Here is a 52,761-nt window from a genome sequence, read left to right on the forward strand (position 1 = left end):
ATATAGTTTATCTACTGCTTCATTTACAGCTACTTGACTACAGCTATCTATTATAAATGCAAGCATTAATGAACAACTTCTAAATTGGAAGGTTAAAAGCACCTTTCCACTTCGTGTGCCGTGGACAGTATCCATTTCAACAACTTGTACACCGGGATTTTCTTCAATATATTTTACAAAATCATTGAAGGTTCTATTTACTTTATCTGTTGCATTTTTAATTGTAAAAAATGAAGTTTTTTTTCTTGACTTATATTTTACTTTCCTTGGTAAATCAATATTTCTAGCTGTAAAAACATTTTTGTCAAAATAATAATATAATGTTCTTTCAGAACAATTAAGTTCATGTTTATGATGTGTAAAAATATGAGATATTGATTGTCCTTTAAATATAAGTGGGGAAATAATATCATCTATTTTCTTTAAATCTCTAGATGTTATGTTAAGTCCTTCTCTTGATGATACAAGGATTTCTTTATATTTTGATTCTGCAACTTTGGCCTTATAATAACTCTTTTCTGCCGTACACGTAGTGACTTTGTTACATCCGTTACAAACGTATGGATAGCGGCTAAGCTTAGAACATTGCTGGATAGAATAATCTTTACATACTCTATAGCAATTTACAAAGGTACATTTTTTACATTGTTTACTGCAGTTGTTGTTACATAGATTCATTTTAGTACAATTTTTTCGGTGCATACACGGCTTAATATCGTGTTCCTTGCGTTTGCTTGTTTTCAAGAACCTATTTCTCTTAATTTCTTTAGAAACAGTTGTTGGATCTTTTCCAACTCTTTCAGCAATTTCTTTTAATGCATAATTTTCATCAAGTCCATATTCTATAATAAGTCTATCCTCGATTCTAAGATGTTTTCCTTTGCATAAATTTGACATAATTACTCCTCCTAACATGTTTAGGACAAATATCAAATTAATTATATCAAACTCTTTGCAGGACTAACTTCCGTTTTGATTAAAAAACGGAACTTACTTTTTCAATTTACAAAAAAGATAATTTGACACTCCAACGGGTATCATACAATCATAACGGGTGGTTTGCACTGAATCTATAAGGCTTTGTTACTGTCCGTGCTTCTCGCACGTTGAATGGTCTGCTGACCACAAAACCTTTACTGGTTGCACCTAAAGGTGCTTCATTTTTTGCCTTGTTATAGCAGAAGGATATAAACTATCCAAAAGTAATGCAAGGCATATGATTCGTAAAGTAGTTAAAAATAATAATTTAAATATAAATAAGTATTCTCCTGTTATTAACAGTATAAAAACACCTAGTGGTGCGATTAATAATGAATATATCTATTTAAAAAGAAGCTATATTTTTAAACATTTATGGATGGATGTAGAGTTGTCAGAAACAGAAAAGGACCATATATATCATAATTATCCTCCAATATTCACATTAAAAAAATGCATTATTGAATTTCGAGAAATATTTAAAACCAAAAACTTAGCATTATTGTACATATTTATAGATAAATATAGAAATTCGGATATATCAGAAATAGCTTCATTTACAAATGGATCATTAAAGGATATTGAAGCAATTGAGAATGCAGTTTCTAATGATTTAAGCAATGGACTTGTCGAAGGAACTAATAGCAAATTAAAAATGATAAAAAGAACTATGTATGGAAGATATAGTCAGAAACTTCTGGCAGCAAAATTAATATTGCATCCTAACGGATAAATGCAGAAAAACACTTTGATGTTGATATGCACAAGCCCTTGCTAATTTCTTTACAAATTCAATTTTTCTTTTCGTAGCAAAGCTACTATGTCAGAGGAAAGCATGACAGATAATAATCCAATACGATATGTCATAACACATCTATATGGGCCAAGGCTGTTGCCTTGGCCGGACTATGGTGCTTCGCACCTTTTTTATACCCATATAATTATTCTATCATCCCTATAAGCTGGAATTTGTCACTTAGATATATATTTCTCTATTTTCTGAACATACTCGGAAGCATGATTCAAACTTAAATCCCCATGATAATACCCAGGCAGCATTTCCAATGTGGAGCTTGGGATTTTTTCACATAAAAGTTTGGCAGATTTTTTCATAATTCCCGACTCCTTGCTTCCTACCAATATAAGAACGCTAGCTTGCGATTCTTTTAGATCTTCTTTGGGTTTATAATTAGAATTGGCTTTTAAAAATGAGATCATATTTTCTTTTGTGATCGCTGCGCTGTCTCGATAGTAGTCTTCAAAAAGGCTATTCTTGATATGCAATGATTTAAACTGTAGTTGAGCAAACCAACGCTTCTTTATCAGAACATAACATATTGAAAAAACTGGTTGAATCAGTGCATATGTCACCTTTATTGGCAGGACAAGCGCACTTTCGATGATTGCATACTTGCAGATATCCTTTCTCTTTGCTAGTATGTCTGTGAGAATCTGCCCTCCAAGAGAAAGTCCACAAATCATAAAAACCTTTCCATTGAGATTCTGGTCTATATAAGCGATAATCTCGTCCCCATTATTCTCGATTGTAGTAAAATTCTTGTCACTTCCGCTATGTCCATCAAGAATCGGAATGATGATATGATATCTGTCTTGGAGCTGTTCTGCCTCCTCGGAATAATTCCAAGGAGCCAATCCGCCGCCATGCAAAAGCATAATTGTCTTATTTTGTTTTAGTCCATATTCAACATACTTCACTATACTATCTCCACAAATTTCGATTGAGATTTCACCTGTTTTAAGAGATTTAATAACTGTTATATTTTGTTATTAAATTCTCCGCAAACCCTTGAAAACACTGGATTTGTCGCAGGTGATCTTTTCCTTATTTTTTCCCTTGTGTTATATCGTCCCATCAGTGTTTATGAACTCTGATAAGGGCAAATACAAGGGCAAAAAAATTATATAAAACAGTATAACATAAAATAAAAGTGACATGGTGGACTGATTGAAATGCTTCTTAATTTTTGCTACTAATGATTGATTAAATGATAAGGAGATGGGATACGATGAGAACAATATTTGCAGAATACAATCCACAACGAAACAGCATTGACATTTATACAAATGTTGGCTATATGCTTCGCATTGACTGCTGGGAAGCCGAAAAGGATTTAAAAACCACACCCGGATCAGACTGTGCATTGACTTCACTTGCAGTCGATGAACCACTTGAATATGCGAGATTATATCTTGAGGGCAATTTACAGATGTGGGTAGATACAGAAGATTCATTAGAGTTATAAAATGCAAGCAGCCTGTATGCTTCATTACACACAAGCTGCTTAATCAAATTTATTATAATTGATGAAAAATCGGTTGCATTTTGTCAAAAGTACAAAACTTTTTGAAACCAAGTGCTTTTAATTCCTGTTATGATACTGAGGATATCCCAGCAATACTTGCTATCCCTGATACCTTATTCTTTCTACCAGCGTTTCCTTTTTCAGATTACTGCTTAAAACGCAGGAAAGCACAATCTGCAAAAGGCTGACCAGCAAAATCATAGCAAGAATTGGTGTAATTGGAACATGATAGACATTCATTCCAAATATTCCATTATGTTTTGCATAGGAAAAAAGTGCATAGCCGAGCGGCAGACCAATGATCAAAGCTACGCATATGGTGCCAACCGTAAAAATCAGTCCCTGTAACTGCAGACATAAATTTAATTGTTTATTTGTCATACCCACAGCCTGTAATACACCATATTCCTGCTTTTTTGTCGTAATATTCATGATCATGGTGTTTGCCATATTCATAAAACCGATGAGTCCTACAACCGCCATAAACAGATAACAGCCAAGCTTCATCATGCGGGCTGCTAATTCTGCAGATTGTAACTGTGCATGATAGGTATCCATTTTTATATGCGAAGCATTCGAAATCAAAGTATTCAGACTCTGTTCCACAGATGCAACATCTTTTTTATCACAGTCCACCCACAGATATCCATAGGCTGTTCCCCTCGGATTCATGGAACGGTATACACCTTCCGGAATGACAAGATAAGTGTCCGCACTTACAAAGGATCCTGCAATCTTTCCCCGATAGGTATAGGTTCCACTTCCATTCTCAAAGTCAAATGCAATGGATTCTCCCGGAGCATATCCATCTTGTTCCATCCACGTCGACCAGCCAAAGAAAATATCACCATTCTTTATCGCCTGATCATAGTCCATAGAGCCAATATCCCCGTCCTGGCGCATAAAATCAAAATCCTTTTTACTCACAATATCAGCCGGAAATCTTGTTCCGTTCAGATTTACAGAGACAATCTCTCTCGTCATGACATCTGTCACTCCCGGAATGCTTTTGATTTCTTCAATCAGCGAATCATTCAATGGATTGTCCGTCAGAATCGTATCCAGATTATTCTCCGGATATCTTTCATCATACTCAGCAGAATAGTCAAGCTGCAGTTCGAATTGTCCATGATTAACGGAAAGACGTGCTTCATGCTCCGTGTCAATATTTCCCACATAATTAGAGATAATCACAAACAATGTGCAGGAAAGCCCCATTGTGAGGATGGTACCAATGGTTCTTTTTGGATTACCCGTCACATTTGCCATTGCCATAGAAAACACAGTGACATTTTTTCTGCCATTTCGTTTTCCTCTCTTTTGTGTTTCTGCATTTTCTAAATACCGTGTTGCTTCGATAGGTGAAATCCGTGAAACAATTTTCATTGGTTTACGCAGCGCCAAAGCAACGGTAAAAAATGACACGAAAATACATAGAAGCATAACAGGCAGGGAAAACAGAGGCACCTGCTGATTTTGATCTCCCATAAATCCAGTTCCGGTTGATACAAGGTTTCCCTGTTCTACCAGCCAGTTAAAACCGCATTTTGCAATCAGAAAGCCAAAAAGCAATCCAACCGGTATTGAAAAAATTGTCAAAAAAATGCCCTCTCTGAAGATCAGTTGTTTCATCTGCTTTTTTGTCGCTCCCAGAGCCTTGATTTTTCCATACTCCTGTATCTTGTTGACAATACCGACCTGAAAAATATTATAAATGACCACAACAGAGAAAAGTACAATTGCAAGAATCAAAACCCCGCATACCGCAATCATTTCATAACTCGGCTGCAAGACCCATTGCAAATAGAGATCATTGACTATAACGTTTTTTTCTTCGATCCCACAAGCTGCTGCAATCTGCTTTATAACCGAATCAATATTATTCATAGATACATTTGCAGAATCATTTAAAGTAAAATAAATATTATACTGTCTGTCATTCTCTGCGACGTGCTCATCATAAAACTCCTGTGACCCGAAAGCAACATAAGATGCCTCGATGGTATACTCATCCCGATCATATAGGATTCCGCTGACAACAAATTCTTCCGGCTTATATTCTGACTGCATCCCTGCGCGGTAATCCAGTGTAACCGTATCTCCGATCTTTACATCACCATACCCCATTGCACGAAAAAATGCTCTTCCTGCGGCAATTTCCTGCATTTTTTCCGGATACTTTCCTTCCTTCAACTCATATTCCTTATTATAGGGAAGCATTTTTCTTGCAGTCTCATCCATGCAGACAAACCCGCCTTTTTCATTGCCTTTTATGATACCTTCGGTGCACATAGTGCCTGTAGCATCTATTTCCGCACGGCGGTTTACTTCTTTTAACTGCGATCCGTCTGCGGAAACAAACAGACCATAATTGCTTCCATATGATCCTGCCGCCTGACTTTTCTGTAAATGAATTACCCCATTTCCCACAGTACTGATGATAACAAGCAGCATCGTGGCCAGACAGATTGCCATCATGATCAGTATACTTCTTGTCCTGTTCTTTTTGTCATTGCTATATGCAATCCTGCTTATTGTCTTCATCTGAAATCCACCACCTGTCCATCCTCAATTACCAGAATACGGTCAGCGACCTGTGCAATTTCGTCATCATGGGTAATCATTACAATTGTCTGTCCATATTTTTTTGCTGTCATCTTAAGCAGAGCGATCACCTCATCACTGGTCTTAGAATCAAGATTTCCTGTCGGCTCATCCGCAAATATAATTTCCGGACGATTCACCAGTGCTCTTGCAATCGCTACTCTCTGCTGCTGTCCTCCGGATAACTGATTTGGCAGATTATAAATCCGGTTTTCAATCCCCAGAGTTGCAATAATATCATTTACATACGCTTCATCCACTTTTCTTCCATCCAGCCCCAGTGGCAGTACAATATTTTCCCAGACATTAACAGATGAAACCAGATTAAATGCCTGAAAAACAAATCCGATTTTTCTTCTGCGGAAAACAGCAAGGGCATCTTCCTTCATCCTGTATAAATCTTTCCCTGCTAAAGTAACACTGCCTTTTGTCGGGGTGTCTAGCCCTCCAAGCATATGAAGTAATGTACTTTTACCGGAACCTGACTTTCCAACAATTGCGACAAATTCTCCCTGCTCAATCTGAATGTCCACCTGATTGACCGCTTTGACCTGATTCTCACCTGCGCCATAAAACTTACAAAGCTGCTTGGTTTCTAATATCACACTCATGTGTTGCCTCCTTTTCAATTCTGTAAAGCGTACCTTTTCAGCACACTTTCTTTGCCTGTTTATATATCATTTTTCAACCTACATGCTGATTGTAGCAATATAATCTTTCATTTCACTTTCAAAAAGTGGGCAGAAGTCTTACAGAATTGTAAGATTTCTGCCCACTTAAAATTTAACCAACATATGGTAATTGAATCACAAACATGCTTCCTTTTTTCTTTTTGCCGGAAGTTACCGTGATCGTACCTCCGTGTTTTTCGATAATTTCTCTCGATAGAAAAAGTCCGATTCCTGTACCACTCTTTTCCATGACCTCCCTGGAACCTCCTCTGTAAAATCGTTGAAAAATTTTGTGATACTCATTCTGCGGAATACCGATTCCCTGATCCTCAATTTCCATTCTTACAAGATCGTTTCTTTTTTGTAACCGGATAAATATTTTTGAACCACCCGGACTGTACTTGACCGCATTATCCAGAACGTTGATAAAAGCTTCACCAAGCCACCTTTTATCCTGCACAACCATGCATGTTTCCAGCTCTTTTGCATAGTCAAAAACGAATTCAATTTCTTTCTCATCCGCTTTTGGATAAGTACGGTTCACAGCAGATATGACAGTATCCATAAGCGGAAGTTTTTTCTTATTAATCTGAATCAGTCCGGTTTCCATCTTGGATATTTCAAGAAGCGACTGCAATAATGTCTCCAGTCCATCCAGAGCACTCCGACAACGAATACGAAACTCCTCCTGTTCTGTGGCACTTAAGTCATTCTGCATCAGCACACTAAAACATGTATCCAAAGCTGCAACCGGTGTCTTTAACTGGTGAGAGATATCAGAAACCATTTCTTTCGTGCTCTCTTTTTCTTCCCGTGCTTCTTCCTTTAGCAACTGAATATGATGTCCGATTGCTTCAAGCTGGTCATTCAATTTTTCCAGTTCAGCGTGATTTTCCGTTTTCAGTAAATCATCAAATTTATTTTCACGGAATCTGATCAGAATTTCTTCTAACTGGTCTAAAATTTTCTGATGACACGCATCTTCTGTCTTCTTCCAATAAAATAAAATAATCAAAAGAAGCACGCATATCACAGTGCTTACAGCACCGGTCACCATAACCTGATGCCGGAATTGCGAATAAAACACATTCCCTTTATTTCCCCAGTATCCATATTGCTCCAATAATCGCCTTCCCTGTTCGTTGGTTTCAATATCCTTATCCTTAAGCAATTCCGAAACAGCATCCAGCCCGGAAAATTTTTCCTTTGCTGCAATTTCTGTCATAAGATTCATTTTATATTTATAATCTTCATAAAACACATACGTGGTAAAGCAATTTAATATTGCAAACAATAATATGACAGGTAATACCAAGGAGAGCACTACTGTAATCTTCTTGCGATATCTCTTTGTCACTGCCTTACCTCCTGATTCCATATATACCCAAGACCTCTGATATTCTTTATATAGACTGGTGCAGCCGGATTGTCTTCGATTTTCTCACGGAGTCTTCTGATATTGACAGCGATTGTATTTTCATCCACAAAATCCCCTTCCAGATCAAACACATTTTCCAATATTTGTGTTTTTAAAAGAATCTGTTTCGGATTCTGAAGAAAAAAAGTCAGCATTTTCAACTCCGTTTTTGTCAAACTGATTTCACGACTCTTTATCAGGACTTTCATTTCTCCTGCGATAAATACGATATCTCCCGAAATCATCTTTCCGACTTCCGTTTTCTCCTGTCTGCGGCGGAAATGTGCTTCTATTTTCAAAAGAAGTACCGAAAGACTAAACGGCTTTGTAATATAATCATCTGCCCCTGCTTCATATCCCATGACCTGATCCATCTCCTGATCTAGTGCTGTAAGACAAATAATGTATGTATTATAATTGCATCTCATCCACCTTACAAATTCCAGTCCATTCCCATCCGGAAGATTCACATCACAAATGGTAACATCCACATTATGATCACTTGCAATTCTTTTCGCTTTTTTCATTGATTCTGCTGAAAAAACCTCATATCCGGATTTTTTCAGTGAGAATGTAATTCCACGATTTAAATTTTCATCATCTTCAACCACGAGTATACCTGGCATAGCATATGCACCTCTCTTTATTAACTATATATATTTAATATCAGAGTACTGCTTCTTCAATTCTCTCATCGTTTGTATCTCCAAAAGATAAAACAATGGAACTATCGTCAACACTGTTATCCTCTGAAAGGAGTCGTCAAATATGCTTTTGCTTTTTCAATGCCGAAAGTGTGGCAAGTTCTTCTGTCGGAGCAAGCATTATACAGCGTCTGTTTCCAATATATGCTGTGTGAAAATCATAACTCCCTGCAATATAAACAGGCAAAGAATCCTGATGATTCCCTGCTTCATATTTTATAGAAATTCCGAATACGCTTGTAAGGATATTTCTTATTCCCCTTTTAACTTAATTTCTTTCATTTTAACATACTTCCATATAATGTACAAATTGATTTCATAATTGCATGCCATGAAATATCAGCAGCGTAAGAATAATTTTTTTGATATGTTTTCCATAAATTTTCCATAACAGAACTTATTTCTATTTCATCAAATATTTCTCTTATATCCCCAGAGTTTATCTGCTCCAATGTTCCACGTTTTCTTGCAGTTGCCACAAGTGCATTCCATAAAACTTGCTTTTTGAGTTGTTCTCCATGCAACTTTTGTAAAATATAAATATCATAAAAATCTCTCATTCGTGTATTTGTAACGTTTCGACTAATAACAGTTTCCAGTTTTTCAGCCAATACCGTTTCCAGATTATATGCCCATACCTCGATTGTGCGATTTTCAAGCATAAGATTAAAGTTGTACTTGATTTCTCTTGGTGTAATGATATCTCCTGTAGAAATATCAATCTTTAATGGTGTGATTACTCCATCAAATTTTGTTTCCATGCTTACACGAACACCCGGATAATCTGCTTCTTCCATGATTTCTGATATCCGTTTGATCCGAAACGAGACACCATCGTTCAGGGGGATTGATATAATTTTGGATATAATCATCTCTACATCCTCCACACTGACATTAGTGCCTTTTATGGTAGCATCCAGATCCATAGTAGCTCTGGCATCCAGACCGACCATTGCCGCCACCAGCATCCCACCTTTTAATATAAACTGATTTTTATACTCTGATAAAGAAATTCGTTCTAAAAAACGTTCCATCATATAATTCCGCATCAAAATCTGTGCATCTGCGGATTTTTTCTTTGACAGATTACGAATCAAATCCTTTAATTGTCTTGCCGTTGTTATCATCTAAAGTAACACCTCCAAATATGGTCTTAGTATCTTTTCAACATGAAACATAGCTGCGTATTTCATAAGCATTCGTAAGTTTTTATCCTTACGCTTCGCATATTGCTTTAATGCATCTTGGAATACCTGCATTTCAATATTTTTCCTGCTGCGAAGCAGATCGCAAATCGTTCTCTCCATATCATAAACCGGAACTGAATGTCCAAATGATGTCGGCATAGTTGTAATCCCTATTTCATGTAAATCCTTTTTTACTGTATACACTTGAAAACCGTCTTCCTGCAAACGGCTCGGATTATACCCGGTTCTTACTGTTATGGTGTATTTCAAAGGCTCTCTGTCCGTTAAATCATGAAAAAACAATGCAGTTTCGTGAGAAAATACAGCTTGACCACAACGCAAATGCAAAAGGTACATCACATCTGTCCACGTATCAGGTGATACATACACACCATGAGAAGCTTGCTCTAATCCTCGTTCCTTCACATAGGCATAAAACACAGACTTACTAATTCCATTATTTAAGACTTGAAATGTCTGAATTGTCCCTCCACATTCACGCAATAACAAATCTAATTTTTCAAATTGAGTCATATAGAATCTCCTTTCATGCTAATATGATAATATATATTAGCATGAAAGTAAATATAAATAACGCCAATGAACAAATTAGATTTTAAAAATATCCCCGTTTTTCCATCCAGTCTTTCACATAGCATCGAATTCCAATATAAATAACATGTGATAGTAATAGTAATACCATGAGATTTATCGGAATAGCGTTTTTAATCCATTCTCCAAAGTAAATTACAATAGCTGTACTCGTTATCGCCACTATGATACTGAGGATATCCCAGCAATATTTCCGGTAGATTTTTCCAACCTGATAGCCAATCCCAACTATCAGTAATCCGGTTATTATAAATAAAATTCCCATAACAATAGCTACGATCAGCCAGTACATAAGCCCGGAAAGGATACGGTTAGGTATTCCGCTGCTTAACTGTCCGAAAGAGTCTGCACCTAGCACAAACTCCCGAAGCAAACTTCCCATTCCTTTTCCTAACGCACCGAAAAAGCTGCTACAGTCGTTAAGGAAAACCGGAGAAAGAATAGCGGTAAACAGTGTTGTTGTTATACTGTACCATGCCAGTAGAAACAGGATACTTTCATAACCAACCGTCATATTTTTATATTTCTTTTCTAACTGGCTTTTACGGTTATCGCATTTTTCTTTTGCTTTCTGGTAAGCAGTACGGTCACATTTTTCACATTTCTCATAAGGCACTTTTTTCTTTTCCATCTCAATTTTCTCCTTTTCCGTGCCAGCGCCACAACGCGCTCTGCACGCTGTGGCGCTGATTAGTGGTCGTCAAATGCAAACATGCAAGCATGTTGCATTTTCCACGTCGCCATAACAAAAAAAGGAACCGATTTCTCGATTCCTTTTTTCAGCCCTTGCTGCTTTCTTTACAAATTCAATTTTTCTTTTCGTAGCAAAGCTACGATATCTGAGCGAAGCGTGACAGATAATAACCCAATACGATGTGTCACAACACATCTATGGGCCAAGGCTGTCGCCCTGGACGGACTAGGGTGCTTCGCACCTTTTTTCATTCAAAAATAATTATTGAATCATCCCTATAAACTGAAAATTATTTAACAGATGTTCCTATGTGCTTGTCCAATCTCCACTGCGGTGCACTTCCATCATCGGCATAATATTCGTCCATTGCTATGATTTTATCATCTTTTGTTTGAATAAAGGATGTTACATGGAAAGAAATACTTTTATCCCTGGGATAGATTTGCGTAACGGTGATAATTAACTCATTTACTATTTCTGTCCGTTCGATAATTCCATCCCATTCTCCAGGGTACTCACAGTTCGCAATAATATATTCATCCACAGTAAAATGTTCGTTGGTACAATGCCAATTTACATAGGCATCCTTGTGGAAATATTTTCTAATTTCTTCCTCATCCTGAGCAAGAACAGCTTTCCCAAATTGCTTTATATTCATTCTTTTCTCCTCACAATTACCAGTTTTCTTAATTCTGCAAATTGAAAGTTATCATACCGCCTTTATTATTTTTTCTACATCTTTTTTTCTTGATAGCCATATAATTTTATCATCATATCTATCTAAAATACTTCTTATTTCTTTCAGATTTTTATTCTGAAAAGTTTCAGTCCATTTCAAAAGGTTATAGACCGATTTCAAAGTTTCTCTTTTTCCTTTTTGTATTCCCAATTTTCTTTTTATAGAGCGCATAATAATTCTACTTTTATATAAATAACCAGGCATATCTAAAACATATATTTTATCAGCTTCATCAAAACTTTGCTGTACCCAGGCATAATATACCCCTCAATTATCCACTCATCATTATTATATAATATTTCTTGTAATAACGCTTTTCGTTCATCAAGCGTTCTCTTTTTGCCATATTCTTTGGCGTTATTATCCCATTGAATATCATCTAAGTCGAAATGGGAAATATTATACTTTTTTGAAAGTGCATTTGCTAAATAGGTTTTTCCAGAACCACTGCAACCAATAATATGTATTTTCATAAGACAGCATCCTCCTTAAAATACCGATTTGTTAATTTGTTTTATTATAGCACATGTAACCCCCTTCACAATAAAAAAAGAGCAACCGAATTTTCTCGATCACTCTCTGTTCATTACTTCCATGATAATAATATCATAGCTTCCTTTTCAAAAAAAGTCTCAATACCGTAGCTAAACCGTAGTCATTCCGTATATATTTGTAACTTTTTGTAAGTCATTTTTCTTTCCACAATAATATTATCATCTCTTATTTCAAAAAGAAAGATACGTGTGGTTAGTTCTTTGTTAGTCCATGGTTAGTCTTTTGTTAATTTCCCGTTATCATTCAAATAGAACATACCGTTTTCCCCATAAGCTTACCACTCGTTACATTTCAGGTGCTTACCACTCAGACTTACCACTTTTCTTACCACTTTGAATCACGGTTTTGTGATATTTTGCGATACTTTACGAGGTTTTCACTGTAAACGTCGAATGCCTTCAATTCCTTATAAATCAAGCATTTCAGCTACTTTCCAGTCATTACTTTTCATCGACAACCTGGAAGACAAAGAATTTTAAATAATAACTCTCATCTGAATTCCATAGAATTGGGTGGTCTGCTGATTGAGTTCTGAATTCAACTTGGCGTAATATTCTACGTGCATCGTGAGCTGCTTCATTAATAGTTGCTTTTAATAAATCTTCACTCATGTAATGAGAGCAAGAACATGTTATGAAGTATCCACCGCTCTTTACCATCTTTAATCCTCTTAGATTTATTTCTTTATACCCACGTTTAGCACCATTTATAGTGTTTCTTGATTTAGTAAAAGCAGGAGGATCTAATATAACAACATCAAATTCTCTACCTTCTCTAGACCAAGCTGGAAGTACATCAAAGGCATTATGACATTCAAATTTTACTATATCTTGAAGGTTGTTAAGTTCAGCGTTTTTTGTAGCACATTCTATTGCATGTTCAGAAACATCTATACCTAATACTGATTTTGCTCCTGATATACCAGCATTTAATGCAAAAGAGCCAGTATGTGTGAAACAATCTAATACATCTTTATCTTTACAGATTCTGTGGATAGCTTTTCTATTTTCTTTTTGATCTAAGAAGAAACCTGTCTTTTGACCATTTTCAATGTCTACTATATATTTAACTCCATTTTCAGTTATCTGAATATTGGTATCAAAAGGTTCAGTTAAGAAACCTTTCTTTTGTTCTAAACCTTCTATTTCACGAGTTTTAAGATCACTTCTTTCATATACACCTTTTGCATTGAAGTCTTTAACAAGTATATCAACTATAAGATCTCTATATTTATCCATTCCTAATGTTGAAATCTGAATTACATAATAATCTTCGAATTTATCAATTGTTAATCCTGGAAGAAGATCAGCTTCACCAAATATGAATCTGCAAGAAGATGTATCAATGACAGTTTTTCTGTATTCCCAAGCCATATCAAATCTTTTCTTGAAGAATGCTCTATCTATTTCTTCATCTATGTCTCTTGTCATGATTCTTATAGTTATTTTACTTTGATCATTAATATAACCTTTGCCTATAAAATAATGTTTGTGATTATATACTTCAACTATATCACCATTTTGATATTCTCCTTCATATTCATTTATTTCATCAGTATATATCCAAGGGCGACCATTTTCAGCTTTTTTATTTTTTCCTTTATGTAAATAAAATTTACTAATCATTTTTTTAACCTCTTTCAAAAATTATTGTAATAAATAGTTGCTTCTACACAATAATACAAGTAGAAGCATTATATCAGATAAAATTATATCAATAAAAGCAAAATAAATATATAAAAAGATAGAAAAAGAAAGAAATGCTATTGAAAATATCTTAAAACTTGGTAGAATAAACCTTGGATATAAATTTAAAATGGGGGCGCATAAAATGAATTTAAAGGTAACTAAATTTGGTGGAAGTTCATTAGCTGATGCAAATCAGTTTAAGAAGGTAAAAAATATAATTATGGCTGATGAAGCAAGAAAATTCGTAGTACCTTCAGCACCAGGTAAAAGAGATAAGAAAGATGTAAAAATTACTGATTTATTATACTTATGTCAAGCACATGTTGAAACAGGAATTTCATTAGATGATGTATTTAAACATGTTGTAGATAGATATGTTGGTATAGTTAATGATTTAGGACTAACATTTGATATTCAAAAACACCTTGATATTGTTAAGAAGGATTTAGAAAATGGGGCATCTAAAGACTACGCAGCAAGTAGAGGAGAATATTTAAATGGTTTAATATTAGCTAATTATTTAGGATATGAATTTGTTGATGCTAAAGAAGTTATGATATTTAATGAAGATGGTTCATTAGATAGAGCAGAAACAGATAAAGCAATAAGAAATAGATTAAAGAATGTAGAGAGAGCTGTAATTCCAGGTTTCTATGGAGCAAATAAAGAAGGCGAAATAGTTACATTCTCAAGAGGTGGATCAGATGTTACTGGTGCATTAGTTGCAGCAGGAGTAGATGCAGATTTATATGAAAACTGGACAGATGTTTCAGGTTTCTTAATGGCAGATCCAAGAATAGTAGATTCTCCAAAGGCAATAGAAAAAATAACATATAGAGAATTAAGAGAATTAGCATATATGGGAGCTTCTGTTCTTCATGAAGATGCAGTATTCCCAGTAAGACAAGCTGGTATTCCTATAAATATTAAGAATACTAATAAACCAGAAGATGCAGGAACATTAATTGTAAAAGAATCTGAAAAAGAAGATATCAAGACTATTACTGGTGTTGCTGGTAAGAAAGATTTTACTGTTATTTCTGTAGAAAAAGCAATGATGAATTCAGAACTTGGATTCTGTAGAAAACTTCTTGGAATATTAGAGATGAATGGAATCTGTTTCGAAAATATGCCTTGTGGAATAGATACAGTATGTGTTGTTGTATCTGATTCAGATTTAAAGGGTAAGAGAGACAAAGTTATAGAAGAAATAAAGAGAACTTGTGATCCAGATAATATAGAAATACACCCTAACATGTCATTAATTGCTGTAGTTGGTAAAGGAATGGCAAGTAATAAAGGTGTTGCAGCTAGAGTATGTGGAGCACTAGCAGATGCAGGTGTTAATATAAGAATGATTGATCAAGGTTCTTCAGAAATAAATATATTAATAGGAACTGAAAATGATGATTTTGAAGCAGCTATAAAGGCTGTATATAATGAATTCAATTAGTATCAATATTACATGGTCTAAGTAAATAATATAATATCATTATGTATTTTTAAGATAATAAAAAAATAAAGATTCCTAAATGCTATAAACTAACTAAAGTTCGGACAATATAGCATTTATAGAGGGTCTTTATTTTTTTCTTATAAAAAATATTAAATTATATTATGAATAGGGAAATTATTGATTATTTTAATCTTTGTTCTTGTAATAATTCTTTTATCTTTGGAATACATCGGTTTCCTTTACAACTACCAGTTCCAGCCTTGGTTATAGCAATTACTTCTTCTACAGTTAATGCTCCGTTATTTATGGCATCTTTAATTGTTTTTCTAGAAATTGATTTACATACACAAACTTTAGTTAATTTATCGAGTATTTCTTCATTTGATATATTGTTCATAATAATTACTCCTTTGCTAAAACTATATATGGAGTATATATAATAAACAGATTTGTAGCAAATAAATATTTGACAAATGAAGAAAATTTATTATATAATGATGAAATAAAAGAGGAAATAACTGTGATTAGGAAAAGTAGTTAAGACGTGTTATTTCAGAGAGTAGTCGTTTAGGTGTGAGACTATATAATATCTTAATGAAGATCCCCTATGAGTTGGATGCTGAACAACTATTATTGTTATAGTTCACTAGGTTTTCCCGTTAGCCTGCGTTATAGGATTAGAGTATTATGATGTACTTGAATAGAATACTACACGATTATGTGTAACTAGCAATAGGTGGTATAGCGAATGTAACTTCGTCCTTTTGGATGAAGTTTTTTTTATTCTATAAGAAAAATATATTAATTATTTATATCAGCAAATAATATTTTTGATTAAAGTAATAAAGGCTAAGAATGAAAGTGAAAGGAGTATTAAAATGTACAAAAAAGTTGAACTTCAAAAAGGTTTTGTTGGCATGGAAGAAGATGTTGCAGAATTATGGAAAGAAAAAGATGTAATTAAAAAGAATTTTGATATGAATCAGGATGGTGAGTACTTCACTTTTTATGATGGACCTCCAACTGCTAATGGTAAACCACACGTAGGACATATTTTAACAAGAGTTATGAAGGATATAATTCCTAGATACAAAGTTATGAAGGGCTACAAGGTTATAAGAAAAGCAGGATGGGATACTCATGGACTTCCAGTAGAATTAGAGATAGAGAAGAAGCTTGGAATCTCTGGTAAGGAACAAATCGAAGAATATGGCGTTGAAAAATTCGTTAAAGAATGTAAAGAAAGTGTGTTTACTTATGTTTCTATGTGGGAAAAGATGACTAATAAGATTGGTTATTGGGTTGATATGGATAATCCATATGTAACATATCACAATCCATATATTGAATCAGTATGGTGGGCATTAAAACAAATGTGGGAAAAAGGTCTTCTATATGAAGGACATAAAGTAATGCCTTATTGTCCTAGATGTGGAACTGCTTTATCTTCTCATGAAGTTGCACAAGGATATAAAGATGTAAAAGACTTAACATGTATAGCAAAATTTAAAGTAAAAGATGAAGACAATAAGTACATTTTAGCATGGACAACAACTCCATGGACATTACCTTCAAACTTAGCACTATGTGTAAATAAAGCTTATACTTATATAGAAGCAAAAGTAGGAGAAGAAGTATATATTCTAGCAAAGGACTTAGCTGATAAGGTTCTAGGAGAGGAATACGAGATAATAAAAGAATTCAAGGGAGATGCTCTTCTTGGACTTAAGTATGAACAATTAATGCCATTTGCAAAAGTAGAAGGAAAAGCTTTTGAAGTAATTCATGGAGATTATGTAACTCTATCAGATGGTACAGGAATAGTTCATATAGCTCCTGCTTATGGTGAAGATGATAGTTATGTTGCAAAGGCAAATGGAATAACATTTGTTAACTTAGTTGATAAAGAAGGTAAATTCGTAGATGAAGTAACTCCTTGGGCTGGTAAGTTCGTTAAGAAATGCGATGAAAGTATCTGTAAGTGGTTAGAAGAGAATAATAAATTATTTAAATCAGAGAGACATATGCACTCATATCCACATTGTTGGAGATGTGACACACCACTTCTATATTATCCAAAAGAAGGTTGGTTTGTTGCAATGACTAAGCTTAGAGATAATTTAATTGCAAACAACAACAAGATAAAATGGTATCCAGACAATATAAGAACAGGAAGATTCGGAAAGTTCTTAGAGAATGTTATTGACTGGGGAATATCTAGAGATAGATATTGGGGAACACCACTTCCTATATGGGAATGTGAATGTGGTCACAAAGAATGTATAGGTAGCATTGCAGAATTAAAGGAAAAAGGAATAAATGTTCCAGATGATATAGAATTACACAAACCATATATAGATAACGTACATTTAAAATGTCCACATTGTGGTAAGGAAATGACAAGAACTAAAGAAGTTATAGACTGTTGGTTTGATTCAGGATCTATGCCATTTGCACAATTACATTATCCATTTGAGAATAAAGAATTATTTGAGCAAAACTTCCCAGCTCAATTTATTTCAGAAGCAGTGGATCAAACTAGAGGTTGGTTCTATACATTATTAGCTATTTCAACTGCTTTGTTTGATACAAATCCATTTGAGAATTGTATAGTTTTAGGACACGTGTTAGATAAAAAAGGCTTAAAGATGTCAAAATCAAAAGGAAATGTAGTTGAACCTATGTCTGTATTAGAATCACAAGGAGCAGATGCTACAAGATGGCATTTCTATACAGCAAGTGCCCCATGGCTTCCAACAAGATTCTCTATTGATGACGTAGGAGAAGCTCAAAGAAAGTTCTTAAGTACATTATGGAATGTATATTCATTCTATGTATTATATGCTGAAATAGACAAATTCAATCCATTAGATTATAAGGACTTTAAGTCAGAAAATGTTATGGATAAGTGGATAATGTCTAAGTTAAATACTTTAATAAAAGAAGTAGATGAAAAGTTAAATTCTTATGATATAACTAATGCAGCTCTTCAAATAGAAGCTTTTGTAGATGAATTATCTAACTGGTATGTAAGAAGAAATAGAGCAAGATTCTGGTCAGAAGAATTAACAGAAGATAAGATAGGAGCTTATGTTACTTTATATAATGTACTTGTAAACCTATCAAAAGTATTAGCTCCATTTGTTCCATTTGTAACAGAAGAGATATACCAAAACTTAGTTGTTAATTTAGATAAAGATGCAAAGGAAAGTGTTCATTTAACATTATGGCCACAAGTAGATGAAACTGCTATTAATAAAGAATTAGAAAAAGAAATGGACTTAGCATACAAGATAGTACAACTAGGAAGAAGTGCAAGAAATGCTGCTAATATCAAGAACAGACAACCGCTTTCTGAAATATTAGTATCTACAGCTTCATTACCTGAGTACTATGGTGATATAGTAACTGATGAATTAAATATTAAGACTATTGAATTTGGGGCTGATTTATCAAAATATGTTAACTTCGAACTTAAACCAAACTTACCTGTATTAGGTAGAACTTATGGTAAGTTAATTCCTCAGATAAGAAAAGAAATTTCATCAAGAAATCAAATGGAATTAGCTCAAAAGATTAAAAATGGTGGAGTAGAAGTAATCAATATTGATGGCAATGAGATAGAATTAAATTCAGATAACATTTTAGTAACAATGCAAGGATTAGAAGGATATGCGTTTGCAGGTGAAGGAGAAATAGGTGTTGTTCTAGATACTCATATATCAGATGAATTAAGAGAAGAAGGACATTTAAGAGAAGTAATTTCGAAGATTCAAAATATGAGAAAAGAAAAAGGATTCGAAGTTGCAGACAAGATAAATCTATATGTTGCTGGAAATGAAATGTTAGAGAATATTATCAAGAAATATGCAGATAATATAAAGAAAGATACATTAACAGTTGATATTGTATATAATAGTTCTGATGTTGAATATACAGAAACAACTATAAATGGAGAAAAGCTTAATATAAACGTTGTTGTTGTTAAGTAGATAAAAGGAATAAAATCGTCAAGGCGACTATGAAGTCTTAGATTTTGTTTAGCCATTATGACAGATCCTAAAACTTATTTTGGATTATGTCATGGCACTATTTTCTTTATTAACTCTATAGGTAGTATATCTAGTAATATATAAACGCTATGTTTAAGATAATTATTCATAGAATTAAACTTTATGCAATTTTCCTATAGAGTTAATAAAAAAGGGCGCTATATAACGCCCTTTTATTAATAAATAAGTAAGATAAAATATACATATATATTCTTGTATTTGAAATTATATACAGTTATAATTTAAGTATAATATTATGAACGGAGTGATTAAGATGGCAGCTTCTATTAAAGACGTGGCAAAGACAGCAGGAGTATCTATTGCAACAGTATCTAGAGTGTTAAATAATATAGATGTTGTAAATGAAGATACAAAAAGAAAAGTTTTAGATGCTATAAAAGAATTGGGATATAGACCCAATATAGTTGCAAGAAGTTTAAAGACTCAAAGGACAAAAACAATAGGAATATTAATACCAGATATATCAAGCCAATTTTATCCTGAGATAGTTAGAGGGGCAGAAGATGTAGCAAATATATATGATTATAATGTAATACTATGTAATTCGGACTTTGATTCAGAAAAAGAAAAAGAATATTTAAGAGTACTAAAAGAAAAGATGGTAGATGGTGTTATATACATGAGTAGTTCTTTTAGTGAAGAGATATTAAAGCTTATCAATGAATTAAACTTAAATACAATTTTGGTTGAATCAAAGGATTCTGAGAATAGATTACCTAGTGTAACAATAGATAATGTTGGTGCAACATATGAAGCAACAAAATATCTTATAGATAAAGGAATAAAAAAATTAGCATTTATAGGTGTTGAAGCTGATAATACAAATGCATGGGGAGAAAGATATCTAGGATTTAAAAAAGCTCTAGATGACAATAATATTGCTTTAGATGAAGATTTAGTATTCTTAGATACAATGAAAGTAAAGTCAGGTTATGAAGCTGTAGATAAGTTTGTACAAAGCAAAAAGAAATTTGAAGGAATAGTATGTGCATCTGATGAAATTGCTATGGGTGCAATAAATGGATTAAGAGAAAAAGGAATAAATGTACCTGATGATGTAAGTGTTATAGGATTTAATAACAATGCAGTATCTTCTATATTCTATCCTAAATTAACAACTATATCTCAACCAAGCTATGATATGGGATCAGTTGCAATGAGAATGTTAATCAAACTTTTAACTAAACAAGAATTAGAACAATCTAGTTATGTTCTTGATTATAGATTAATTGAGAGAGAGAGTACAAAGTAATAAACTGAATTAATATAAGAAGTAGAGTGTTTTTATGTTAAATACACTCTATTTTTTTGCGCTATAGGCTAGTCTCTTATATTGTATAAGTACTACGTTTATAATATTTTTTTATAGATTCAAATTTTATATAATTTCCTATAAAGTAAAAAAATCTTAAGAAAATTTTTAAGGAAATAAATTCAAGTTTCTATTATAATAAATTTAGGGGGAGATTTGATGATAGAAATTAAAAATGTTACAAAGACTTATAATGGTATATATAAGGCTATAGATAATTTAAATCTAGAAATTGAAGATGGACAAATATTTGGGTTGTTAGGACCTAATGGAGCAGGAAAAACAACAACGATTAAGATGATAACTGGTGTTATAGCACCAAGTGAAGGGGATATATATATAAATAATAACAGTATTATAGAAGATACAATTGAGGCAAAGGAACAATTTGGTTATGTTTCAGATAATCCTGATATTTTTTTGAAGTTAACAGGATTAGAGTATCTTAATTTTATGGCAGATATATATGATGTATCTTCAGAAGATAGACAAGAAGCTATAAGTGATCTAGCAGAAAGATTTAATATGAAAAATGCACTAGGGGATAAGATTCAAAGTTATTCACATGGGATGAGACAGAAGATAGTAGTTATGGGTGTTCTTGTTCATAGACCAAGAGTGTGGATATTGGATGAACCTATGACGGGACTTGATCCTAAATCTGCATATATATTAAAGGAAATGATGAAGGAACATGCCAAGATAGGAAATACAGTATTGTTTTCCACTCATGTATTAGATGTTGCAGAAAAATTATGCGATAAGGTGGCTGTTATCAATAAAGGTCAACTAATATTTCAAGGTACACTAGAAGAAATGAGACATGAATTTAAAGAAAACGATTCATTAGAAGAAATGTTCTTGGAGATGACAGAAAATGAGTAGACGTAGTATATTAATAAGATATTTTTTAAAGGATGCTTGGAGTAATATATTTACTTCTGAAGATAAGAAAAAGAAAATATTTTTAGGGTTATTTATGGCGTTTTGCCTATTTTTGGTATCGATTCCACTAGTATTTCTTGTTATTTCAACATATGATGAATTAAAAGCTATGAATTTAGATGTTATGTTAATATCTCTTGTGCTAGTATGTAATGTTATTGTTTTGATGTTTTTTGGAACATATTCAGTTTTAAATATATTTTATTTTTCAAACGATATTGAAATATTTTTACCTATGCCGATTAAAAGTAGCGATATAGTAATAGGTAAGTTTTCAGCATTATATGTTAATTTATTAATGAATTCATCTATAATTATTTTGCCATTAATAGCGTTTGGAGTTAAAGATGGAGCGGGTATACTTTATTACATTTATATGATTATAGTATTTTTTATATCTCCTATTTTACCAATGGTACTTGTATCTATATTAGCAATGTTACTTATGAGATTTGGTAAGTTAACTAAACATAAAGATGGTTTAAAAATGGTAGGAGGATGTCTTACTTTAGTTTTTGCTATAGCTATAAATATAATTTCACAGAATAGTTCAGATAATAGTCAAATTATAAATTTAGTAGCAGAAGGTGATGAGAGTATAATAGGAAAAATATCAGGATTTTTTATTACTAACAAATTTTCTGCTAATGCATTAGCATTTAATATGGAGGCAAAAGGTGTATATAATATTTTATTAGCTGTTCTAGTAGGCATTCTAGTTATTGGAATATTATATGCTGTTGGAGGAAAACTATATTTAAATAGTGTAATAGGAATATCGGAAACATATAGTAGAAGAAAAGATATTTTATCAGATAATGATATTAGAGGTAAGTTTAAGAAAAGAACTGTTTTTAGTTCTTTGGTGAGGCGAGATATAAAAAATATTTTAAGGACACCACAATTTTTCATTAATGCTATAGCAATGCAAGTTTATATGCCTATAATATTTGGAGTTGCATTTTTATCAAATGGCAATTATAAAAGCATATCGAAGTTTATTAATTCATTGGGTGTGAATAGTACAATATTTGCCATAGTATTTTTAATGGTATCATTCTTCATTGCTACAGGAGGAGCAGGAATATCTGCAATATCTAGGGAAGGCAAGGATATTACTATAGCTAGGTATATTCCTATAGAAGCTTCAGAACAGCTAAAGGCTAAGTTCTATTCTTCTTTAATTATAAATAATATAACAGTGCTTATTATTTTGATATTTCTAATAATTCTTGATATTGGTTTGGAAATATTGTTACCAGCTATAATAGTAGCAGAAACAACTGTAATTTTAGTAACTATTATAGGAATGTATACTGATTATAGAAAGCCTAACTTAGATTGGGACGATGAGAAGAATATGATGAAGAATAATTTTATGCCTATGCTTATATGGATAATAATGATTGTTTTAAGTGCTTTATTCTTTATTGTTTCGTTATATATAAAGAGTGCTATTGTAATGTTTATTTTGATGGAAATAATAACATTTATTATATGTTGGATGTTATATAACAGATTGATTGGATTAGCAGATAAAGTATATAATTACAAATAAGGAGTGATATTATGAATCAGAATTTTTTTAGAGAAAATAGACATAGATTAATAGATAAAGTAGAGGATAATTCTATAATAATTCTTATAGCTGGTAGAGCACCACTTAAGAGTGCTGATGAAAATTATCAATTTACTCCAAATAGAAACTTTTATTATTTCACTGGCATAGCAGAAGAAGAACATTTACTTGTTATATCTAAGATAAATAATAATTTACAAGAAAAATTATTTATAAAAGAAATAGATGAAGAACGAGAAAGATGGGTAGGTAAAAGTATTAGACCTGATGAAGCAAGAGAAGTATCAGGAATAGAAGAGATTAGTTTTAAGAATGAATTAGATAGTTATCTTCATAGAATAATAAAGAAGGTTCCTAGTATAAATATTTATTTAGATTTAAACAAGGAAGATTTAGAAGGTTCAGATACAGCTGCAGAAAAGTTTGCAGAAGAAATTAGCTGTAAATACAAAACAGTAATTATAAAAAATATATTTCCCAAGATAATTCCATTAAGATTAGTGAAAACTTCAGAAGAAGTTGAAGAAATAAGAAAGGCTATTGATATAACTATTAAGGGTGTAGAAAATATAATGAAAAATGCAAAGCCCAAAATGAAGGAGTATCAATTAGAAGCATATTTCGAATTTGCATGTAGAAATGAAGGAATAAAGGATTATGCATTTAAAACTATTGCAGCAGCAGGTAAGAATGCAACTGTATTACATTATGTAGATAATAATTCAGAAGTAAAAGATAATGAGTTAGTATTGTTTGATTTAGGTGCTCAATGGAATTATTATAATGCAGATATTACAAGAACAATCCCTGTAAATGGAACATTTACTGATAGGCAAAAGGAAGTATATAATGCAGTTTTAAGAGTTAATCAAAAAGTAATAGATACAATAAAACCAGGTGTTGTATATAAAGAATTAAATAAACAGGCTAGAAAATGGATTGCAGAAGAATGTATAAAGTTAGGTTTGATAAAAGACGAAGAAGAAGTAAGTAAATATTATTGGCATAGCATAGGTCATAGTTTAGGACTAGATACTCATGATGTGGATACAGTTGATAGAGAAACTGTATTTGAAAAAGGAATGGTTTGGACAGTTGAACCTGGTATATATATAGAAGAAGAAGGTATAGGAGTAAGAATTGAAGATGATATTCTAGTTGTAGATGGTGGCGTTGAAGTCCTAACTAAGAATATGATAAAAACAGTGGATGAGATTGAAGAATTTATGAAAGAAAGGAAGTAGATTAAACTATGGATATGAAGAGTGAAGCAAGAAAAATATTTTTAACAGGAGTGGGTACAGCTGCATTAACATGTGAAAAAGCTGGAGATGTTATTAATAAGCTGATAGAAAAAGGAAAATTATCAATAGATGAAGGAAAAGAATTATCAGAAGAGTTAAAGAGAAATATTGAGGATAAGGGTGAAGGGGCAAAAGAATCTATAAAAACTAAAATCTCCGATATGACACCTTTGACTAAAGAATCATTAAAAGAGTTGCTAAATGAAAATAATTATTGTACAAAAGCAGATTTATTGGAAATAAAGACTAGATTAGATAGAATTGAAGAAAAATTAGGCTTGATAAAAAGTGAAGAAGTTATTGTAGATGCTTCTGACAATGATGTAGATGTAGAATAATAGAAATTGCCCTTACTTTTTATGAGTAAGGGCTTTTTGAAAGGTGGAGTTATGGAGAAGAATTCTAGACAAAGATTTCAAGAGATAGTTAAGGTATTTGCATCTTATGGATTTGGTTATCTTATGGAATCTAATAGTAAACAGGAGAAGAAATCTCCTTACAATCTAAGAAAAGCTATAGAAGAATTAGGACCTACATTTGTAAAGATAGGGCAAATTCTTAGTACAAGATCAGATATTTTACCTAAGGAATATGTTAATGAACTTGTTAAATTACAAGATTCCGTTCCTGCTGAATCAATGGAAACATTAAAAAGGATATTTGAAACAAGTGTTAATAAAAAAATGGAGAATTGTTTTAAATATTTTAATGAGACACCATTAGCTTCAGCTTCAGTTTCACAAGTTCATTCAGCTGTTTTATTAGATGGAACAGAAGTTGTAGTTAAGATACAACGTCCAGATATATATGATGAGATGAGGATGGATTTAGCTATATTAAAGAGAATTCTAAAATTCACTAATACTAGGTTAGATATAAAGGTAGTAAATCCACTTGAAGTAATAGAAGAGATTGAGCAAACAGTTGAAACTGAATTAGATTTCTTGTTAGAAGGAAGGAATATGTTAAAGTTCAGAGAAAATAATGCAGATATTGCTTTTATGTATGTTCCCAAACTAATAACAGATATATGGAGTGACAAGATTATAGTACAAGAAAAAATAGAAGGTTTTAAGATAACAGATTCTTCTAGGTTAATAAAAGAGGGATATGATAATACAGATGTTGCTAGAAAATTAGCACTTAGTTATTGCTATCAGGTATTTGATCAAGGTTTTTTTCATGCAGACCCTCATCCAGGCAATATATTAATTTATGATGGAAAATTATGTTTTATTGATTTTGGAATAGTGGGAACACTAGATGACAATCTAAAAAGTTGGCTTAATTCAGCAGTGTTAGCTATAGCAACTAGAGATAAGAATAAGGTTGTAGATTGTATATTAAAAATAGGGATAAAAGATGGTCGTATAGACAGAGGAGAATTATATGAAGATGTTTCATATCTTGTAGATATGTATTTAACTACAAGCTTGAAGAATTTAAAGATGACAGTTTTACTACAAGAGGTATTTGAAATAACTAGAAAGAATAATATTCAGTTTCCTAAAGAATTGGTGACATTAGTAAGAGGACTTATGATATTAGAAGGTGTTATAGCAGAAATTGATCCAGAGTTAGATGCTATATCTGTTATTGTTTCGTATATGACATCTAAGGGCAAGATGGGAATATTAAAGAATTTCGATAAAACAGAAGCTGTTATATCAACCTATGAATTTATAAGAGACCTTATAAGACTTCCTACAAAATCAATTGAGTTATTAAATAAGGCTGTGAATGGAAAAGCACAATTAACTTTTTCAGTTGCCAACCTTGAGAAATATGTACATAAAATTGATACTATGGTTAATAGATTAACAGGAGGACTAATTATAGCAGCATTATTAATTTCTTCATCAGTTATAGTTGCAAGTAAAATAGGACCTAGTTATAAAGGTGTATCAATAATAGGAATATTAGGATATGGAGTTGCGACAATATTCGCTATGGTTCTACTCAGAAGTATGATTAAAACTGGATTATTCAGAACCAAAGACAAGAAAAGGAAAAAATAAATTTCAAAATATTAAAAATACTTGAAGAAAAGCTATAAAAATTGTATAATTAATTAGCTTATTTTTATAAGAATAAGGAAGCCTTAAGTATAACTTAAGGCTTTTATCATAGTTAACTAAAGAGGAGGAATATGATGAAGCAAAGAGGAACTAGAATATTAATTCTAGTTATTGGATTATTAATAATAGCTTCTACACCAGTATTGGCAGTTGAAGTAACAGATAGTGTTACTAATGCAGATAAGTTTGGAATATTAACATTAATTCCACCACTAGTATCAGTGGTTCTTGCATTTATAACTAAGAATGTAGTTATATCATTATTTATAGGCGTTTTATCAGGATGTTTTATGTTGCAGATATTAGAATATAATGTCTTTTTAGCAATTTTAGAATCATTTTTGAAATTAGTTAGTTTAATACTTGATTCGTTAGCAGATCCGTGGAATGCCGGTATAATACTTCAAGTTTTAGTTATAGGTGGAATTATTAATCTTGTTTCAAGAATGGGAGGAGCGAAAGCAGTAGCAGAAGCACTTGCTAGAAAGGCGAAGGGAGCTAGAAGCACGCAAATAGTAACATGGTTATTAGGCATATGTGTATTTTTTGATGATTATGCTAATGCCTTAATAGTAGGTCCTATTATGAAACCAGTAGCAGATAAAATGAAAGTTTCTAGAGAAAAACTAGCTTTCGTTATAGATGCGACAGCAGCCCCTATAGCTGGTATTGCTATAATATCAACATGGATAGGATTAGAAGTAGGGCTTATTAATGATGGTTATGCTAAGATTGGATTAGAAGCTGATGCATTTTCTGTATTTTTAAATACTATTCCTTATAGATTCTATAATATATTGATTCTTATATTTGTTGTATTAACAGCTATTACACTTAGAGAATTTGGACCTATGAGAAAAGCTGAACTTAGAGCTAGAAGAGGGGAGCAATTGTTAGAGGATATTAAGTTTTCTAAGGAACAGATAGAAGAAACATCAGTAAAAGAAGGGGTTAAATTAAGTGTATGGAATGCAATAATTCCTATAGGTACACTTATTATATCGGCTTTAATTAGTTTCTATTATAGTGGATATTCTTCTATAATGTCTAGTGATGATATATTACTTCAACAATTAATTAAGCAATCTCCATTATCCTTTACAGCAATAAGAGAATGCTTTGGAGTAGCTAATGCATCTAGTTCATTGTTTCAAGCAGCATTGTTTTCAAGTATTGTTACAATAATACTTGGAGTATGTAAGAAGATATTTACTATATCTGAAGCAATTGATACGTGGATAGATGGAATGAAGGGACTTCTTATAACAGGAGTTATATTACTTCTAGCATGGTCCTTAGGATCTGTTATTAAGGAAGTAGGAACTGCTGATTATTTAATAACATTATTATCATCATCTTTACCTAAATTCATATTACCAAGTGTTATTTTTATATTTGGTGCAGTAATATCATTTTCTACTGGAACAGCTTATGGAACTATGAGTATACTTATGCCACTTGCTATTCCTTTAGCATATGCTATATATCCCGATAATACATATGTTGTTATGAGTACAAGTGCAGTATTAACTGGAGCAATATTTGGAGATCATTGTTCACCTATATCAGATACTACCATATTATCTTCCATGGGTGCAGGATGTAGTCATATAGATCATGTTAAAACTCAGATGTGGTATAGCTTATTTGTAGGGCTTGTAACTATATTGTTTGGCTATATACCTGTAGGTTTAGGAGTACCTATATATGTGGCATTACCAATGGCTATTATAGTACTTATAGCATTGACTTATTTCCTGGGAAAACCTATAGAAGATGAAGTATAAAAGATTTGACAGATTTGTATAATTGATTTATCATTTAATTAAATGCGATGAAGAGAAGAGTAGCAATAATGATAGTCTACAGAGAGCTATTATGTTTAGGTGTAAGATAGCGACAGGAGTTGTTGTGAATATGGCCTTGGAGCATAGGTTTTGAGTAGCTTATAATAGCTTTTAGGAGCCTACGGTAGCAACCGTTATATTGCTTAGTGATGGTAGTCACTTATTGAGATTTCTATCGTGAGGTAGAAGTGAAGTAGAGTGGTAACACGTAATTATGTATTTATTGCGTCTCTATGTAGGATAATTCTTACATAGAGGCGTTTTTATTTTAAGCAAGGAGGAACATTTTTTATGTGTAAGAAAACTTTTTATATTACAACCCCTATTTATTATCCATCAACTAAACTACATATAGGTAATACCTATACTACTGTAGCAGCTGATGCAATTGCTAGATTTAAGAGATTAACAGGATACGATGTAATGTTTCTAACAGGAACAGATGAACATGGACAGAAGATTCAGAGAATAGCTGAAGAAAAAGGAATAACTCCTAAGGAACATGTAGATGAAGTAGTAGCAGGAATTAAAGAACTATGGAAAATGATGAATATAAGCTATGATAAATATATAAGAACTACAGATGATTATCATGTTAAGGCAGTTCAAAAAATATTTAAAAAGTTATATGATCAAGGAGATATATATAAAAGTTCTTATGAAGGATTATATTGTACACCTTGTGAATCTTTCTGGACAGAAACTCAGTTAGTAGATGGAATGTGTCCTGATTGTGGAAGACCTGTAGAGAAATCAAAAGAAGAAGCATATTTCTTTAAGATGAGCAAATATGCAGATAAATTAATTGAATATATAGAGAGTCATCCTGAGTTTATTCAACCAGAATCAAGAAAGAACGAAATGATAAATAATTTCCTTAAGCCAGGATTACAAGATTTATGTGTATCTAGAACAAGTTTTGATTGGGGTATTCCAGTAACATTTGATGAAAAGCATGTAGTATATGTATGGATAGATGCATTATCAAACTATATTACAGCATTAGGATATGGTAGTGATAATACAGAATTATTTGATAAATATTGGCCGGCAGATGTACATCTTATAGGGAAAGATATATTGAGATTCCACACAATTTATTGGCCTATTATGCTTATGGCACTTGGATTACCATTACCTAAACAAGTATTTGGTCATGGTTGGCTATTAGTTGATGGCGGTAAAATGTCAAAGTCAAAAGGTAATGTAGTTGATCCTGTAAAATTAGTAGAGATATTTGGAGTAGATGCAGTTAGATATTATCTATTAAGAGAGATGCCATACGGAGCTGATGGATCATATAATAGTGAAGCATTTATAAAGAAGATTAACTCAGATTTGTGCAACGATCTTGGTAATTTACTATCAAGAACAGTAGCAATGATAGAAAAGTATTTCGATGGCATTGTACCGGCACAATTAGATAAAGAAGCTGTTGATGATGAACTTATATCATTAGCATTAGAAACTCCAACAAAGGTAGAAAAATATATAGACGCATTAAGATTACCAGAAGCATTAGAAGCAATATTTACATTGATTTCTAGAGCAAATAAATATATAGACGAAACAACACCTTGGATATTGGCTAAGGATGAAAGTAAGAAAGCTAGACTTGGAACTGTATTATATAACCTTGCAGAATCATTAAGAATATCAGCAGTGTTATTATCAGCATTCTTACCAGATACAGCTGATAAGATGTATGCTCAATTAAATGCTAAAAATACTGACTGGGATTCATTAAAGGAGTTTAATGGAACAATTGCAGGAACTAAAGTAGTAAAGGGAGAAAATTTATTTCCAAGAATAGATGTTGAAGCTAAGTTAGAAGAATTAGCAGCTATAGAAGAAGCACAGAAGGCAGCTATAAAGAAGCCAATACAACCAATAAAAGATGAAATAACAATAGAAGACTTTGAAAAGTTAGATTTAAGAGTAGTAAAGGTAAAAGATTGTGAACCAGTAAAAGGAGCAAAGAAGTTACTAAAACTAAAAATAGATCTAGGTGGGGAAGAAAGACAAGTAATATCTGGAATATCAAAATTCTACAAACCAGAAGATTTGATTGGAAAGAATGTAGTTCTTGTAGCTAACCTAAAACCAGTAAAATTAAGAGGAGAATTATCACAAGGAATGATACTTGCAGCATCTACTGATGATGATAGTGTATTGTCTGTAGTTGATCCGGGAGAATTACCTTCAGGAAGCATTGTAAGATAATAAAAAAAGAAGCCATTGCATGGGGAATGCAATGGCTTTTCTCAAATTAATTATACATTTTATTAGGGAAAATGAATTAATATGATAAAGAATAAAAAATCTAGAACATCCACACTTAGGGGGACGTGATGTTCTAGAAACCATTCATAACAAATGGTTATAAGGGGTAAATAATGCTTTAACTACTTTACAAATGTAATTATAGTGTAGTAATGTGTCGGTTTTGTGTCAAAATTAAATTAAATTTAAAAATAATTTAAAATTTTTTAATAAAACGGACATAATATAGGAATTATGTGGAATATAAGCTAACTTGATTTAAAATTTAGAATTTTTGATATAATATAAATTAAATAAATAAATTGAGGTGGTAAAAATATGGAATATGCATATAAGATAATAGATACACATGCTCATTATGATGATGAGCAATTTGATGAAGATAGAAATAAGCTTCTACAGGATTTAAGAAAAGATGGCGTTATAGGAATTGTTAATTGTTCATCATCTTATGAAAGTATAGCCAAGACTATAGATATAGTTAATACATATGATTATATATATGGTGCATTGGGGATACATCCAGAGAATGCAGATGAATTTTCAGAAGAAGTATTTCAGGAGATAAGAACAGAAATAATAAATAATAAAAAGATAATTGCTGTAGGTGAGATAGGGTTAGATTATTATTGGGAGGAAAATCCATCTAGAGAAATTCAACAAAATGTGTTGAGAAGACATATGGAGCTTGCTAAAGAATTATCTCTTCCAGTCATTATTCATGATAGAGATGCACATGAGGATACATTAAGTATAATAAAAGAATTTCCGGATGTTGTTGGAGTAATACATTGTTTTTCTGGTAGTGTAGAATTTGCTAGAGAGTGTATAAAAAGGGGATATTATATAGGAATTGGTGGGGTATCTACCTTTAAGAATTCTAAGAAATTAAAGAGGGTTATAGAAGATATTCCTGTAGATAGAATTTTGGTAGAAACTGATTGCCCATATATGGCTCCTGAGCCATTTAGAGGCAAGAGAAATCAATCAAGTTATATAAAATATGTTATTGATAAAATAGCTGAGATAAAGAATATAGATGTAGATGAATTAAATAAGATAATAAACAATAATTCGAAAAATATATTTAAAGGGTTAAATATAGAGATTTAAGAATAATATTAGAGTTCTACAAAAATAAAAATTTTAGTTGTTTATAAAGCTAATAAAGGGAAGAAGAAAAAAACGTTTGCATATTTTCCAAATTTATGGTAAAACTATAAGTGAAGACAAAAAAGCAAGTATTAAACACTATTTTGTGAAAGTGCCATTATATCAGGGGTTAAGGGCAATTAAATGCCGAAAATTTGACAATATAGGCATTTATACGTTATAATTCAGAAGACGCTCTTGCCAAAGGAGGTAGAAAATGAAGGGAAAATTAAAATCACTCTTTAAGAATAACAGTTCCAAGGCAAAGATAATTATTGGATTAGTGGTAGGTTTATTTCTTCTTACCATAGCAGTAGTTAACATAAGAAAAACAGTTACAATAAACATTGATGGGAAAAGTAAAACTTATGTAACATACAGTGCAACAGTAGAGAAATTATTAGAAAAACAAGGTGTAGAAGTAAATTCTTACGACATTGTAGAGCCAGCACTAGATACAAAATTAAAAAAGAAGATGAGTATCAATATAACTAAAGCTGTTCCAGTTAAAGTTGTTATAGCAGGTCAAGAGCATGAAATCATGACAACTAGCAAGACAGTAGGAGACACATTAAAAGATAATATTGATTATATTGAATCTCAAGGCGGAGGGTTTGATGAAGATGACGTAGTAGAACCTTCACGAACTCAATCAATCAAAAAAGATATGACCATATCGATAAAACAAGTAGATATAGAAGAAGTAACAGAAACAGAAGCATTAGCATACAACACACAAGTGCAAACAGATTACAATAAAGATATCAAGTCTGATGCAGAAGTAGTTCAAGCTGGTCAAGAAGGAACTCAAAAATTAGCTTATAAGGTGTATAAGTATGAAGATGGAACTGAAGAAAAGGTACTAGAAAGTGTAACTGTTGAAAAAGAGCCAGTAGATGAAATAGTGGTACAAGGTGGTAGCTATTTTATGGCTAGTAGAAGTGGAGAACAAATAAAAATAAAATCAGATACTATTACAGTATCAGCAACAGCTTATTATTGTGGTGATAATGCAATAACTGCAACAGGTAGAAGAGCTGTTAGAGATCCAAATGGAATAAGTACAATTGCGGTAGACCCATCAGTAATTCCGTTAGGAACATTAGTATATGTTGAAGGTTATGGAAAAGCAGTAGCAGCAGATGTTGGAACTGCAATAAAAGGTAACAAAATAGACGTATATACAAGTACCTACAAGGAATCATGTCAATGGGGCAAAAAGACAGGTCTTCAGGTAGGAATAATAGCATATCCTGGAGAATGGTAAAAAGTAAAATATAAAAAAAGAGTGAAGAGTTAGCAGCCTTATGTGAGTAATCACAAGGCTGCTTTTTGACTCTTTAGGAAATTATTTTTTGTTTTAATCGATTTGACAGAATTAAATTATATTAGTACTCTAGTTATATATTATATGAAAGGAAGAGATTATTTGATTAAGGAAGTTATAGTTGTTGAAGGCAGAGATGATATTACAGCAGTAAAAAGAGCAGTTGATGCAGAGATTATAGCAACAAGTGGATTTGGAATTAATGCAAAAACTATTGAGAGAATAAAGGAAGCTCAAAAGAGAAAAGGTGTAATAATATTGACAGATCCAGATTTCGCAGGAGAGAAGATAAGAAGTATTATATCTAAGAGAGTTAAAGGTGTTAAACATGCTTATATATCACAAGAAGATGGTTTAAGAGCAAAAGATGGTAATATAGGAGTAGAAAATGCTAAACCAGAAGTGATTTTGAAGGCATTAGAAAATGCTAAGATTACATTAGAAGAAAAGCAAGAATTTTTTAATATGACAGATATGTATTATTTCAAATTAACAGGAAGTTCTGATTCAAAGGCAAGAAGACAACTTTTAGGTAAGCTCCTAGGAATAGGATATGGTAATGCTAATCAAATGGTTTCTAGACTTAACAATTATGGAATTACAAAAGAAGAATTTATAGATGCTATAGAAAAAATAAAAAAGCAATTAGGAGAATAAAATAATGGATATACAAGATTACAAAACACAAGAATTAGTTAAGAAGTATAACTTTAAATTTTCAAAAAGTTTAGGTCAAAACTTCTTAATAGATGATTCGGTGCTATCGGATATAGTAAATGGGGCTGATGTTAATGAAGATGATTTAGTAATAGAGATAGGGCCAGGAGTAGGTTCTCTTACAGCACAATTATTAAACAAAGCTAAAAAAGTAACATCTATAGAATTAGATAATGACTTGATACCTATACTTACTAATGAACTAGGGGAACATCCTAATTTTACATTAATTCATAATGATGCATTAAAGGTAGATTTTAATGAAATAATTGGTGATGAAAAAAGTGTAAAGTTGGTTGCTAATCTCCCTTATTATGTTACAACTCCAATAATAGTTAAATTATTAAAAGAAGGATATAATTTTAAATCTCTTACAATAATGATTCAAAAGGAAGTTGCAGAGAGGATGAATGCAGAGCCTAATTGCAAAGATTATGGTTCATTATCGTTATTGGTACAATATTATTGTGATACAAGAATAATAAGAAAAGTATCTCCAAGTAGTTTTATTCCAAGACCTAAAGTTGATTCAATAGTTATAAGACTTGATAGGTTACAAGAACCAAGAGTAAAGGTTAAAGATGAAAAATTAATGTTTGATATAATTAGAAATGCTTTTAATATGAGAAGAAAAACTTTATGGAATTGCACAAAATTTTTAGGCCTTTCAAAAGATGATATGGAAAAAGCTTTTGAGATGAGCAGTATTGACTGTAAAAGAAGAGGTGAAACATTAACTCTTCAAGAGTTTGCACAATTATCAGATGTTATATCGACGTTAAGATAGAATTATATTATTAACACTCATTGAGAATATCAATGAGTGTTTTATTAATAAATTAGAATAATAAATTTTGCTATGCCATATACTGTATAGAATAGTACATGTGGAGGTAATAGGAGCTTGGCACATAATAAATTGTATAGGAATTTTATAATATTACAGGGTGATGAAAAGAAGATTTCTGATGATAAGTCTTGTTCTGGATATGCTAAGATCGAAGCAAAAGGTGATAAGTGTAAAATATCATTCTATGCTCAGAATTTAAATCAAGAAGAAAAGTATTCTATAGTACTTATCTGCTATAAAAAAGAAATTAAACAAATAGTAGATTTAGGCTCCTTAAAAATAAGAGAAGGCGGAAAAGGAGAAGTTACTAAGGAATATTATATTAATGATATTGCTGGACTGGGAATTGATTATGGGAAGATATCTGGGGCTGCAGTAATGTTAGATCGAGAAGAAGAGTCAAAATATATATTATATGGATTTATGAGTGGAGAACATATTAAGGATGATTGGAAGAAGTGCAAAAAGGTAAAACACAAGGATAATGATGATAATTGGAAAAATGATATAGTTATAGAAGAGAAAAAGAAAGAAGAAAAAAATAAGTCTGAACTTTGTGATAATAAGCAGAAAAAAGATAAAGAAGTATTAAAGGATACAGATAAAAAATGTGAGAAAAAATCAGAGCATAAGGAAGCTGTAGAAGAGAAAAAAATAGAAATATCAAAAGATAAAATAAAAGAAGATAAAAATGATAAAGAAAAGTGTGATAAAGAGAAAAAATCAAAAGAAGATACTTGTTGTAAGAAGAATGAAGAATGCAAGTGTAAACATAAATATCTAAATGATGATCATGACGATAAAGATAAGTGCAATAGAGAAAGTGGTGTTAATATAGATTTTGCTGGATACGAAAGTGATATAGAAGATAATAAGGAAGTAGATTGTTTTGATTTTGATTTAAGAGGTGAGATAGGCGAATATTTTTCTGAAGTAGCTAAAGGATTTGAAGAAATAAAACATAAATTTAAAGATATAAAATATTGTAAGTGGTATAAGGTTAATATAGATAATATAGAAGATATGTGCAATGTTGAAGATTATAGCAAATATACAGTAGTATATTATCCTATGCTAAATTATTTCCCTTATATAAAGAGATATGGATATTTTTTATTAGGGTATAAATGTGATAAACGCGGAAATGCTAAATATATAGTATATGGAATTCCAGGAAGAAAGGATATAGAAGAACAACCGTATATGGGCAAAACTGGATTTGTAACATGGATGCCAGAGAAGAGTTCAGATAGAGGTTATTGGTTAATGTTTTATGATTATAAAAAATCTATTGTAGTGGTACCGATGAAGCAATAAGATTTGTAGCACAATGTTTGCGAATATATAATTTACGTATTATAATGAAGTATATTAGGAGAAACTAATAATAGTTTCTCCTAATATACTATTTTGCTTTATTCTGGGAGGAAAGATATGCGTAAGGTTTTATTAGAAATTGGCAGTATAAAAATATATAGTTATGGATTAATGATAGCTATTGCTATAATAGTAGGAACAATTATGTTCTGTAAAAGAGGAAAAGATAAAAAGTATAATGAAGATTATTTACTGAATGCTGTTATAATTTCAGTTATATCAGGATTATTAGGTGGTAAGTTACTATATATTTTAGTTGAGATAAAAACTATTATAAAGGATCCGTCTATATTACTTAATGTAGGTGAAGGTTTTGTTGTATATGGCGGTATAATAGGTGGAGCTTTAGCACTTGCAATATATAGTAAGATTAAGAAGTGGAACATATTAGAAGTGTTTGATTTAGCTGTGCCAGCACTTGCAATAGCTCAAGGGATAGGAAGAATAGGATGTTTCCTAGCAGGATGTTGTTATGGAGGAGAAACTGATTTATGGATAGGGGTTGAATTTCCAGCAGATTCATTAGCACCAACTGGAGTACTATTACATCCTACTCAATTGTATTCATCAGCTTTTGATTTTGTATTGGTAATAGTGCTTATTTTATATTCTAGAAAGAAAAAGAGAAGTGGAAGTGTATTTTCATTATATTTGATTTTATATAGTATAGGTAGATTCTTAGTTGAATTCTTGAGAGATGATCCAAGAGGTGCAGTAGGTATATTCTCTACATCACAAGTTATATCTATTTGTGTGTTTATAGGTGCAATAATTTTCAACTGCATTATGAAAAATAAAGGAAGTGTTGTTAAGAGTGAAGAAAAGAATAATCAATAAGAGGGTAATGCTAATTTGCTTGACTCTTATATTAACAATGGTACTAACAGGATGTTCAACTGTTGATAAAGCATTAATAAAATTAGGCTTTAGAAATACAGATTTTGAATATATGGTTAAAAATAAAGTTGATAAGATTATAATACAGAATTCTAGGGATACTGGTTTTAGGTTTATAGTAACAGATGATAAAGCAATAAATGATATATATAAGATTCTAAGAAATGGTAAGGTTACTGATAAGAAATCATCTTTAGATCCAGATTATGTATTTGAGGTACATATGGTGGGAGATGAAGTTAAATATTATAATTATGTAGTTTCGGTTAGCGACAAAGGAATAGGAAACTTCTATAATGATGATATATCTTATTCGGTATCTAGTAATCTTGATGATACTATACTTAACAATCTAGAATTCATTAGAAAACCTAAGAATTTTACAGATATATATTACAATAGTATATTAGATGTTTTAAAGAAAAATAAAAAACAATTATCAGACAAGAATAATAAAGTTGGAATAAATATATCAGCAGATGTTGATTGCTTGAAGTATATGTTTTCTGTAGATTTAGAGCAATTTAAGAAAGATATAAAGAAAGTGATTCCAAATGCAGATTTAGTTTCTGGAGATATATCGAATTATGATACTGTTGTAACAATAAGTAATAAAGGATATAGTACCAATTTATTCAAAACAGTTATTACCATAGATGATAAATTAAATAAATCATATGTGACATATTATGTAAAAGGTACTTATGAATATAAGAATTGGGATATAGACATAAGTGAACCAGATACTAAACCAAGCAATTGGTAAAACAAACAAGAACAGGAGAGATATTAATATATGGGAAGTTGTGAAAATTGTGCAAGTAGAGATAAGTGTAATTCAAAAGGAGCATCAAATTGTTCAATAAAAGTTTACCCTAAGTATGGTAAGGTAAAAAATATAATAGGTGTAATAAGTGGTAAAGGTGGAGTAGGAAAGTCTACTGTAACAGGAATGTTAGCATCTTCATTAGCTAAAAAGGGTTATAAAGTAGGTGTATTAGATGCAGATATAACAGGACCATCTATGCCTAGATTCTTTGGAATTAATAAGCAGAGAGCAAAAATATTAGCTTTAGATGAGAATACAGTTAAGTTTGTTCCAGTAACTACTGATAGTGGAATAAAGATTATTTCATTAAATCTAGTTACTCAAGTAGAAGAAGAACCTGTAATATGGAGAGGTCCTGTTATAAATGGTGTTTTAAATCAATTTTATACTGATACAGAATGGGGAGAATTAGACTATCTTTTAATAGATATGCCACCTGGAACAGGAGATATTGCATTAACAGTAATGCAAGATTTCCCGATAAATGAATTGATTATAGTATCAACACCTCAAGATATGGTATCTATGATAGTTAAAAAAGTAGTTATTATGGCTCAAAAGATGGGAGTTAAAATAAAAGGTGTTGTTGAAAATATGTCTTATATAACATGTGAAGGATGTGGAAAAAAGACACGTGTATTTAGTAAAAAGTCTGCAGAAGAAAATGCAGAGTATTTAGGAATTCCTTTAATAGGTGAATTGCCAATAGACTTAGATTTTACAGAAGCATTAGAACAAGGTAAGGCAGAGCAATATGTAATAGATAGTCCATTATATTCATTAATATTTGAAGGATTATACTAATAATTTATAATTTCCTGGTTAAAATAATAAGGAATTATTTTAAGGAAGGAGATTATTAAGTATGAAGGCTATAGTTGATCAAGAAACATGTATTGGATGTGGATTATGTCCATCTATATGTGACGTTGTTTTTGAGTTAAAGGATGATGGTAAAGCACATGTTATTGTTGATGAAGTACCAAGAGATAATGAAGATGAAGCTAAGGATGCAGAATCTAGTTGTCCAGTTTCTGCAATTACATGTGAATAAATACAAGAGGTTGTAGTTATAACAAGTAGCTACAACCTCTTTGGTATAAATAGAACAAAATCTATACTTATAACTAGTATAGATCTTTATATATAATCTTGAATACCTTGAGAGATTCTTCTATTCTAGGCTTTAGTATTTTTTTTCTTCTTTTGAATTCATCATAACCTAGATCTGTTAACCTATATATCTTTTGAAATTTTTTATGAGGATCATCCCATTCGCCAATAACAAGACCTTCTTTTTCGAATTTTTTTAAAATAGGATATATTCCACCGGTGCTAGGAATCCATAATCCGTTAGTATTATTTCCTATCTTATGAGAAATATCATTACCATTAGATGGCGATTTACTCAAAATATACAAAATATATATAGGCAATAGTCCTTTTGTAAATACTTGCCCTACTGCAGCTTGTTCTTTTTTTATTTTTTTTAGTTGAGCTACTTTTTGTTTATATTCTTCATATAATTTTTTCTCTTCTTCTTCATATTCTTTTGTTGTAAGTAAGTTAAAATCATCCATTATTTTATACCTCTTGAATTACAAAACCGACTAATCCTGGGCCAGTATGTACACCTAATGAAGGTGTTAAAATCTGACGACCTATATAATTGATCATAGGCAAATCCTTTATTGAATTATATAGAGCATCTCCGTCTTCTTTTGCATGTCCGTCAATTATCCAAACATTACATTTACCTTCAGATAAATGTTTATCAAGAATTTCATGTAGCTTCTTGATAGATTGTTTACGACCACGAGCTTTAGCATAAGTTTCATAAATACCTTCCTCAGAAACTTTTATTATTGGTTTTAGCTTAAGGACTTCCCCTATAGTCCCTGCTACCTTCCCTATTCTTCCACCTTTTTTTAGATACTCTAAAGTATCTAAAGTAAAGTATACATTTATTTTTTTTCTAAGTAAAGGAAGAGCAACAGCAATATCATTAAAAGACTTTCCACTTTCTATCATCTTGGCAGTTTCAATAACTAGAGCTCCTTGCCCCATTGTTAAAGTCTTTGTATCATATACAAATGATGTTAAACTAGGATGATTATCTAAAATAAGTCTCATAGAATTTAGAGTTCCTGACAAGTTAGAAGATATATCTAAAACAATTAAATGAGTATATCCTTCATTTTCAATTTCTGTGATTAAATTTTCGATATATTCAACACTAGGTAAAGAAGTTGTTGGAATTTCATTAACTAAATTAGCATATACTTCTTCTGGTTTTATGGTAACATTATCGAAATATTCAGCGTCCTTGTATATTATTCTAAAAGGGGCAACCTTTATATTATATCTATCAATTACATCTTGAGTTAAATCAGCTGCACTATCAGTTAATATGGCTATTTTTTCCATGACAATATACCTCCTAATGGAATAAAAAAATATTCCAAACTATATCACTTTTGATAAGGTTAACTATATCAGAACTGATATAGTTTTACAATAGAATAATAAAAAAAACATATAAAATTTACAATGTGATAAATTGGATGAATAGGGGAATGATTACATAAATATATTATCAATATTGATAATGTTTATTATGCTTTGAAATTATAATAGATTGATAAGTTTGAATGCTAATTTTTAATAATTTATATATTGGAAGTAATGCTGTATTTTATGTATAGAAAGAATAAAATCTAAAAAAATATCAATAGATATATAAAAAATATCTATTGATAGATAAATGGTACAAATTTAACTTAATATCAAAATATCAATGATAATGTAGATTGATATATTAAATCTAATGAAGTATAATATTTAAGGTTGAATACTATATATTGTATATGAGGTGATAAGGGATGCTATATGTTGTTAAAAGGGATGGAAGACGAGTAGAATTCAACCCTGACAAGATATCTAAAGCAATAAGTAGAACAGCAAAAGAAGAAGGGTTAGAATTAAAAACAAGCCAGATATTTGATGTTGTTCAAAAAGTAATAAATTATATTGAAATGACAGAACAAGAGAAAATCTCAGTAGAAGATATTCAGAATCTTGTTATAAAAGCATTAAAGGACAGTGGACATAAAGATATAGCCATTGCTTATTCCAATTATCGTATTGAGAGAACAAAGGTAAGAGATATTAAATCTGACTTAATGAAGGCAATTCAGAGAATAGGGGTAGAAACTGATAGGGATAATGCTAATGTTGGTAATAACTTTAGTTCGAAGTTACTTAGAATAGCTTCTGAATCTAATAAGTGGCATAATTTAGCTACAATGCCTAAATATTTAGCAAAAGAACATGAAATGGGAAACTTGTATTATCATGATTTGGATAGTTACAATTTGACTACAAACTGTTTACATATACCAACTAGAGAACTTCTAATGAATGGTTTTAATACTGGATATGGAACTATAAAAAAACCTAAACGTATAGAAACTGCAGCTGAATTATCATGCATACTTTTACAATCTTCTCAGAATGATATGTTTGGAGGACAATCACATCCGAATTTTGATAATGATATGTCAATTTTCGTTGAACCAACTAGACAAGAGATAAAAGATGAATTAAAAGAATTAGGATTATCAGATGAAAAGATATCAGAAGTATTAGAGGAAAAAGTTAAAAAGAGAGTGCATCAAGCAATGCAAGGAGTTGTTTATAATTTAAATACCATGCATTCAAGAGCAGGATCTCAAGTTCCATTTAGTTCTGTAAATATAGGAATACCAGAGAGTAAAGATGCTGCATTAATATGTGAAGCATTTTTAGAGGAATATGAAAAGGGATTAGGAAAAGGTGAACAACCAATATTCCCTAATATAATATTTAGAGTTAAGGAAGGCGTAAATAGAGAACCAAATGATCCGTATTTTTATTTGTATGAATTAGCATGTAGAGTAGCAGCTAAGAGAATGAATCCAACATTTATGAATATAGATGCAGATTTTAATAAAGAATATTATGATAATGGATATATGCCTGCAACAATGGGATGTAGAACATATCTTATGAAGAATATTAATGGTGAACCAGGATGTAGCGGTAGAGGTAATATAGCACCTACTACAATTAATCTTCCTAGAATAGGAATTCAAGCTAAGGGCAATATAGATAGATTTTTTGAAATATTTGAAGAAAGAATAAATCTAGCAAAAGAATCACTATTAAATAGATATGATGTATTAAAGAAACTAAAGGTAAGAGATCTTCCATTTGTAGCTGGACAACATTTGATGAAAGGTTCAGAAGGTTTATCTCAAGAAGATTCTATAGAGCCTATATTAAAACAAGGAACATGGGGAATAGGATTTATAGGATTAGCAGAAACATTAGTTGCATTAACTGGCAAACATCATGGTGAGGATGAGGCATCAAGAGAACTAGGTTTAAAGATTATTACATTCTTAAGAAATAAGATAGATGAATTTACAGAAGAAACTCATCTTAATTGGAGTTGTTATGCAACACCAGCAGAAGGATTATCTGGTAAGTTTATAAAGCAAGATCAAAAACTATATGGTAAAATACCAGGAGTTACAGATAAAGAATACTATACTAATAGCTACCATATACCAGTTGGATATGCTATATCTATAAAAGATAAAATTCAGATAGAAGCACCTTATCATAAGTTGTGTAACGGTGGACATATAAGCTATATAGAAGTTGATGATAACCCTACAGGAGAATGTATAATGGATATAATAAATTATGCATATAAACATACTAATATAAGTTACTTGGGTGTTAATTTCCATATTAGATATTGTAAGGATTGTGGTGAATCATTGCAAAGTCATGAATGTAGATGTCCAAAATGTAATAGCACTAATATTCAAGGGATATCAAGAGTTACAGGATATTTAAGTTTAGATGAAAGATTTGGACCTGGAAAAGTATCAGAAAGAAATGATAGAATAACTCACACTAAGACACATGCAAATATGTACAAGAAATAGAATATAAAAGAAGAATCCAATGTTGTTTGATGATATTTACATTATCAAGCAGCATTGTTTTTTTGTTGATAGAATATATGTGTTATGGTGGATGGAAAGATAACAAAAAATGCGTTTTAAAGAGAGAACTTGATTATAAGTGATAGGAAACGTTATCAGTAGACGAATGAATTATTTTTGAAAAAACTTGCATATATACCTGCAAATTATTATAAAATTATAAAAACAACAATAAAATTTGAAAGATTAATAAACAAACCTTGCAAAAAAGCTTAAAATAGATAGGTTATACTATTGTTATTTAAGTGTTGATATGATAAAATAAAATGTAAAAAAAAGAATAATAATCTAATCTAGGGCGAGATTAGTTATTATGTATAGTGAAAGTGATAAAGAGGGGGATTTTCATGTCAATTAAGAATTTAAGTAATGGCAAAGAAATATTTATTGTGGATACCACCCTTAGAGATGGAGAACAAACAGCAGGAGTTGTTTTTTCTAATCCAGAAAAGATAGCAATTGCAGAAATGTTAAGTGATTTAGGCGTAGATCAATTAGAAGTAGGTATACCAACAATGGGTGGCGATGAAAAAGAAGCTATTAAGACAATTGTTAAGAGAAATCTTAAAAGTAGTATAATGGCTTGGAATAGAGCTGTAATATCAGATATAGAACAATCTATAGATTGTGGTGTAGATGCAGTAGCTATTTCAATATCAGTTTCAGACATTCATATAATTAATAAATTAAAAACATCAAGAGAATGGGTTCTTGATCACATGGTTAAGGCAGTAGAATTTGCTAAGAAGAATGGTTTATATGTATCTGTTAATGGAGAAGATGCTTCAAGAGCTGATAAGGAATTCTTAATAGAATTCATTAATGCAGCTAAACAAGCAGGTGCAGATAGATTTAGATATTGTGATACTGTAGGTGTAGAAGAACCATTTAAATTAGAAGAAGATATAAAGTATATATATGATAAAACAAAATTTGATATAGAAATGCATACACATAATGATTTTGGTATGGCAACTGCAAATGCTATAGCAGGATTAAGAGGTGGTGCTAACTATGTTGGAGTAACTGTAAATGGATTGGGCGAAAGAGCTGGTAATGCTGCATTAGAAGAGGTTGTAATGGCATTAAAATATGTCTATAAGATGCAAACAGATATGGATACTAAGAAGTTTAGACCAATATGTGAATATGTATCAAAAGCATCAGGAAGAGAATTGCCTATATGGAAGGCTATAGTAGGAAGCAACATGTTTGCACATGAATCAGGAATTCATGCTGATGGTGCTATCAAGAATCCTAAGAATTACGAAGCATTTGATCCTAGTGCAGTAGGTCTTGAGAGACAAATAGTAATAGGTAAGCACTCAGGAAGAGCTGCTATAATAAATAAATTTAAAGAATATAATGTGGAGTTAACAGATGAAGAAGCTAACTTAATGCTTGAAGAAGTAAGAAAAGTAGCAGTTCAATTAAAAAGATCTTTATTTGATAAAGAATTAGTTCAAATATATAAAAGAATACATCAATAAGCTTTAATACACAATTTAGGGAGGATTAGTAAATGGTAAAGTTGTTTAAAGAAGGTGCATACTTACTAAACGGAGTGGAAATAGTTGAGGATGGAAGTGAACAAGCTGCAATACTTAAGAGTAAGCTTGGGGATAATTATCCATCAAAAGAAGAAGCTAAGAAGAATACTATGGCATACGGAATATTAAGTAGCCATAATACTTCTGGTAATATGGATAAGTTAAAGATTAAATTTGACAAATTAACATCTCATGATATTACTTTTGTTGGAATTATTCAAACAGCAAGAGCTTCAGGATTAGAGAAATTTCCAGTTCCATATGTACTAACAAACTGTCACAATAGTTTATGTGCTGTTGGAGGAACAATAAATGAAGATGACCATATGTTTGGTTTATCATGTGCAAAGAAATATGGTGGAGTTTATGTACCACCTCATCAAGCAGTAATTCATCAATTTGCTAGAGAAATGTTAGCAAGTTGTGGAAAGATGATATTAGGATCAGATAGTCATACACGTTATGGTGCTTTAGGAACTATGGCTATAGGAGAAGGTGGTCCAGAATTAGTTAAACAATTATTAAACAAGACATATGATATAAATATGCCTGGAGTAGTAGGAGTTTATTTAACAGGTGCACCTCAAAAAGGTGTAGGACCTCAAGATATTGCTTTAGCTATAATAGGAGCAGTATTTGCAAATGGCTATGTTAATAATAAAGTAATGGAATTTGTAGGAGACGGTGTCGCTAATTTAAGTGCTGATTTTAGAATTGGTATAGATGTTATGACAACAGAAACTACATGTTTATCATCTATTTGGAAAACAGATGATAAGATAAAGGACTTCTATGCTATCCATGGAAGACCAGAAGATTATAAAGAATTAAATCCAGGAAAAGTAGCATACTATGATGGAATGATATATGTTGATTTATCTCAAGTTAAACCAATGATAGCTATGCCATTCCACCCAAGTAATGTTTATTCAATAGAAGAATTAAATGCAAATCTTTATGACATATTAGATGATGTTGAAAAGAAAGCAGGAATAAGCTTAGACAACAAGATTAAATTTACATTAAAGGATAAAGTTCATAATGGTAAGTTATATGTAGAACAAGGAGTAATAGCAGGATGTGCTGGTGGTGGATTCGAGAATATCTGTGATGCAGCTGATATATTAAGAGGTACATCAATAGGAAATGATGAATTCTCACTTAGTGTATATCCAGCATCTCAACCAGTATACATGGAATTAGTTAAGAATGGTAGAATAGCTGATTTAATGCAAACAGGTGCAACAGTACGTACAGCATTCTGTGGACCATGTTTTGGTGCAGGAGATGTACCTGCAAATAATGGATTAAGTATCCGTCACTCTACTAGAAACTTCCCTAACAGAGAAGGTTCTAAGATAACAAACGGACAAATTGCTTCAGTAGCACTTATGGATGCTCGTTCAATAGCAGCAACAGCAGCTAACAAGGGATATTTAACAGCAGCTACAGATATAGATGTAAACTTTACTAAACCAAAATATTTCTTTGATAAAGCAATTTATGATAACAGAGTTTATAATGGTATAGGAAAAGCTGACCCTTCAGTAGAAATTAAGTTTGGACCTAATATAGTTGATTGGCCAAAGATGGTAGCGTTAACTGACAACTTACTACTAAAGGTTGTATCAGTTATTCATGATCCAGTTACAACTACTGATGAATTAATACCTTCAGGAGAAACTTCTTCTTATCGTTCTAATCCATTAGGTTTAGCTGAATTTACTTTATCTCGTAAGGACCCAGCATATGTAGGTAGAGCAAAAGAAATTCAAAAAGCTGAAAAGGCTAGAGAGGCAAATGAATCTCCAATATCTGCAGTAGCTGAACTTGAAGGAGTATTTAACACTATCAAAGGTAAATTCCAAGATGTTAACAACGATAATACAGGAATAGGTAGTACAATTTATGCAGTAAAACCTGGAGATGGTTCTGCACGTGAACAAGCAGCATCATGTCAAAAAGTTTTAGGTGGTTGGGCTAATATCGCTAAAGAATATGCAACTAAGAGATATCGTTCAAACTTAATTAACTGGGGTATGTTACCATTCATATATGAAGAAGAAATATGCTTTGACAATGGAGATTATATATTTGTACCAAATATAGTTGAAGCTGTAAAGGAAAAGAAGAGTACAATAACTGCTTATGTAGTTAATAAAGACATGAAGGAATTCGAGTTAAAACTTGGAGAACTTACAGATGATGAAAGAGAAATCATCTTAAAGGGATGTTTAATTAACTATTACAGAGGCTAATTATAATAAAATATTATTGATAAATTAAAAAAACCATCTTGCTTAAAATTATATAAGCAAGGTGGTTTTTAAGAAGACAGGGAGAGTGTCGACATGGAAAAACAAGAAATAATAAAATTAAATTTAGATTCATTATGTGTGTATAAGAAGATATTTTCAGAAAAAGTTGGGGATAAATTCTCAAAGCTTGTGGATAAAATAGTTCAAGATTCTAATGTAAATGAAGTTATATCTGCATATAATGATTTTACTTATGAATTATTTAAAGCTAGCAAGAATTTATCTTTTAAAGAAAGTATAGTTGATGAAATTTTATTAGATCATAACCCATATAGTTTAGGATTAGAGTTAAATGGAGATGTTCCAGGATTCACATTTCAAGGGATAAAATCTGAACTACAAAATATAAGCGATATATTGAAAATAAGTAGTAAAGACATAAAAGAATTAATTATAGGAAAATTCTCAGATGATGAGGTAATTAAAGATAGAATTAATTCTTTAATAGATTGGGGAATAGAATCTATAGAATATGTTCCTCAAAATGGTATGGCATATGAGAAGATTAAAGCTGTACTAATGAATACAGATAATTGGGGCGAATGTATAGACGAATTAAGTGAATTTTATAGAGATAATGGAACTGGGCGTGCATCAGCTTATGCTGCTTTCGTTTGGGAGAGATTTGATAATGAAGAAGAAGGCCATTTAAGAGAAATACTTGAACCAGATCCAATAAGATTATCAGATTTAATAGGTTATGAAGAGCAACAAGAAATAATAAAGAACAATACTATTAACTTATTAAAAGGATATCCAGCTAATAACCTTTTATTATATGGTTCAAGAGGTACAGGAAAGTCATCTACAGTTAAGGCTATATTAAATGAATACTATGAACAAGGATTAAGACTTATAGAAGTAGATAAATCTCAATTAAGTGATTTTACTAGAATAATAAGATTACTTCGTCATAAGAAACAAAAATTTATAATATTTGTTGATGATTTAGTGTTCCAAGAAGGGGAAGAAGGATATTCAGCACTTAAGACTATATTAGAAGGAAGAATTGAGAATAGACCTGATAATATACTTATTTATGCTACTACTAATAGAAGACACCTTATAAAAGAAAAATTCTCTGATAGAGATGATATTCATTATAGAGATACACAAGAAGAACAATTATCATTAGCTGATAGATTTGGAATTACTGTAAGTTTCTTGACTCCAAATCAAAATGAATTCTTGCATATTGTAAACAGTTTGGTAAAAAGTAGGAATTTAGAAGTCGATGTAGAATATATAAAACAAGAGGCTATAAAATGGTCTCAATGGTATAATGGTAGATCTCCAAGAGCTGCAAGACAATTTGTAGATTGGCTAGAAGGTCAAATTAATAACAAATAATCAAGTGATTTATAAAATTAGGAGAGACATTTAGAAATGGGCAGAAAAATAAGACTAGCAGGTATAGCATATGAAAGTTTGGTTAATGGACCTGGAATGAGAAGAGTATTTTTTTCACAAGGGTGCAAACATGACTGCAAAGGGTGTTTTAATCCTGAAACTCATGATTTTTATGGGGGCGAGGAGAAAGACATGGACGAATTAATAGAAGATGTATTAGATAATCCAATGCTTAGAGGTGTTACTTTTAGCGGCGGAGACCCTTTTGAAAGGGCTGAAGATTTTGCGTATATGGCACAAAATTTTAAGAAATCTAATATAAATATCTGGTGTTATACTGGATATACTTTTGAATACATTATCGAAAATAAACATAAGATAAATGGGTGGAGTGACCTGATTGAAAATATTGATGTATTAGTAGATGGAAGGTTCGACATGTCAAAACAAGATGAGGGTTTAAGATTCAGAGGATCATCTAATCAAAGAATTATAGATGTTCAAGCAAGCTTAACAGAGGGAAAAGTTGTGTGCTTAGAATACTAGACAGTTGTAGTAAAGTGTTAAATTTAATTTAATGATATTAAGAAAAAATTATAAAAGACGAAATAAAGTCTATAAAGTTCATTAATTGTTTACCATAATTTACTAATGGTAAATTGAATTAGGAACTACAAGATGATATTCTATAAGTACAAGAAAAACAATAAAACGTTAAGTTAAGAAAGGATGAGAAATTATGAACAGGATACCACCATCAGAATTATGTGTAATGAAAGTAATATGGAGTAGCAGTGAACCTTTATCTTCTAGACAAATTATTGATATTCTAGAAGAAGAAAAGGGGTGGAAGAGAACTACAATATTAACACTATTATCTAGATTGGCTGAAAGAGGTTTCTTAAGCACAGAAAAAATAAAGAGATATACTTATTATACTCCTTTAGTTGACAAAGATGATTATGTGAAATTAGAAACTAAAGAATTCTTTGATAAGATTCATGAAAATTCACTAAAGAGTTTGGTAACTGCTTTACATGAAAATCATGATTTATCAGACAAAGATTTAGAAAACCTTGAAAAGTGGGTAAAAGAAAAATAGTAGTGTTACCTATATATGTAGGCAACAAAAATGGAATGGATTGTAGGGAATCTAATAAAAACATTTATAATTAGTAGTGTGGGGATTATAGTATTATTAATACTAAGAAGTACATTGTTTCAAAAATATAGGAAGGTTGTTTCTTATTATAGTTGGATAATATTATTAATAAGAATGATGTTTCCAATTAGTATAACAATAGATGTTACAGAGATTATTAAAAATGCTAGTAATTCTATAAGTAGCTTCTTAAAATTATTTATAAATATAGGGGATAAGCTAGAAAGAATTTCTAATATTAAAATAATAGGGTATATATGGCTTATAGGTGCTATTATAATAGCTATATACAAAATAAGTACTTATATTGCTCTTAAGAAAAATATATTAGGAATAAGTTATGCAGTAGAGGATAAGAGAATTATTGATATCTATAACAAGGTTTTAAAGGATATGAATATTAATAAGGAAATCCATCTTAAGCAAAATAAAGATAATGTAATTCCGTTTGGAATAGGAATATTTAAAAAGTATATTGTATTACCCAATATAAACTATAATAATGAGCAGATTGAATGGATATTGAGACATGAGCTCACTCACTTTAAATATAATGATATATTAGTAAAAATGTTGTATATGATTGTAAGTATAATTTATTGGTTTAATCCATTAATATACTTAATAAGCAAGGTTATAGAAGCTGATTGTGAATTATCATGTGATGAGAGAGTTTTGAGAAGATGTAGACAGGAACAAAAACAACAATATGCCTTAACAATATTAACATCTGTTAAACAATGTAGAAATAATAATATTGGAATAAGTACAACACTTGGAAGAGAATTTTCTATAAAGTTTAGAGTAGAAAGAATATTTGCAGAAAACTTAAAAAGAGGATTTACCATTATAGTGTGTATATTTTTATTGATTTTGGCAACAATGTTTAGTTTTACGATAAATGATAATCAAGCAATTAATGATTATAATATTAAAATAGAGCAAAATAAATAAAAAATTGGTGACCTTTAATTTAGGCCACCAATTTTTTTTATTTATTATTTTTTATATATTTATTAACTTGTTTTTCTAATATTGAAAATGGAGCTGGACCTACATCTAAAATAACTTTATTGAAATCTTTTAAATTAAAATTATCTTTTAATTCTTTAGAAGCATTGTCTCTAAGTTCTGCAAATTCAAGATATCCCACATAGTATTGCAAGTAATTAGCAGGGTCTTCTATTACTGTATGATATATAGATTCAGCTATAGAGCTATCATAACCGTAATCAGATAAGAAATCTTCAGTATCTTTTAATGTCCATCCATTGTAATTGACTTGAATATCTATTAGTGTTGGAATAGCTAAACATATTTCTGAATATGCTTGATTAAACTTAATTAAGTTATTATCATCACAATTAGTAAGCTCATATGATTGCATTTCAACATAAGTTGCCCAACCTTCAGTGTATCCTCCAAAGTTTAATAAGTGTCTTATAGGATAAGGGTTAGTGGAATTAAAGTAAGTCACTTGATATAAGTGTCCTGGATAACCTTCATGAGCTAAAGTAGAAAATAAAGATGATTCATCTACTTGGCTATTATTAATATATATAACATTATTAGAATAGTCATCTATAGGTGGTACCATAAAGAATGCTGGACTTAAGTGTTCTTCTAATGAAGGATCAACAGATAGAACTTTATAGCTTGCATCAGCTGCTTTAGGATAATAATCAGTCATCCTTTGTTTTAATAATTCTAATATTTGATTTGGATCAGTTGATTCAGGGGTTTGATTACTGTATTTTTCTATTATATCTGGTGATGAATTTAGAATAGTACTTAATTCTGTGAATTTGCTTACTAGTCTTTGTTTAACCATATCAGTTATATCATCTATAGATTTATCGCTTCCTACTGTATTAGCCACTAAAGCTTCATAATACTCTTTTCCTTTTTTAAAGTTACATAGACCACCATCATTCTTTCCAGATCCTTTTAGATCATTTAAAGAATCAATAAGATTTTGATATGTTGGAACAATAGTGTTTATAACTAAATCTTTATTTTTTTCTTTATAAGAGGCCTTTTCTTCATCAGATAGGTCAGATAAAGTATCTATTTTGTTATCAAATGTAGGTATTAGGTAATTATCTTCAGGGGAAGATATAAATTCTTTACATTGAGAAACTATATCGTCTACTGCAAAATCAGCCATAAATAATCCTTTTTTAGATTTTTTTTGTTCAAAACTAATAATATTTTTAAAGTAGTCTTCTAAAAGTTCTAGTATTTTTAAATAATCTTCAACATCATCTTTGGAATAAAATTTATACTCTGCAAGAGTAACTGGAAGATTAGCTTGAAAGCCTGTAGTAGGCCCTAATATAGTTGCATAATAATCTAATCCATCAGTAAGTGCAGCTGTTTCCAAGTATTTTTTTAATATATCATAGGTTAATTTTTGATCCTTAGTAAGGCAACTATAATCATAGGATTTGAGTTTTTTAAGAATTTTTTTGTTTTCTTTTGAATCTGTACCATCTTCTATATTACTGACACTGAAGTCACCTAAAGTTGCTGGAATATCTTTTATTCCATAGGAAGATGGATCTTTTAAATTATAGTGAAGAGTGATTGTGTCACTAGTTACTGTATCAATGAATTCTTCATTTAAGAATTCATCGAATTCTGCTTGTATCTTTTTTGCACTTTTTGAGTTGGTATTTGTTTTAGAATCAAAGGAACATGATACTAATGAAAAAGTGAGTAAAAAACACAGAGCTACTGAAAGTAATTTTAAATTTTTTCTCATAATATCCTCCATATTAGTGATTGTTAATGCAAAGTGCATTAAGAATATTATAACCTTTTTCTTACAAATAATCTACAAAAGCAGTTATTCAAATTAGAATAGGGGGACTTTAATCTTCATAATGAACTTTAGGATTTTTCATAATAAAAAAATAAGTTAGCGTTTAAAATGTTGTACTGTTTGAACTTTAGTGATTTTACAACATTTAGCTAACTTAATTTTTTTATATTTAGAAATTCTTAATTATTCTATTCATAAACGTGTTTTTTCTTGTCCTTTGCCTTAGCTTGTTTTTTCTTCAAAGGATGCTTTGGATTCTTATCTGACATATTCTATCGCCTCTTTTCTTTCTATGCTATGT

The 52,761-nt window shown here is 31.1% G+C and carries 44 protein-coding genes and 2 other annotated features; of the genes, 28 read left to right on the forward strand and 16 right to left on the reverse strand.

Features of this window, described 5'->3' with window-relative positions; all coding sequences use genetic code 11:
- Window positions 1-897, reverse strand: an 897-nt coding sequence (locus KQI77_RS12660) for a helix-turn-helix domain-containing protein (protein ID WP_216390804.1), incomplete at its 3' end; no start/stop codon positions are given.
- Between the two features lie 319 nt (window positions 898-1,216).
- On the opposite strand from KQI77_RS12660, the gene KQI77_RS12665 reads away from it, so the two are divergent.
- Complete coding sequence (locus tag KQI77_RS12665; RefSeq protein WP_216390805.1) at window positions 1,217-1,711, forward strand: transposase; 495 nt, start codon at window positions 1,217-1,219, stop codon at window positions 1,709-1,711.
- Between the two features lie 239 nt (window positions 1,712-1,950).
- On the opposite strand, the gene KQI77_RS12670 is transcribed toward KQI77_RS12665, so the two are convergent.
- The gene (locus KQI77_RS12670; RefSeq protein ID WP_216390806.1) at window positions 1,951-2,694 is read right to left on the reverse strand and encodes an alpha/beta fold hydrolase; all 744 of its coding nucleotides are present in this window, start codon (window positions 2,692-2,694) and stop codon (window positions 1,951-1,953) included.
- Between the two features lie 311 nt (window positions 2,695-3,005).
- Between KQI77_RS12670 and KQI77_RS12675 the strand changes: the two genes are divergently transcribed.
- Window positions 3,006-3,242 carry a DUF6061 family protein gene (locus KQI77_RS12675; RefSeq protein WP_117824044.1) on the forward strand — a complete coding sequence of 79 codons (237 nt, stop codon included), beginning with the start codon at window positions 3,006-3,008 and terminating at the stop codon, window positions 3,240-3,242.
- Between the two features lie 159 nt (window positions 3,243-3,401).
- Here KQI77_RS12675 and KQI77_RS12680 read toward each other — a convergent pair whose 3' ends face one another.
- The 10 genes from KQI77_RS12680 to KQI77_RS12725 form a co-directional block, all read right to left on the reverse strand.
- Window positions 3,402-5,846: an ABC transporter permease gene (locus KQI77_RS12680; RefSeq protein ID WP_216390807.1), complete on the reverse strand. Its 2,445-nt coding sequence runs from the start codon at window positions 5,844-5,846 to the stop codon at window positions 3,402-3,404.
- On the reverse strand, window positions 5,843-6,517 hold the full coding sequence (locus KQI77_RS12685; protein ID WP_006426335.1) for an ABC transporter ATP-binding protein: 675 nt from the start codon (window positions 6,515-6,517) through the stop codon (window positions 5,843-5,845). Before KQI77_RS12685 ends, KQI77_RS12680 begins: the two co-directional genes overlap by 4 nt.
- A gap of 172 nt (window positions 6,518-6,689) precedes the next feature.
- Complete coding sequence (locus KQI77_RS12690) at window positions 6,690-7,955, reverse strand: sensor histidine kinase KdpD (protein WP_216390808.1); 1,266 nt, start codon at window positions 7,953-7,955, stop codon at window positions 6,690-6,692.
- Window positions 7,931-8,620 carry a response regulator transcription factor gene (locus KQI77_RS12695; RefSeq protein WP_216390809.1) on the reverse strand — a complete coding sequence of 230 codons (690 nt, stop codon included), beginning with the start codon at window positions 8,618-8,620 and terminating at the stop codon, window positions 7,931-7,933. The genes KQI77_RS12690 and KQI77_RS12695 overlap by 25 nt, the downstream gene beginning before the upstream one ends.
- Before the next feature lie 356 nt (window positions 8,621-8,976).
- Window positions 8,977-9,825: a nucleotidyl transferase AbiEii/AbiGii toxin family protein gene (locus KQI77_RS12700; protein ID WP_216390810.1), complete on the reverse strand. Its 849-nt coding sequence runs from the start codon at window positions 9,823-9,825 to the stop codon at window positions 8,977-8,979.
- The gene (locus KQI77_RS12705) at window positions 9,826-10,419 is read right to left on the reverse strand and encodes an abortive phage infection protein (protein ID WP_216390811.1); all 594 of its coding nucleotides are present in this window, start codon (window positions 10,417-10,419) and stop codon (window positions 9,826-9,828) included.
- 82 nt (window positions 10,420-10,501) lie between these two features.
- A complete protein-coding gene (locus KQI77_RS12710; RefSeq protein WP_253289465.1) occupies window positions 10,502-11,128 on the reverse strand; it encodes a DUF6040 family protein in 627 nt (208 codons plus the stop codon).
- Window positions 11,129-11,480: 352 nt separating this feature from the next.
- Window positions 11,481-11,849 carry a nuclear transport factor 2 family protein gene (locus KQI77_RS12715; protein WP_216390812.1) on the reverse strand — a complete coding sequence of 123 codons (369 nt, stop codon included), beginning with the start codon at window positions 11,847-11,849 and terminating at the stop codon, window positions 11,481-11,483.
- A gap of 287 nt (window positions 11,850-12,136) precedes the next feature.
- Window positions 12,137-12,403, reverse strand: a complete 267-nt coding sequence (locus KQI77_RS13115; protein ID WP_253289466.1) for a hypothetical protein — start codon at window positions 12,401-12,403, stop codon at window positions 12,137-12,139.
- A gap of 522 nt (window positions 12,404-12,925) precedes the next feature.
- Window positions 12,926-14,110 (reverse strand): class I SAM-dependent rRNA methyltransferase, encoded by a 1,185-nt coding sequence (locus tag KQI77_RS12725; RefSeq protein ID WP_216390813.1) that lies wholly within the window; start codon window positions 14,108-14,110, stop codon window positions 12,926-12,928.
- A 205-nt stretch (window positions 14,111-14,315) separates the two neighbouring features.
- Here KQI77_RS12725 and KQI77_RS12730 point away from each other — a divergent pair, with 205 nt between their 5' ends.
- Complete coding sequence (locus KQI77_RS12730; protein WP_216390814.1) at window positions 14,316-15,626, forward strand: aspartate kinase; 1,311 nt, start codon at window positions 14,316-14,318, stop codon at window positions 15,624-15,626.
- 184 nt (window positions 15,627-15,810) lie between these two features.
- Here KQI77_RS12730 and KQI77_RS12735 read toward each other — a convergent pair whose 3' ends face one another.
- On the reverse strand, window positions 15,811-16,026 hold the full coding sequence (locus KQI77_RS12735; protein ID WP_216390815.1) for a (2Fe-2S)-binding protein: 216 nt from the start codon (window positions 16,024-16,026) through the stop codon (window positions 15,811-15,813).
- A gap of 114 nt (window positions 16,027-16,140) precedes the next feature.
- Window positions 16,141-16,396, forward strand: a binding site (T-box leader).
- A gap of 111 nt (window positions 16,397-16,507) precedes the next feature.
- Here KQI77_RS12735 and ileS point away from each other — a divergent pair.
- The 18 genes from ileS (at window position 16,508) to KQI77_RS12825 (ending at window position 39,253) form a co-directional block, all read left to right on the forward strand.
- Window positions 16,508-19,621: an isoleucine--tRNA ligase gene (gene ileS / locus KQI77_RS12740; RefSeq protein ID WP_216390816.1), complete on the forward strand. Its 3,114-nt coding sequence runs from the start codon at window positions 16,508-16,510 to the stop codon at window positions 19,619-19,621.
- Between the two features lie 334 nt (window positions 19,622-19,955).
- A complete protein-coding gene (locus KQI77_RS12745; RefSeq protein ID WP_216390817.1) occupies window positions 19,956-20,954 on the forward strand; it encodes a LacI family DNA-binding transcriptional regulator in 999 nt (332 codons plus the stop codon).
- A gap of 219 nt (window positions 20,955-21,173) precedes the next feature.
- Window positions 21,174-21,899, forward strand: a complete 726-nt coding sequence (locus KQI77_RS12750) for an ABC transporter ATP-binding protein (protein ID WP_216390818.1) — start codon at window positions 21,174-21,176, stop codon at window positions 21,897-21,899.
- A complete protein-coding gene (locus KQI77_RS12755; protein ID WP_216390819.1) occupies window positions 21,892-23,517 on the forward strand; it encodes a hypothetical protein in 1,626 nt (541 codons plus the stop codon). Before KQI77_RS12750 ends, KQI77_RS12755 begins: the two co-directional genes overlap by 8 nt.
- Before the next feature lie 11 nt (window positions 23,518-23,528).
- Window positions 23,529-24,782, forward strand: a complete 1,254-nt coding sequence (locus KQI77_RS12760; RefSeq protein WP_216390820.1) for an aminopeptidase P family protein — start codon at window positions 23,529-23,531, stop codon at window positions 24,780-24,782.
- An 8-nt stretch (window positions 24,783-24,790) separates the two neighbouring features.
- Window positions 24,791-25,180, forward strand: a complete 390-nt coding sequence (locus tag KQI77_RS12765) for a phasin family protein (RefSeq protein ID WP_253289467.1) — start codon at window positions 24,791-24,793, stop codon at window positions 25,178-25,180.
- 51 nt (window positions 25,181-25,231) lie between these two features.
- The gene (locus KQI77_RS12770) at window positions 25,232-26,860 is read left to right on the forward strand and encodes an AarF/ABC1/UbiB kinase family protein (RefSeq protein WP_216390821.1); all 1,629 of its coding nucleotides are present in this window, start codon (window positions 25,232-25,234) and stop codon (window positions 26,858-26,860) included.
- Window positions 26,861-26,991: 131 nt separating this feature from the next.
- Window positions 26,992-28,707 carry a Na+/H+ antiporter NhaC family protein gene (locus tag KQI77_RS12775; RefSeq protein ID WP_367397313.1) on the forward strand — a complete coding sequence of 572 codons (1,716 nt, stop codon included), beginning with the start codon at window positions 26,992-26,994 and terminating at the stop codon, window positions 28,705-28,707.
- 38 nt (window positions 28,708-28,745) lie between these two features.
- Window positions 28,746-29,003 (forward strand) — a binding site (T-box leader).
- 55 nt (window positions 29,004-29,058) lie between these two features.
- Window positions 29,059-30,990, forward strand: a complete 1,932-nt coding sequence (gene metG / locus KQI77_RS12780) for a methionine--tRNA ligase (protein WP_216390823.1) — start codon at window positions 29,059-29,061, stop codon at window positions 30,988-30,990.
- A 378-nt stretch (window positions 30,991-31,368) separates the two neighbouring features.
- Complete coding sequence (locus KQI77_RS12785) at window positions 31,369-32,163, forward strand: TatD family hydrolase (protein ID WP_216390824.1); 795 nt, start codon at window positions 31,369-31,371, stop codon at window positions 32,161-32,163.
- A 256-nt stretch (window positions 32,164-32,419) separates the two neighbouring features.
- A complete protein-coding gene (locus KQI77_RS13235; RefSeq protein WP_216390825.1) occupies window positions 32,420-33,469 on the forward strand; it encodes a ubiquitin-like domain-containing protein in 1,050 nt (349 codons plus the stop codon).
- Between the two features lie 162 nt (window positions 33,470-33,631).
- Complete coding sequence (rnmV, locus tag KQI77_RS12795; protein WP_216390826.1) at window positions 33,632-34,186, forward strand: ribonuclease M5; 555 nt, start codon at window positions 33,632-33,634, stop codon at window positions 34,184-34,186.
- Window positions 34,187-34,190: 4 nt separating this feature from the next.
- The gene (gene rsmA, locus KQI77_RS12800) at window positions 34,191-35,033 is read left to right on the forward strand and encodes a 16S rRNA (adenine(1518)-N(6)/adenine(1519)-N(6))-dimethyltransferase RsmA (protein WP_216390827.1); all 843 of its coding nucleotides are present in this window, start codon (window positions 34,191-34,193) and stop codon (window positions 35,031-35,033) included.
- Window positions 35,034-35,150: 117 nt separating this feature from the next.
- A complete protein-coding gene (locus tag KQI77_RS12805; RefSeq protein ID WP_216390828.1) occupies window positions 35,151-36,413 on the forward strand; it encodes a hypothetical protein in 1,263 nt (420 codons plus the stop codon).
- A 117-nt stretch (window positions 36,414-36,530) separates the two neighbouring features.
- Window positions 36,531-37,310: a prolipoprotein diacylglyceryl transferase gene (locus KQI77_RS12810; protein ID WP_216390829.1), complete on the forward strand. Its 780-nt coding sequence runs from the start codon at window positions 36,531-36,533 to the stop codon at window positions 37,308-37,310.
- On the forward strand, window positions 37,288-38,136 hold the full coding sequence (locus tag KQI77_RS12815; RefSeq protein ID WP_367397314.1) for a hypothetical protein: 849 nt from the start codon (window positions 37,288-37,290) through the stop codon (window positions 38,134-38,136). The genes KQI77_RS12810 and KQI77_RS12815 overlap by 23 nt, the downstream gene beginning before the upstream one ends.
- Before the next feature lie 30 nt (window positions 38,137-38,166).
- A complete protein-coding gene (locus KQI77_RS12820) occupies window positions 38,167-39,003 on the forward strand; it encodes an Mrp/NBP35 family ATP-binding protein (RefSeq protein ID WP_216390830.1) in 837 nt (278 codons plus the stop codon).
- A gap of 61 nt (window positions 39,004-39,064) precedes the next feature.
- Complete coding sequence (locus tag KQI77_RS12825; RefSeq protein WP_216390831.1) at window positions 39,065-39,253, forward strand: ferredoxin; 189 nt, start codon at window positions 39,065-39,067, stop codon at window positions 39,251-39,253.
- Between the two features lie 73 nt (window positions 39,254-39,326).
- Here KQI77_RS12825 and KQI77_RS12830 read toward each other — a convergent pair whose 3' ends face one another.
- Window positions 39,327-39,779, reverse strand: coding sequence for a PadR family transcriptional regulator (locus KQI77_RS12830; RefSeq protein ID WP_216390832.1), 453 nt, complete (start codon window positions 39,777-39,779; stop codon window positions 39,327-39,329).
- A gap of 4 nt (window positions 39,780-39,783) precedes the next feature.
- Window positions 39,784-40,626, reverse strand: coding sequence for a DegV family protein (locus KQI77_RS12835; RefSeq protein ID WP_216390833.1), 843 nt, complete (start codon window positions 40,624-40,626; stop codon window positions 39,784-39,786).
- 455 nt (window positions 40,627-41,081) lie between these two features.
- Between KQI77_RS12835 and KQI77_RS12840 the strand changes: the two genes are divergently transcribed.
- The 7 genes from KQI77_RS12840 to KQI77_RS12870 all read left to right on the forward strand — a co-directional run bounded on the left by KQI77_RS12840 (window position 41,082) and on the right by KQI77_RS12870 (window position 50,590).
- A complete protein-coding gene (locus KQI77_RS12840; RefSeq protein ID WP_216390834.1) occupies window positions 41,082-43,196 on the forward strand; it encodes an anaerobic ribonucleoside triphosphate reductase in 2,115 nt (704 codons plus the stop codon).
- Between the two features lie 407 nt (window positions 43,197-43,603).
- Window positions 43,604-44,746, forward strand: coding sequence for a homocitrate synthase (nifV, locus tag KQI77_RS12845; protein ID WP_216390835.1), 1,143 nt, complete (start codon window positions 43,604-43,606; stop codon window positions 44,744-44,746).
- A gap of 32 nt (window positions 44,747-44,778) precedes the next feature.
- Window positions 44,779-47,064 carry a hydratase gene (locus KQI77_RS12850; protein WP_216390836.1) on the forward strand — a complete coding sequence of 762 codons (2,286 nt, stop codon included), beginning with the start codon at window positions 44,779-44,781 and terminating at the stop codon, window positions 47,062-47,064.
- Between the two features lie 93 nt (window positions 47,065-47,157).
- Entirely contained in the window at window positions 47,158-48,474 is a 1,317-nt protein-coding gene (locus KQI77_RS12855; protein WP_216390837.1) for an ATP-binding protein, read from the forward strand.
- Between the two features lie 36 nt (window positions 48,475-48,510).
- Entirely contained in the window at window positions 48,511-49,020 is a 510-nt protein-coding gene (gene nrdG / locus KQI77_RS12860; protein ID WP_216390838.1) for an anaerobic ribonucleoside-triphosphate reductase activating protein, read from the forward strand.
- A 193-nt stretch (window positions 49,021-49,213) separates the two neighbouring features.
- Window positions 49,214-49,576, forward strand: a complete 363-nt coding sequence (locus KQI77_RS12865) for a BlaI/MecI/CopY family transcriptional regulator (RefSeq protein ID WP_216390839.1) — start codon at window positions 49,214-49,216, stop codon at window positions 49,574-49,576.
- A 30-nt stretch (window positions 49,577-49,606) separates the two neighbouring features.
- On the forward strand, window positions 49,607-50,590 hold the full coding sequence (locus KQI77_RS12870) for a M56 family metallopeptidase (protein ID WP_216390840.1): 984 nt from the start codon (window positions 49,607-49,609) through the stop codon (window positions 50,588-50,590).
- Between the two features lie 37 nt (window positions 50,591-50,627).
- Here the strand turns inward: KQI77_RS12870 and KQI77_RS12875 are convergent, their stop codons facing one another.
- Window positions 50,628-52,400 carry a DUF885 domain-containing protein gene (locus tag KQI77_RS12875; protein WP_216390841.1) on the reverse strand — a complete coding sequence of 591 codons (1,773 nt, stop codon included), beginning with the start codon at window positions 52,398-52,400 and terminating at the stop codon, window positions 50,628-50,630.
- Window positions 52,401-52,761: the final 361 nt, after the last annotated feature.

This window comes from Clostridium sp. MSJ-8 (assembly GCF_018918325.1).
GTDB lineage: Bacteria > Bacillota > Clostridia > Clostridiales > Clostridiaceae > Clostridium.

What these genes read in the sequence shown, in the direction of transcription:
- KQI77_RS12665 (WP_216390805.1), top strand. Translation starts at nt 1,217, where the DNA reads ATGATTCGTAAAGTAGTTAAAAATAATAATTTAAATATAAATAAGTAT.
- KQI77_RS12675 (WP_117824044.1), top strand. Translation starts at nt 3,006, where the DNA reads ATGAGAACAATATTTGCAGAATACAATCCACAACGAAACAGCATTGAC.
- KQI77_RS12680 (WP_216390807.1), bottom strand. Translation starts at nt 5,846, where the DNA reads ATGAAGACAATAAGCAGGATTGCATATAGCAATGACAAAAAGAACAGG.
- KQI77_RS12685 (WP_006426335.1), bottom strand. Translation starts at nt 6,517, where the DNA reads ATGAGTGTGATATTAGAAACCAAGCAGCTTTGTAAGTTTTATGGCGCA.
- KQI77_RS12690 (WP_216390808.1), bottom strand. Translation starts at nt 7,955, where the DNA reads ATGGAATCAGGAGGTAAGGCAGTGACAAAGAGATATCGCAAGAAGATT.
- KQI77_RS12695 (WP_216390809.1), bottom strand. Translation starts at nt 8,620, where the DNA reads ATGCCAGGTATACTCGTGGTTGAAGATGATGAAAATTTAAATCGTGGA.
- KQI77_RS12700 (WP_216390810.1), bottom strand. Translation starts at nt 9,825, where the DNA reads ATGATAACAACGGCAAGACAATTAAAGGATTTGATTCGTAATCTGTCA.
- KQI77_RS12705 (WP_216390811.1), bottom strand. Translation starts at nt 10,419, where the DNA reads ATGACTCAATTTGAAAAATTAGATTTGTTATTGCGTGAATGTGGAGGG.
- KQI77_RS12710 (WP_253289465.1), bottom strand. Translation starts at nt 11,128, where the DNA reads ATGGAAAAGAAAAAAGTGCCTTATGAGAAATGTGAAAAATGTGACCGT.
- KQI77_RS12715 (WP_216390812.1), bottom strand. Translation starts at nt 11,849, where the DNA reads ATGAATATAAAGCAATTTGGGAAAGCTGTTCTTGCTCAGGATGAGGAA.
- KQI77_RS13115 (WP_253289466.1), bottom strand. Translation starts at nt 12,403, where the DNA reads ATGAAAATACATATTATTGGTTGCAGTGGTTCTGGAAAAACCTATTTA.
- KQI77_RS12725 (WP_216390813.1), bottom strand. Translation starts at nt 14,110, where the DNA reads ATGATTAGTAAATTTTATTTACATAAAGGAAAAAATAAAAAAGCTGAA.
- KQI77_RS12730 (WP_216390814.1), top strand. Translation starts at nt 14,316, where the DNA reads ATGAATTTAAAGGTAACTAAATTTGGTGGAAGTTCATTAGCTGATGCA.
- KQI77_RS12735 (WP_216390815.1), bottom strand. Translation starts at nt 16,026, where the DNA reads ATGAACAATATATCAAATGAAGAAATACTCGATAAATTAACTAAAGTT.
- ileS (WP_216390816.1), top strand. Translation starts at nt 16,508, where the DNA reads ATGTACAAAAAAGTTGAACTTCAAAAAGGTTTTGTTGGCATGGAAGAA.
- KQI77_RS12745 (WP_216390817.1), top strand. Translation starts at nt 19,956, where the DNA reads ATGGCAGCTTCTATTAAAGACGTGGCAAAGACAGCAGGAGTATCTATT.
- KQI77_RS12750 (WP_216390818.1), top strand. Translation starts at nt 21,174, where the DNA reads ATGATAGAAATTAAAAATGTTACAAAGACTTATAATGGTATATATAAG.
- KQI77_RS12755 (WP_216390819.1), top strand. Translation starts at nt 21,892, where the DNA reads ATGAGTAGACGTAGTATATTAATAAGATATTTTTTAAAGGATGCTTGG.
- KQI77_RS12760 (WP_216390820.1), top strand. Translation starts at nt 23,529, where the DNA reads ATGAATCAGAATTTTTTTAGAGAAAATAGACATAGATTAATAGATAAA.
- KQI77_RS12765 (WP_253289467.1), top strand. Translation starts at nt 24,791, where the DNA reads ATGGATATGAAGAGTGAAGCAAGAAAAATATTTTTAACAGGAGTGGGT.
- KQI77_RS12770 (WP_216390821.1), top strand. Translation starts at nt 25,232, where the DNA reads ATGGAGAAGAATTCTAGACAAAGATTTCAAGAGATAGTTAAGGTATTT.
- KQI77_RS12775 (WP_367397313.1), top strand. Translation starts at nt 26,992, where the DNA reads ATGATGAAGCAAAGAGGAACTAGAATATTAATTCTAGTTATTGGATTA.
- metG (WP_216390823.1), top strand. Translation starts at nt 29,059, where the DNA reads ATGTGTAAGAAAACTTTTTATATTACAACCCCTATTTATTATCCATCA.
- KQI77_RS12785 (WP_216390824.1), top strand. Translation starts at nt 31,369, where the DNA reads ATGGAATATGCATATAAGATAATAGATACACATGCTCATTATGATGAT.
- KQI77_RS13235 (WP_216390825.1), top strand. Translation starts at nt 32,420, where the DNA reads ATGAAGGGAAAATTAAAATCACTCTTTAAGAATAACAGTTCCAAGGCA.
- rsmA (WP_216390827.1), top strand. Translation starts at nt 34,191, where the DNA reads ATGGATATACAAGATTACAAAACACAAGAATTAGTTAAGAAGTATAAC.
- KQI77_RS12810 (WP_216390829.1), top strand. Translation starts at nt 36,531, where the DNA reads ATGCGTAAGGTTTTATTAGAAATTGGCAGTATAAAAATATATAGTTAT.
- KQI77_RS12820 (WP_216390830.1), top strand. Translation starts at nt 38,167, where the DNA reads ATGGGAAGTTGTGAAAATTGTGCAAGTAGAGATAAGTGTAATTCAAAA.
- KQI77_RS12825 (WP_216390831.1), top strand. Translation starts at nt 39,065, where the DNA reads ATGAAGGCTATAGTTGATCAAGAAACATGTATTGGATGTGGATTATGT.
- KQI77_RS12830 (WP_216390832.1), bottom strand. Translation starts at nt 39,779, where the DNA reads ATGGATGATTTTAACTTACTTACAACAAAAGAATATGAAGAAGAAGAG.
- KQI77_RS12835 (WP_216390833.1), bottom strand. Translation starts at nt 40,626, where the DNA reads ATGGAAAAAATAGCCATATTAACTGATAGTGCAGCTGATTTAACTCAA.
- KQI77_RS12840 (WP_216390834.1), top strand. Translation starts at nt 41,082, where the DNA reads ATGCTATATGTTGTTAAAAGGGATGGAAGACGAGTAGAATTCAACCCT.
- nifV (WP_216390835.1), top strand. Translation starts at nt 43,604, where the DNA reads ATGTCAATTAAGAATTTAAGTAATGGCAAAGAAATATTTATTGTGGAT.
- KQI77_RS12850 (WP_216390836.1), top strand. Translation starts at nt 44,779, where the DNA reads ATGGTAAAGTTGTTTAAAGAAGGTGCATACTTACTAAACGGAGTGGAA.
- KQI77_RS12855 (WP_216390837.1), top strand. Translation starts at nt 47,158, where the DNA reads ATGGAAAAACAAGAAATAATAAAATTAAATTTAGATTCATTATGTGTG.
- nrdG (WP_216390838.1), top strand. Translation starts at nt 48,511, where the DNA reads ATGGGCAGAAAAATAAGACTAGCAGGTATAGCATATGAAAGTTTGGTT.
- KQI77_RS12865 (WP_216390839.1), top strand. Translation starts at nt 49,214, where the DNA reads ATGAACAGGATACCACCATCAGAATTATGTGTAATGAAAGTAATATGG.
- KQI77_RS12870 (WP_216390840.1), top strand. Translation starts at nt 49,607, where the DNA reads ATGGAATGGATTGTAGGGAATCTAATAAAAACATTTATAATTAGTAGT.
- KQI77_RS12875 (WP_216390841.1), bottom strand. Translation starts at nt 52,400, where the DNA reads ATGAGAAAAAATTTAAAATTACTTTCAGTAGCTCTGTGTTTTTTACTC.